The sequence below is a fragment of the Phytopseudomonas flavescens genome, from assembly GCF_900100535.1.
Taxonomy (GTDB): Bacteria; Pseudomonadota; Gammaproteobacteria; order Pseudomonadales; family Pseudomonadaceae; genus Aquipseudomonas; species Aquipseudomonas flavescens.
Genome location: NZ_FNDG01000004.1, coordinates 281,237 through 335,277 on the forward strand (window position 1 = coordinate 281,237; position 54,041 = coordinate 335,277).

General features: G+C 63.5%; 61 protein-coding genes, 1 pseudogene and 1 riboswitch (1 of these 63 cut by a window edge). Of the genes and pseudogenes, 39 read left to right on the plus strand and 23 right to left on the minus strand.

What is annotated here, in order from left to right; genetic code table 11:
• From BLR94_RS07340 to BLR94_RS07355, 4 genes are all read right to left on the minus strand, one after another.
• Positions 1–767, minus strand: the 5' portion of a protein-coding gene (locus tag BLR94_RS07340) for an FUSC family protein (RefSeq protein WP_084304097.1). Its footprint begins 331 nt before the window's first position; only the first 767 of its 1,098 coding nucleotides appear in the window; the start codon lies at positions 765–767; the stop codon falls past the left edge of the window.
• A gap of 2 nt (positions 768–769) precedes the next feature.
• On the minus strand, positions 770–2,101 hold the full coding sequence (locus tag BLR94_RS07345; protein WP_084304098.1) for a deoxyguanosinetriphosphate triphosphohydrolase: 1,332 nt from the start codon (positions 2,099–2,101) through the stop codon (positions 770–772).
• Positions 2,102–2,357: 256 nt separating this feature from the next.
• On the minus strand, positions 2,358–2,654 hold the full coding sequence (locus BLR94_RS07350; RefSeq protein WP_084304099.1) for a LasR-specific antiactivator QslA: 297 nt from the start codon (positions 2,652–2,654) through the stop codon (positions 2,358–2,360).
• Positions 2,651–2,851 (minus strand): MerR family transcriptional regulator, encoded by a 201-nt coding sequence (locus BLR94_RS07355; protein ID WP_084304100.1) that lies wholly within the window; start codon positions 2,849–2,851, stop codon positions 2,651–2,653. Before BLR94_RS07355 ends, BLR94_RS07350 begins: the two co-directional genes overlap by 4 nt.
• 135 nt (positions 2,852–2,986) lie before the next feature.
• Here BLR94_RS07355 and BLR94_RS07360 point away from each other — a divergent pair, with 135 nt between their 5' ends.
• Positions 2,987–3,433 carry a helix-turn-helix domain-containing protein gene (locus tag BLR94_RS07360; RefSeq protein ID WP_084304101.1) on the plus strand — a complete coding sequence of 149 codons (447 nt, stop codon included), beginning with the start codon at positions 2,987–2,989 and terminating at the stop codon, positions 3,431–3,433.
• Between the two features lie 34 nt (positions 3,434–3,467).
• On the opposite strand, the gene BLR94_RS07365 is transcribed toward BLR94_RS07360, so the two are convergent.
• The 4 genes from BLR94_RS07365 to BLR94_RS07380 form a co-directional block, all read right to left on the minus strand.
• Positions 3,468–4,640 (minus strand): EAL domain-containing protein, encoded by a 1,173-nt coding sequence (locus BLR94_RS07365; protein WP_084304102.1) that lies wholly within the window; start codon positions 4,638–4,640, stop codon positions 3,468–3,470.
• Between the two features lie 188 nt (positions 4,641–4,828).
• A complete protein-coding gene (locus BLR94_RS07370) occupies positions 4,829–5,170 on the minus strand; it encodes a hypothetical protein (protein ID WP_084304103.1) in 342 nt (113 codons plus the stop codon).
• A complete protein-coding gene (locus tag BLR94_RS07375) occupies positions 5,167–5,550 on the minus strand; it encodes a phage holin family protein (protein ID WP_084304104.1) in 384 nt (127 codons plus the stop codon). Before BLR94_RS07375 ends, BLR94_RS07370 begins: the two co-directional genes overlap by 4 nt.
• 12 nt (positions 5,551–5,562) lie before the next feature.
• Positions 5,563–5,892 carry an ElaB/YgaM/YqjD family protein gene (locus BLR94_RS07380; protein WP_042555727.1) on the minus strand — a complete coding sequence of 110 codons (330 nt, stop codon included), beginning with the start codon at positions 5,890–5,892 and terminating at the stop codon, positions 5,563–5,565.
• Between the two features lie 364 nt (positions 5,893–6,256).
• Here BLR94_RS07380 and BLR94_RS27095 point away from each other — a divergent pair.
• The 4 genes and pseudogenes from BLR94_RS27095 to BLR94_RS07400 form a co-directional block, all read left to right on the plus strand.
• Positions 6,257–6,397 (plus strand): annotated as a pseudogene (locus BLR94_RS27095) (ammonium transporter); the annotation flags it as partial.
• Positions 6,398–6,558: 161 nt separating this feature from the next.
• Positions 6,559–7,683 carry a DUF5610 domain-containing protein gene (locus tag BLR94_RS07390; protein ID WP_084304106.1) on the plus strand — a complete coding sequence of 375 codons (1,125 nt, stop codon included), beginning with the start codon at positions 6,559–6,561 and terminating at the stop codon, positions 7,681–7,683.
• Positions 7,684–7,736: 53 nt separating this feature from the next.
• Entirely contained in the window at positions 7,737–7,973 is a 237-nt protein-coding gene (locus BLR94_RS07395; RefSeq protein WP_084304107.1) for a glutaredoxin family protein, read from the plus strand.
• Between the two features lie 78 nt (positions 7,974–8,051).
• Entirely contained in the window at positions 8,052–8,939 is an 888-nt protein-coding gene (locus BLR94_RS07400; protein ID WP_084304108.1) for a chemotaxis protein CheV, read from the plus strand.
• A 24-nt stretch (positions 8,940–8,963) separates the two neighbouring features.
• Here the strand turns inward: BLR94_RS07400 and BLR94_RS07405 are convergent, their stop codons facing one another.
• The gene (locus BLR94_RS07405) at positions 8,964–9,458 is read right to left on the minus strand and encodes a SprT family zinc-dependent metalloprotease (protein ID WP_084304109.1); all 495 of its coding nucleotides are present in this window, start codon (positions 9,456–9,458) and stop codon (positions 8,964–8,966) included.
• Between the two features lie 86 nt (positions 9,459–9,544).
• A complete protein-coding gene (locus tag BLR94_RS07410) occupies positions 9,545–10,123 on the minus strand; it encodes a DNA-J related domain-containing protein (RefSeq protein WP_084304110.1) in 579 nt (192 codons plus the stop codon).
• A gap of 146 nt (positions 10,124–10,269) precedes the next feature.
• Between BLR94_RS07410 and ttcA the strand changes: the two genes are divergently transcribed.
• From ttcA to BLR94_RS07505, 20 genes are all read left to right on the plus strand, one after another.
• Positions 10,270–11,094 carry a tRNA 2-thiocytidine(32) synthetase TtcA gene (gene ttcA / locus BLR94_RS07415; RefSeq protein ID WP_084304111.1) on the plus strand — a complete coding sequence of 275 codons (825 nt, stop codon included), beginning with the start codon at positions 10,270–10,272 and terminating at the stop codon, positions 11,092–11,094.
• 11 nt (positions 11,095–11,105) lie between these two features.
• Positions 11,106–11,582, plus strand: coding sequence for a hypothetical protein (locus BLR94_RS07420; RefSeq protein ID WP_084304112.1), 477 nt, complete (start codon positions 11,106–11,108; stop codon positions 11,580–11,582).
• 15 nt (positions 11,583–11,597) lie between these two features.
• Entirely contained in the window at positions 11,598–12,317 is a 720-nt protein-coding gene (locus BLR94_RS07425) for a DNA-3-methyladenine glycosylase I (protein WP_084304113.1), read from the plus strand.
• Complete coding sequence (locus BLR94_RS07430) at positions 12,317–13,096, plus strand: NAD-dependent deacylase (RefSeq protein ID WP_084304114.1); 780 nt, start codon at positions 12,317–12,319, stop codon at positions 13,094–13,096. Before BLR94_RS07425 ends, BLR94_RS07430 begins: the two co-directional genes overlap by 1 nt.
• 54 nt (positions 13,097–13,150) lie before the next feature.
• Positions 13,151–13,783, plus strand: a complete 633-nt coding sequence (locus BLR94_RS07435) for a C40 family peptidase (RefSeq protein ID WP_084304115.1) — start codon at positions 13,151–13,153, stop codon at positions 13,781–13,783.
• A gap of 137 nt (positions 13,784–13,920) precedes the next feature.
• Positions 13,921–14,454 carry a C40 family peptidase gene (locus tag BLR94_RS07440; protein ID WP_084304116.1) on the plus strand — a complete coding sequence of 178 codons (534 nt, stop codon included), beginning with the start codon at positions 13,921–13,923 and terminating at the stop codon, positions 14,452–14,454.
• A gap of 114 nt (positions 14,455–14,568) precedes the next feature.
• Positions 14,569–14,798, plus strand: a riboswitch (cobalamin riboswitch).
• A 146-nt stretch (positions 14,799–14,944) separates the two neighbouring features.
• Positions 14,945–15,571: a cob(I)yrinic acid a,c-diamide adenosyltransferase gene (gene cobO, locus BLR94_RS07445; RefSeq protein ID WP_084304117.1), complete on the plus strand. Its 627-nt coding sequence runs from the start codon at positions 14,945–14,947 to the stop codon at positions 15,569–15,571.
• Positions 15,568–16,896 carry a cobyrinic acid a,c-diamide synthase CobB gene (locus BLR94_RS07450; protein ID WP_420895748.1) on the plus strand — a complete coding sequence of 443 codons (1,329 nt, stop codon included), beginning with the start codon at positions 15,568–15,570 and terminating at the stop codon, positions 16,894–16,896. Before cobO ends, BLR94_RS07450 begins: the two co-directional genes overlap by 4 nt.
• Positions 16,893–17,543 (plus strand): 5,6-dimethylbenzimidazole synthase, encoded by a 651-nt coding sequence (bluB, locus tag BLR94_RS07455; RefSeq protein WP_084304118.1) that lies wholly within the window; start codon positions 16,893–16,895, stop codon positions 17,541–17,543. The genes BLR94_RS07450 and bluB overlap by 4 nt, the downstream gene beginning before the upstream one ends.
• Before the next feature lie 12 nt (positions 17,544–17,555).
• Positions 17,556–18,464 (plus strand): adenosylcobinamide-phosphate synthase CbiB, encoded by a 909-nt coding sequence (cbiB, locus tag BLR94_RS07460; protein ID WP_084304119.1) that lies wholly within the window; start codon positions 17,556–17,558, stop codon positions 18,462–18,464.
• A complete protein-coding gene (gene cobD, locus BLR94_RS07465) occupies positions 18,457–19,449 on the plus strand; it encodes a threonine-phosphate decarboxylase CobD (RefSeq protein WP_084304120.1) in 993 nt (330 codons plus the stop codon). The genes cbiB and cobD overlap by 8 nt, the downstream gene beginning before the upstream one ends.
• A complete protein-coding gene (locus tag BLR94_RS07470) occupies positions 19,446–20,936 on the plus strand; it encodes a cobyric acid synthase (RefSeq protein WP_084304121.1) in 1,491 nt (496 codons plus the stop codon). The genes cobD and BLR94_RS07470 overlap by 4 nt, the downstream gene beginning before the upstream one ends.
• 1 nt (position 20,937) lies before the next feature.
• On the plus strand, positions 20,938–21,459 hold the full coding sequence (gene cobU / locus BLR94_RS07475; protein ID WP_084304122.1) for a bifunctional adenosylcobinamide kinase/adenosylcobinamide-phosphate guanylyltransferase: 522 nt from the start codon (positions 20,938–20,940) through the stop codon (positions 21,457–21,459).
• On the plus strand, positions 21,456–22,511 hold the full coding sequence (gene cobT, locus BLR94_RS07480) for a nicotinate-nucleotide--dimethylbenzimidazole phosphoribosyltransferase (protein WP_084304123.1): 1,056 nt from the start codon (positions 21,456–21,458) through the stop codon (positions 22,509–22,511). Before cobU ends, cobT begins: the two co-directional genes overlap by 4 nt.
• Positions 22,508–23,074: an alpha-ribazole phosphatase family protein gene (gene cobC, locus BLR94_RS07485; RefSeq protein WP_084304124.1), complete on the plus strand. Its 567-nt coding sequence runs from the start codon at positions 22,508–22,510 to the stop codon at positions 23,072–23,074. The genes cobT and cobC overlap by 4 nt, the downstream gene beginning before the upstream one ends.
• Positions 23,071–23,802, plus strand: a complete 732-nt coding sequence (locus BLR94_RS07490; protein WP_084304125.1) for an adenosylcobinamide-GDP ribazoletransferase — start codon at positions 23,071–23,073, stop codon at positions 23,800–23,802. The genes cobC and BLR94_RS07490 overlap by 4 nt, the downstream gene beginning before the upstream one ends.
• A 148-nt stretch (positions 23,803–23,950) precedes the next feature.
• Positions 23,951–24,355: a MarR family winged helix-turn-helix transcriptional regulator gene (locus BLR94_RS07495; RefSeq protein WP_084304126.1), complete on the plus strand. Its 405-nt coding sequence runs from the start codon at positions 23,951–23,953 to the stop codon at positions 24,353–24,355.
• A 64-nt stretch (positions 24,356–24,419) separates the two neighbouring features.
• Positions 24,420–25,622 carry an MFS transporter gene (locus BLR94_RS07500; RefSeq protein WP_084304127.1) on the plus strand — a complete coding sequence of 401 codons (1,203 nt, stop codon included), beginning with the start codon at positions 24,420–24,422 and terminating at the stop codon, positions 25,620–25,622.
• Positions 25,619–25,744 (plus strand): hypothetical protein, encoded by a 126-nt coding sequence (locus tag BLR94_RS28155; protein ID WP_279615845.1) that lies wholly within the window; start codon positions 25,619–25,621, stop codon positions 25,742–25,744. The genes BLR94_RS07500 and BLR94_RS28155 overlap by 4 nt, the downstream gene beginning before the upstream one ends.
• 28 nt (positions 25,745–25,772) lie before the next feature.
• Positions 25,773–26,324: a glutathione peroxidase gene (locus tag BLR94_RS07505; protein WP_084304128.1), complete on the plus strand. Its 552-nt coding sequence runs from the start codon at positions 25,773–25,775 to the stop codon at positions 26,322–26,324.
• Between the two features lie 107 nt (positions 26,325–26,431).
• Here the strand turns inward: BLR94_RS07505 and BLR94_RS07510 are convergent, their stop codons facing one another.
• Entirely contained in the window at positions 26,432–27,721 is a 1,290-nt protein-coding gene (locus BLR94_RS07510) for an OmpP1/FadL family transporter (protein WP_084304129.1), read from the minus strand.
• A gap of 773 nt (positions 27,722–28,494) precedes the next feature.
• On the opposite strand from BLR94_RS07510, the gene dapA reads away from it, so the two are divergent.
• The 7 genes from dapA to BLR94_RS07545 all read left to right on the plus strand — a co-directional run bounded on the left by dapA (position 28,495) and on the right by BLR94_RS07545 (position 34,354).
• On the plus strand, positions 28,495–29,349 hold the full coding sequence (gene dapA / locus BLR94_RS07515; protein ID WP_084304130.1) for a 4-hydroxy-tetrahydrodipicolinate synthase: 855 nt from the start codon (positions 28,495–28,497) through the stop codon (positions 29,347–29,349).
• Positions 29,350–29,410: 61 nt separating this feature from the next.
• Positions 29,411–30,544, plus strand: a complete 1,134-nt coding sequence (gene rnd, locus BLR94_RS07520; protein WP_084304131.1) for a ribonuclease D — start codon at positions 29,411–29,413, stop codon at positions 30,542–30,544.
• On the plus strand, positions 30,541–30,834 hold the full coding sequence (locus BLR94_RS07525) for a YcgL domain-containing protein (RefSeq protein ID WP_084304132.1): 294 nt from the start codon (positions 30,541–30,543) through the stop codon (positions 30,832–30,834). Before rnd ends, BLR94_RS07525 begins: the two co-directional genes overlap by 4 nt.
• An 11-nt stretch (positions 30,835–30,845) precedes the next feature.
• Positions 30,846–31,775 carry a D-2-hydroxyacid dehydrogenase gene (locus BLR94_RS07530; RefSeq protein WP_084304133.1) on the plus strand — a complete coding sequence of 310 codons (930 nt, stop codon included), beginning with the start codon at positions 30,846–30,848 and terminating at the stop codon, positions 31,773–31,775.
• A gap of 83 nt (positions 31,776–31,858) precedes the next feature.
• On the plus strand, positions 31,859–32,308 hold the full coding sequence (locus BLR94_RS07535) for a YcgN family cysteine cluster protein (RefSeq protein WP_084304191.1): 450 nt from the start codon (positions 31,859–31,861) through the stop codon (positions 32,306–32,308).
• Between the two features lie 124 nt (positions 32,309–32,432).
• Positions 32,433–33,659 (plus strand): hypothetical protein, encoded by a 1,227-nt coding sequence (locus tag BLR94_RS07540; RefSeq protein WP_084304134.1) that lies wholly within the window; start codon positions 32,433–32,435, stop codon positions 33,657–33,659.
• 233 nt (positions 33,660–33,892) lie between these two features.
• Positions 33,893–34,354, plus strand: coding sequence for a hypothetical protein (locus BLR94_RS07545; RefSeq protein WP_084304135.1), 462 nt, complete (start codon positions 33,893–33,895; stop codon positions 34,352–34,354).
• Positions 34,355–34,414: 60 nt separating this feature from the next.
• On the opposite strand, the gene BLR94_RS07550 is transcribed toward BLR94_RS07545, so the two are convergent.
• Positions 34,415–34,882 (minus strand): RNA methyltransferase, encoded by a 468-nt coding sequence (locus BLR94_RS07550; RefSeq protein ID WP_084304136.1) that lies wholly within the window; start codon positions 34,880–34,882, stop codon positions 34,415–34,417.
• A 330-nt stretch (positions 34,883–35,212) separates the two neighbouring features.
• Positions 35,213–35,581, minus strand: coding sequence for a YajD family HNH nuclease (locus tag BLR94_RS07555; RefSeq protein ID WP_084304137.1), 369 nt, complete (start codon positions 35,579–35,581; stop codon positions 35,213–35,215).
• Between the two features lie 129 nt (positions 35,582–35,710).
• Here BLR94_RS07555 and BLR94_RS07560 point away from each other — a divergent pair, with 129 nt between their 5' ends.
• Complete coding sequence (locus tag BLR94_RS07560; RefSeq protein WP_084304138.1) at positions 35,711–35,962, plus strand: hypothetical protein; 252 nt, start codon at positions 35,711–35,713, stop codon at positions 35,960–35,962.
• A 41-nt stretch (positions 35,963–36,003) separates the two neighbouring features.
• On the opposite strand, the gene BLR94_RS07565 is transcribed toward BLR94_RS07560, so the two are convergent.
• On the minus strand, positions 36,004–38,043 hold the full coding sequence (locus BLR94_RS07565) for a S9 family peptidase (RefSeq protein ID WP_084304192.1): 2,040 nt from the start codon (positions 38,041–38,043) through the stop codon (positions 36,004–36,006).
• A 289-nt stretch (positions 38,044–38,332) separates the two neighbouring features.
• Between BLR94_RS07565 and BLR94_RS07570 the strand changes: the two genes are divergently transcribed.
• Genes BLR94_RS07570 through BLR94_RS07580 form a run of 3 tightly spaced genes read left to right on the plus strand, consistent with a single transcriptional unit; the run spans position 38,333 to position 40,175 of the window.
• Entirely contained in the window at positions 38,333–38,806 is a 474-nt protein-coding gene (locus tag BLR94_RS07570; RefSeq protein WP_084304139.1) for an MFS transporter, read from the plus strand.
• 24 nt (positions 38,807–38,830) lie between these two features.
• A complete protein-coding gene (locus BLR94_RS07575; protein ID WP_042555763.1) occupies positions 38,831–39,607 on the plus strand; it encodes a class II glutamine amidotransferase in 777 nt (258 codons plus the stop codon).
• A 34-nt stretch (positions 39,608–39,641) separates the two neighbouring features.
• Positions 39,642–40,175, plus strand: a complete 534-nt coding sequence (locus BLR94_RS07580) for a DUF2937 family protein (protein WP_084304140.1) — start codon at positions 39,642–39,644, stop codon at positions 40,173–40,175.
• Between the two features lie 89 nt (positions 40,176–40,264).
• On the opposite strand, the gene BLR94_RS07585 is transcribed toward BLR94_RS07580, so the two are convergent.
• The 5 genes from BLR94_RS07585 to BLR94_RS07605 form a co-directional block, all read right to left on the minus strand.
• A complete protein-coding gene (locus tag BLR94_RS07585) occupies positions 40,265–41,443 on the minus strand; it encodes a vWA domain-containing protein (RefSeq protein ID WP_084304141.1) in 1,179 nt (392 codons plus the stop codon).
• 10 nt (positions 41,444–41,453) lie between these two features.
• The gene (locus BLR94_RS07590; protein WP_084304142.1) at positions 41,454–41,849 is read right to left on the minus strand and encodes a GFA family protein; all 396 of its coding nucleotides are present in this window, start codon (positions 41,847–41,849) and stop codon (positions 41,454–41,456) included.
• Positions 41,842–42,276, minus strand: a complete 435-nt coding sequence (locus BLR94_RS07595; RefSeq protein WP_084304143.1) for a hypothetical protein — start codon at positions 42,274–42,276, stop codon at positions 41,842–41,844. Before BLR94_RS07595 ends, BLR94_RS07590 begins: the two co-directional genes overlap by 8 nt.
• Positions 42,277–42,283: 7 nt before the next feature.
• Positions 42,284–43,129 carry an AAA family ATPase gene (locus tag BLR94_RS07600; protein ID WP_084304144.1) on the minus strand — a complete coding sequence of 282 codons (846 nt, stop codon included), beginning with the start codon at positions 43,127–43,129 and terminating at the stop codon, positions 42,284–42,286.
• Between the two features lie 121 nt (positions 43,130–43,250).
• Positions 43,251–44,333, minus strand: a complete 1,083-nt coding sequence (locus tag BLR94_RS07605) for a DUF748 domain-containing protein (protein WP_478212337.1) — start codon at positions 44,331–44,333, stop codon at positions 43,251–43,253.
• A gap of 124 nt (positions 44,334–44,457) precedes the next feature.
• Between BLR94_RS07605 and cysK the strand changes: the two genes are divergently transcribed.
• Positions 44,458–45,432 carry a cysteine synthase A gene (gene cysK / locus BLR94_RS07610; RefSeq protein WP_084304146.1) on the plus strand — a complete coding sequence of 325 codons (975 nt, stop codon included), beginning with the start codon at positions 44,458–44,460 and terminating at the stop codon, positions 45,430–45,432.
• 207 nt (positions 45,433–45,639) lie between these two features.
• Here the strand turns inward: cysK and BLR94_RS07615 are convergent, their stop codons facing one another.
• On the minus strand, positions 45,640–46,527 hold the full coding sequence (locus tag BLR94_RS07615; protein ID WP_084304147.1) for a DMT family transporter: 888 nt from the start codon (positions 46,525–46,527) through the stop codon (positions 45,640–45,642).
• Positions 46,528–46,806: 279 nt separating this feature from the next.
• Here BLR94_RS07615 and BLR94_RS07620 point away from each other — a divergent pair, with 279 nt between their 5' ends.
• Both BLR94_RS07620 and BLR94_RS28160 read left to right on the plus strand, forming a co-directional pair.
• Positions 46,807–48,927 (plus strand): TonB-dependent receptor family protein, encoded by a 2,121-nt coding sequence (locus tag BLR94_RS07620; protein ID WP_084304148.1) that lies wholly within the window; start codon positions 46,807–46,809, stop codon positions 48,925–48,927.
• Positions 48,928–49,092: 165 nt separating this feature from the next.
• Entirely contained in the window at positions 49,093–49,218 is a 126-nt protein-coding gene (locus BLR94_RS28160; RefSeq protein WP_279615846.1) for a PA1414 family protein, read from the plus strand.
• A gap of 11 nt (positions 49,219–49,229) precedes the next feature.
• Here the strand turns inward: BLR94_RS28160 and BLR94_RS07625 are convergent, their stop codons facing one another.
• From BLR94_RS07625 to BLR94_RS07635, 3 genes are read right to left on the minus strand one after another with little or no spacing between them, the layout of a single operon-like run.
• Positions 49,230–50,639, minus strand: a complete 1,410-nt coding sequence (locus BLR94_RS07625; protein ID WP_175154215.1) for an efflux transporter outer membrane subunit — start codon at positions 50,637–50,639, stop codon at positions 49,230–49,232.
• A gap of 8 nt (positions 50,640–50,647) precedes the next feature.
• Positions 50,648–52,594 (minus strand): MacB family efflux pump subunit, encoded by a 1,947-nt coding sequence (locus BLR94_RS07630; RefSeq protein ID WP_084304149.1) that lies wholly within the window; start codon positions 52,592–52,594, stop codon positions 50,648–50,650.
• 1 nt (position 52,595) lies between these two features.
• Positions 52,596–53,792 (minus strand): efflux RND transporter periplasmic adaptor subunit, encoded by a 1,197-nt coding sequence (locus tag BLR94_RS07635; protein WP_084304150.1) that lies wholly within the window; start codon positions 53,790–53,792, stop codon positions 52,596–52,598.
• Positions 53,793–54,041: the final 249 nt, after the last annotated feature.

Here is a 54,041-nt window from a genome sequence, read left to right on the forward strand (position 1 = left end):
ATCAACAGCCCGGCGGCGCTCAGGCTGGCCATGCTCGCCTGCAGGGCACGCACCAGGCTGCCCCTGAACTCCAGCTGCAGGGTGGTGACCACCGCAAGGGTCAGCCAGTAGCCGCGCTGCAGGTGCGCGAGATTGACCATCAGGCCGGCCAGGGAGACCGCCAGCATGCAGCCCGTGGCGTACAACCACCATTGCTGGCGCGACTGGCGACGTGCGTGGCGGCGCAGCACCTTGAGCAGGCTCACCAGGCGCGGCATGTACGGCCACATGCGCAGGCCGTGGACGCCGCGCAGGCCGAATGCCAGAAGCATCACCCACAGCCCGCCGAGAATGAACAGCGTGGCGATGGCGTAGGGGTTGTTCAGGGTGCTGCTGCCATATTGGCCCTGCCCCAGGCACAGACACACGGTCAGGCCGATACCCAGCTTGCCGGCTTCGGCACCGTAACGCTGCAACCAGGCCAGCAGCAGGCCGAAGCCGGCGAACAGCGACAGACTGATCAGCGGGTGCGTCGCCGACCAGAAGCCCAGCCCGGCACTGCAGGCGCCAAGGCCGGTGAGCAGCAGCATGCGCAACATGCCGAAGCGATGCAGTGGATTGGCCTGGGCAGCCTGAAAGGCGCCAACCGAGGCCCACAGGAAGCCCGGATGAGCGCTGAACAGCCCCAGCAGCAAGGGCAGTGCACAGCCCAGGCCCGCCACTATGGCCGCTCCCCAGGCAGGTGGCCCGGCGTGCCAGCTGAACAGCTGTCGCAATACCTGGCGCATGCTCAGACCGGGCTCGAGCGACCGGTCATTTCGCGCGCCATTTCGGTGGCGTAGCTATCGGTCATGCCGGCAATGAAGTCGATCATCCGCAGGAAGGAGCGGTACAGCGGCCAGTGCGGATCGGGTGCGTTATGGCCGAGCAGGTCGAGGATGCGCCGGTTCTTGAACGAGGGGGTACGCCCGCCGTGTTGTTCCAGCGCCGCGCCGCAGAAGGCATTGAGAAGAATTTCCAGGGTGGTGTAGGCGCCGATCTCGTGGAGGGTCTTGCGCTTGTCCTGAAAGATCTTTTCCCGGGCCATCGCCTTGGCAGCCTGCACGCACTCCTTGGCCGGGCCGTGCATGTGCTCGACCAGGTCGCCCTCCAGGGTACCTGCCAGCAGCGCCTGTTGCTGCGCGACGAAGGCCTGGGCCGCCGAGTTGGTCAGGTGTTCGATGGCCTTGCCACGCAGGATCGCCAGCTTGCGTCGACGTGAATCGGCGGGCCCCAGTTGGCGGTAGGTCTCCGGCAGGTCGTCGCCGACCAGGTCAAGCAGCAGCGACTCCACTTCGGTGTAGTCGAGCAGCTCCATTTCCAGGCCGTCCTCCAGGTCGATCAGGCCATAGCAGATGTCGTCTGCCGCCTCCATCAGGTAGACCAGCGGATGGCGCGCCCAACGCTGCTCCTCCAGTTGCGGCAGGCCGAGCTTGCCGGCGATCTGTTCGAGCAGCGGCAATTCGCTCTGGTAGCAGCCGAACTTGTGTTTCTTGTAACCCAGGGCTTCCGCATGGCGGGACGTCCAGGGGTATTTGAGGTAGGCGCCGAGGGTCGCGTAGGTCAGCCGCGTTCCACCATCGAACTGGTGGTACTCCAGTTGGGTGAGCACACGAAAGCCCTGGGCGTTGCCCTCGAAGCTAAGGAAGTCGCCGCGCTCGGCATCGCTCATGGCGTCCAGCCAGCCCCGCCCTGCCGCCTGCTGGAACCAGTGGCGAATGGCATCTTCCCCGGAGTGGCCAAAAGGCGGGTTGCCGATGTCGTGAGCCAGGCAGGAGGATTGCACCACCATGCCCAGGTCGCTTGGCGCGCACCAGGATGGCAGTTCGCCGCGCAATATCTCGCCGACCCGCATACCCAGGGAGCGGCCCACACAACTGACTTCCAGCGAGTGAGTCAGCCGTGTGTGGATATGATCGTTGCTCGATACCGGGTGCACCTGAGTCTTGCGGCCCAGGCGGCGGAAGGCGCCGGAGAAGATGATCCGGTCGTGATCCTTGTGAAAGGGGCTACGTCCCAGTTCATCGGCGCTGGGTGCCGGTTTGCCGAGACGTTCGCGGGTGAGCAGGGTTTGCCAGTCCAAGCGTGTTTCCTTTACCAGGGACGGCGATGCGTCTCGTCGGGCGTTGCTGCCGGCCACATTCGGCGACCTGCAGGTGTTTCCTATGGGGGTGTTGGCGTAGCCGCACCGCTGCACGGAAGGCCGCTCGCCGCCGAAGGGCCTGGGCTCCGCCAGCCGGTTGCCTGCCACACGAGCAGATACCCATGGCCTATCCCTAGCGTGGAATGCCGCCAGCGGCGAAGTTCTCGTACGGCGTGCTCTGCAACGTCAACCGGCCCTAGCTTCCCTGTTCGAGGCAGCAACTGCAAGGCTGTTCTTGCTGCAGATGCCTGAGGCGCTGTTGCAGGTGATTGAGAAAGCCGCTTTCGAAGGCCTGGCGAGGTCCGTCAGGTTCGTACATCGCCCTGGCATAGGCGAGCTGGCGCCAGAGCGGGCGCGGGTGGGGGTCGTTGTACCAGTCGCTGGCACTGCGTATGCCTGCATCGACGACCGGCTGGAGGGCCAGTGGACAGTCCACGACCATCGCCGGCTGGCTGCCGAACGCCGGAATGTTGGCCAGCAGTTGCTCGTTCACGAGCGGCCTCTGTCCAGGTGCGTCCCGAGCCGCTGCATGTCGATGAGCACATGGCCGGCGATACGTGTCACGGGCAGCAGTCCATCGTCTATCCACGTCTGCACGCGATCTTCGCCGAGGCCAATCAGTTCGGCGAAACGTCGGACGGTGACGTAGCGGGGTGAGTTGGGCAGGTGAGAGAGGTCGAGTTCTTCCACTTTGATTCTGCTTCCTGCAACATGATCGGCTCCGTAGACTCATCCACGGGATGAGTAGGGTCGTGGGTAGTGTCAATCACTAAATATTAGTATGTCAATGCGTTTGAACGCATGCCACCTGATGAGAGTTGAGTCATGTCCAACAAGCGCTTTCTGTTCACCGCTGGCGAGCGGATGCGTGCGCTGCGTGAGCTGATGGGGTTGAGTCGCAATGCCTTCGCCGAAATCGTCGGCATGACGGCCAAGCGTATCGAGAACATCGAGAACGGTTGGCAGCGCATGCATGACGAGGACCTGCAGAAGGTGTGCAGCCAATTCGAGGACTTCAGTCGCTGGATCGCCTACGAAGGCCCCCTGGATCCGCTCCCCCTGCAACTGAAGGTGGCGGACTCGGCACAGAAGGCCGCGGTCTATCTGGTGCAGCGCAACCCCGATCTTCTCCAGCGCAGTGGCCTGGATCTGCAGCAATGGCAGCAGCGTCACCGCGATGTGCTGCTGGAAATCGAGCGCCAGGCAAATGCCGAATCGCCGGTTGCCCAGGCGCCGAAGGCGCCCTCGAAGGGCGTGGATGACGGGGAGTGAAGACAGGCGCGTTGCTGTGGCTGCGAAAATCCTTTCAGGGGGCCGGCAGCAGTGCCCGTGCATCGATATCGACCAGTAACAGGCGGTCGCCGTCGTCGATGAACTGGCCGGCGGTGAGGCAGTACTGGTTGCTGGTGGCGTCGCGGTAGGTGGTGGAGAGGATGAGGCGACGTTCCTCCCGGCCTTCGGCGAGCAACTGATAGAAGTAAGGCCGCCAAGACCAGTTATGGCCGATGTAGCGATCATCGGCCAGCCAGGCGCCGTTGCGCCATTCCAGGTTGGGGGTGGTCTGCGTGCCATGGCGGTCGCACTGATACAGACGTAGCAGCCATGGGTAGGCCAGTGGTGTTGCAAGCACGGCCGGCACGCCAGCTTCGAGATCGTTCCTGAGCGCTGCGAACAACTCGGCGAGTTGCTTGCGCAGTTTTATCTGATGGGTTCGCTCGGCCAGTTTCCGCTGTACGTACTCGTCGCGTAGCCGTGCGAAGCGCTCGACGAAGGCCGCGTGGCCAAAGAACGCCGGCTCGGGCGCCGCGAACAGATAGCCCTGCACGTAACGGGCTCCGCATTCCAGGGCAAAATCCAGCTCGGCATGGGTTTCCACGCCCTCGGCGATGATCCAGCAGCCGGTTTTCTCGGCCATCATCGCCAGGGCCTTGACCACTTCGCCACTGGGGCCGCCGCGAGCGGCCTCCTGGAACAGGCGCATGTCCAGCTTGAGAATGTCGGGTTGCAGGGCCAGCACCCGGTCGAGCTGGGAATAGCCCGCACCGAAGTCGTCGATGGCGATGCGTGCACCGGCTTCCCGGTAGCGCGCCACCACGCCAGGCAGGCGCTGGCTCGCGCCGCCCAGTTCGGTGATCTCGAAAACCACACGCCTGGGATCGATACCGCTGCGCTCGAGCTGCCGCAGGCTGGGCAGCGCCTGGGTGGGGCGCAAGCGGCTGATCCAGCGTGGCGATATGTTCAGGCTCAGAAACCATTGCGAGGGCGCGTCGTGAAAACGCATCAGCGCCTGCTCGCGGATCTGCCGGTCGAAGCGACGCAGGGCGGCTGGCGGTGTCTTGGGGTCGGCGAACAGCGGCCCCGCAGAGTGCAGGCGACCCTGCGCGTCACGCAGCCGGGCGAGGGCCTCGACACCGGCGATCTCGCCGGTAGCCGTGTCGATGAAGGGTTGGAAGACGGCGAGCGGTTGACCGTCGAGCACTGAGCACATCCTTAGGGGCCATTGCCGTTTCGGGGCACGCCGCGCTGCTGCGAGAAGTCCAGGCGGCCTGGTTCATCGGGCGCGGGCGTGGCCGTGCCGAACCGGTAGCAGCCTCGAACATGGAGAAAGCTGACGCCGTGAAATATCCGGCTGATCCAGGCTCCCTCCTAGCAAGAACGTGGCCAGTATCAGTGGTTCTCAGGTGCTTTTGCTGGCTTTTTGCCTTCAGAGGGGGCAGGGCGTTTCCTCAGGCTCGGAAAGGACTCCAGTGCCAGGCGCAGCCAGCGACGCCAGGAGCCCCCGCGCATACCCAGAAAGGTCAATGCGAAGACGCCGCCAGTGATCCAGATTGGTGCGTTGCTGCCCTTGAGTTCCTGGCGCCAGTGGTTGCCGAAATCCTTGGCTTTCTGCACGGGTTCCAGGATGACCATGGCTTCATGGCGAATTTCCTGGCGATGCATTTCCAGGCGCAGGCGCAGCATGGTCTTGCGCAGTTCCTGGGTGGAGGTTTTGCCGCTGGGGCGAATCATGGCAGCAGTTGCTCCCTGTCGCGGGCCAGTTCTTCGAGGCTGGCGCTGAATGGGGCTGGAGCATTGCGCATGCGCTGGACGAGGCTCGCCGCGCACGCAAGCAGGCCCACTGCATAGAAGAGGCAGAGCAGGGCTATCACCAGCATGCGGTGGCTGTCCCAGAACGCGATCAGCAGGGCGGCGGACAGGCCGATGATCAGCAACAGCCCGAACAATATGCACAGGCCGGTCAGGATCAGCAGGGTGACGGTACGCGCCTGCTGCTCCCGAAACTCTTCACTGAACAGGGCGACATGGCCGTGAATCAGCCCGAGCAGGGCACCGGCCAGGCGCCGCGGTGAGGGGCCGCGGCTGGGAGGTGCTGTCTGGCTGTCATCCATGTGCTGTCCTGATCAACGTCGGCTAATGAGCATGCCGATCAGTATACCAATGCCGGCGGCGATGCCGATGGTCTGCCATGGGTGGGTCTGCACGTAGTCTTCGGTCGCGCCGACCGCAGCCTTGCCGCGCAGCACGACGTTCTCTTCGGTGTTCTTCAGCGTCGAACGCGCACGGCCCAGGCTGTCGCGGATCTGAGCGCGCAGCTCTTCGGCCTGATCGCCGACCAGACTGGCCGAGTGTTGCAGCAGAACCTCGGTGTCGCGCACCAGAGCCTGAAACTCTTCGAGCAGCTCTTCTTTATTGGCGGGTGCAGCAGGGCGTGAAGGAAGTGGGCGGGCCATGGATCGTTCTCCTGAAGGTGTGATGTAAGGGGTTCGAGTGGTTGCCGATTGGCGTGGTTCAGTCTATCTGCGAATCAACGGGGATGAAGCTGGATCGAGAGGCATGAGCATTGCATTGCAGACGCGCGTCCGTGCCGGGCATGCCTGTTTATGGTGCCTGTCCCGATTTTGGGGCAGCTCTCCGGCGTGTTCTTAACCTATTGATAGTCAAATGGTAAGTGCCGATGTAGCGGCACTCGCGAGCGGCAATGGTGCGCTCGCCGGCAAAAATGGCCGGCTCGAATAACGAGCTGTGCATTTTTCTGGTGCCTTCGTGTGGCGAATGTTCGTTTATGGTGCTTTTCGCTGTGGAGCCTCTGCCACGATGGAAACCCTCAACGGTGCCGTGCAAACCCTTATTCACGGCTCCAACACATTGTTCATCCTGATCGGCGCGATCATGGTGCTGGCCATACACGCGGGCTTCGCCTTTCTGTCGGCATTCGGCTCGGTCAGGAGCAGGAGTATTACGGCGCCGACCTGTCGATACACAGATTGGCGCGGTCAGCCACGACTGAGGCGCCCGAGCGCTCGGCGAATCCTCTGGTCGATTGCGTGCATGGCTGCCCTAAACTTTTATCGGGAGCTGCCGTCAACCTTGAACATGCTCCGTTTCGGTGACTTGCCATGACCATTTCCCTGCCCCTGTCGACCTCCACGACCAGCCGCTCGCCCCAGGTGGGCGGCCAGACCAGCATCCGTAGCGCAGCCGATGCCCAGGTCGCGCTGTCCAATCGGCTCGCCGAGCGCCTCGGTCTGCCCGCCGGTTCGTTGACCGCGAAACAGGACGATTTCTCGCCGGAAAAGGTAGCGGATCGGGTGCTTGGCTTCATCGAACAGCGACTCAAGCGCGAAGCGGCCTCCGGTGCAAGCCCGGAGGATCTGCAGAAACTGATGGAGCAGGCGCGCTCCGGGGTCGAGAAGGGTTTCGCCGAGGCGCGCAAGATGCTCGATGGCCTGAGCATGCTCAATGGCAAGGTCGCCACTGACATCGACGACACCGCTCAGCGCATTCAGCAGGGGCTCACGGGACTCGACAAGCAATATGGCACCGCCTCGGCCGGCAGCGGCAGCACCACTGGCGTGCTCGCTTCGAGCGACCGTTTCGCGGCGGTTGCGGAAAGCTTCGAGTTGGATATCACTACCCGCGAAGGGGATCGCCTGCGTGTCTCGATCGCCCAGGCGTCGGCCGGCTGGTCGCGCACCCAAGGTTCCAGTAGCCAGTCCGGCAGCCTGCAGATCGGCAGCTGGCAGGTGGATGTGCAGGGGGATCTGAACGACCAGGAAAAGGCGGCGCTGGAGAACCTGTTCAGCCAGGTGCAGGATCTCTCCAACGCGTTCTATTCCGGGGATGTGGCGGGCGCCTTCGATCGGGCCATGTCGCTCAACATGGATGGCTCGCAGCTGGCGTCCATGTCGCTACGCTTGACGCAGACCAGCGTGCGCCAGGCCACCGACACCTATGGCTCGGTATCCAGCGAGGGTGGCCAGCCAGCCAGTGCGGTCAATGGCGCGCTCACCGACTATGCGCAGAGCCTGCTGGATTCGCTGCGCAGCGCCAGCCAGTTGTCCAGTGACGGCAAGGGCCTGCTGCAGGATCTGCTCAAGGGTGGGTTCTCTCTGGACGAGCGTTTCGACGAAGAGCGCCTGAGCAAGGCCGAGCAACTCAACGGGCGGTTGCTCGATGGCCTGCAGGATCTGCTGGGCTCCACGCTTTTGCCGAATACGGATGAGGAGGCGACGGGCGTCTGAGTGATGGCGCCAGGGTGGTAGACTGACGCCTTTATCGCTGTGGAGGCGGACCGATGCTCGCCGAGTGCCAACTGCTGGGGACTCCCGGCTGCCACCTCTGTGAATATGCCGAGGCGATATTGATGCCGTTCGTCGAGCATGGTCTGCTGGTCGAGTTGGTGGACATCGCCGAACACGCTGACTTGCTGGAGCGCTACGCGCTACTGATACCCGTGCTGAAACGCACGGATACGGGGTCGGAGTTGCCCTGGCCATTCGACGCGCCTCAGGTAGCCGCCTTTCTCGGCTGAACCGTCTGCGTACCTGGAGCCTGATGCATCGACCTCGGGCAAGGTGTGCTTTTCCAGAATTGCAGGGGAGTGACTTCCATGAGTACGGTGCTGGGCGATGCCCTGTCGCTGCTGTTGTTCCGTTTGCACAGTGGCCGTCTGCTGGGCATCAATCTGCTCAAGGTCAATGAGATCATTCCTTGCCCGCCGTTGACCAGAATGCCCAGCCGGCACCCCCATGTGCGGGGCGTGGCCATGCTGCGCGGGTCCGCGCTGACGGTCATCGACCTGGCGCGGGCGGTCGGTGAGCGTGGCGGCGGCGACACGCAGGATGGCTGCCTGATCGTCACCGAGCTGAGCCGCTCGCGGCAGGGGCTGCACGTGCACAGTGTCGAGCGCATCGCGCAATGCTCGACCCGCGATGTACGGCCGCCACCCGCAGGCGCGGGTGCGCGTGCGTTCATCACCGGAGTAACGCAGATCGATGGCACTATCGTGCAGATTCTCGATATCGAAAAAGTGCTGCATGAAATCGCGCCGGCTCCCGTCGAGGAAGTGGCCGAGCAGTTGCTCAGTCCGAGCGAGCGGCAACTCCTGCAGGGGCGTCGCGTGCTGGTCGTCGACGACTCCCTGGTGGCCCTGCAGCAGACGCTGATCACGCTGCGCAAGCTCGACCTCGACTGCCAGGCGGTACGCAGTGCCGCCGCGGCACTGGAGTTGTTGCATGTTGCCCGGCAGCAGGGGCTGCCGATCGAGGTATTGGTCTCGGATATCGAAATGCCGGAGATGGACGGCTATGCCCTGGTCCAGCAGATTCGCAAGGATGCCGAACTCGGGGACACCTACGTGCTGCTGCACACCTCCCTGGACAGCACCATGAACACCGAAAAGGCCCGTGTCGTCGGAGCCAATGACGTGCTCACCAAGTTCTCCAGCGTAGACCTCGGCAAGGCGCTGTTGCGCGCGCTCCGGCACCTCAGCGGTTGAGGCACGGCCTGTTTCTGCGGCGGTCTATTCGAATCGCTGTTCACCGGTGAAGCGCAGGGTGATCCTGCAGCGCCGGCAGAAATAGCGGCGGCCCTTGGCGACCAGTGCGTGACGCTGCGCGGAAAACGGGAACTCCGCCTGTGGGCATTCGCAGCGATAGATAAAGCGGCTGACCTGGCGGCGTTTCACGTCATAGTTGTGGCAGCGGTGTGCGGGCAGCTCATAGACGCCACGCATGATCAGTTGCCACTCCTCGCCATGGGGCTGAATGCGCAGGCCGAAGAGTTGGTGCGCAACCAGGTGTGCGACTTCATGGGGAACCGTCTGGCGCAGGAAGTCTTCCTGGTTCTCACGGTACAACTGCGGGTTGAAGCGCAGCTTGTTTTCCGTGAGATGAGCCACCCCGGCCTTCTGGCCACGCAATTTGAAGCTCACCTCGGGGCGTTTGAAGTGCTGCTTGAAGAAAGCTTCAGCCTGCTGGTAGCAGGCTTCGACACGGGCGTGGATCTGGTCTGGCATGGGGGCATCGGGGGACAGTGGCAGCGGCGGATTATGCCGCAGATCCTTTCGCGATGCAGCGCTCGCGGGCTGAACGGTGCCTGTCGTCAGCGGTAGTAGCGCTGCAGCGTCTCCATGGCGTGATTGATGCGCTGCAGGTGCTGCGTGCAACCGCCTCGATCGGGGTGATGGAGGCTGACCAGCTGCCGGTAGCGCTGCTTGATGATCGACAGGTTCAAGTCGGTCGCGTGGCTATCCAGCTCGAGGGTGGCGAGGGCGGATTGTTTTTCCTCGCCGCCCTGCAGGCGAACCCAGAAAGCACCGAGCAACTGCTGAACGTCCTCGGCGTCCGTGCTGCGCAGGTGGTCGAGGTCTAGGTAGTAGTCGCGCAGCGGGTCTCGCTCGCTCAGGGCGCTTGCACCGGCATGATAAGGCAGCAGCCGGATGCACAGCGGGCTGACCTGCAACAGGGCGACACGCTCTGCATGCAACTGATCGCGCAATCGGTAGAGGGTATGGAACAGTAGAAAGTGCGTGCGAAACAGCTCCAGCGGGACGCTGGGTAGGCGCTCTGGGGTCCCATGCCAGCGGCTCAGGCGCAGCAGCAGCTCATACTCGGACAGGCCTTCGGGTGCCGCCTGGAGCAGTTCGAGCAGGGGTGGGCAGGGCGGGATCGCGTCGTTCATCGGCTCACCTTAGCCGAAGGGCGCGGGGCTTGCACGCCCAGGTGGCCGCGCTGATCGGCGACGGTCGGCCGTTTTGTGACTGGGGCGGGCCTCGTTTTCTGGGTAAAATGCGTGCCTTCAGTATCTCTAGCGGATTTACGCGCGCCATGGGCACCCTCTCGGTCAATCAGAACAAGCTGCAAAAACGCCTGCGTCGCCAGGCCGGCGAAGCCATCGCCGATTTCAACATGATCGAGGAGGGCGACAAGGTGATGGTCTGCCTGTCCGGTGGCAAGGACAGCTACACCATGCTGGATATCCTCCTGTACCTGCAGAGGGTCGCGCCGATTCGCTTCGAGATCGTCGCGGTGAACATGGACCAGAAGCAGCCTGGCTTTCCCGAGCACGTACTGCCGGCTTATCTGGAGTCCATCGGCGTGTCCTATCACATTGTCGAGAAGGACACCTACTCGGTGGTCAAGGAGAAGATCCCGGAGGGCAAGACCACCTGCTCGCTGTGTTCGCGGCTGCGACGCGGCACCCTGTACACCTTCGCCGACGAGATCGGTGCGACCAAGATGGCCCTCGGTCACCACCGTGACGACATCCTCGAGACCTTCTTCCTCAACATGTTCTACGGCGGCACCCTCAAGGCCATGCCGCCGAAACTGCGCGCAGACGATGGGCGCAACGTGGTGATTCGCCCGCTGGCCTATTGCAACGAGGCGGACATCGAGGCGTACAGCACGCTCAAGCAATTCCCCATCATTCCGTGCAACCTCTGTGGTTCCCAGGAGAACCTGCAGCGTCAGGTGGTCAAGGACATGCTTCAGGACTGGGAGCGAAAATCCCCGGGACGTACGGAGATCATGTTCCGTGCTTTGCAGAACGTGGTGCCGTCGCAGCTAGCCGACCGCAATCTGTTCGACTTCGGCAGCCTGAAGATCGACGAGCAGGCCACGCCGCGTTTCTTGAACGTGATGAATCTGTAGGAGAAGCGGCCATGTACAAGGCAATGCTGGCGTGGTTCTGCCTGGTACTGGGGGCCTGTGGCGGCAGTGGCGAGCAGGGCCACCTGGCGCTCGAACTGGGCGGCAAGGCCGCTCGCTTCGATGCGCAATTGCTGGCCCAGTTTGCCGAGAGCCGCGAGCACCTGGTGATTGGTGGTCGTCTGGACGATGGGGCCATGAGCGACAGTTACGATTTCGAACTGTGGGCGCTGGGCGGCGAGATCAAACCGGGTACTTACAGCTTGTCAGGCTCAAGGCTGGTCAGTCGTTATGCCATACAGCATGAGGACGGCACAGAAATCTGGTCGGCGCTCAGTGATGATGATGGCGCCGCGTTCAACCTCAGGATCGACAGCATCGACGACTGGGGCGTGCGCGGCAGCTTCGACGGTCGCCTCAAGCGCCTCGGCGGCGGAGGCTTCATCGAGGTGAGCGAGGGTCGCTTCGCTGCACCGTTCAAACTCCAGTAGATCCCAAGGCAAACGATGCACGATTATCGATGGATGCATGAATACTGCGTGAACCGCTTCGGCTCGCTGCAAGCCCTCGAGGCGCGCTTGCCACAACCGGCCTCTGACAAGAAGCTGCGGGCCCTGGGCGATGATCGCTACCTGTCGATCATGAGTCTGCGCATCTTTCGGGCGGGTCTCAAGCACAGTCTGGTGGACGCCAAGTGGCCGGCCTTCGAGGAGGTGTTCTTCGCTTTCGATCCGGAAAAGGTCGTGCTGATGGGCGGCGAACGCCTCGAGCGTCTGATGCAGGACACTCGCCTGATCCGTCACCTGGGCAAGCTCAAGAGCGTGCCGCGCAACGCGCAGTTCATTCTCGACGTGGAGCGTGGCGCGCTGAGCGGGCCGGCTGCCGCCGTGAAAGCCACCACTGCGCGACCCGGCTTTGCCTTCGGTGCGCTGATCGCCGATTGGCCGGTGACCGATATCGTCGGGCTCTGGCACTGGCTGGCGAAGCAGGGCAGTCAGCTTGGCGGTCTCTCGGCGCCACGCTTCCTGCGCATGGTCGGCAAGGACACCTTCATCCCCAGTGACGACATGGTGGCCGCCCTGAAAGCGCAGAAAATCATCGACAAGGCGCCCAACAGCCAGCGCGATCGCGCCGCCGTGCAGGCTGCCTTCAACGAGTGGCACGCGCAGAGTGGCCGACCGCTGTGCCAGCTGTCGGTGATGCTGGCCCATACGGTCAATCACTGATGCATCCGCTTGTGCCGCGAATCGCCTCGGCCATCGCCAATGCTCAGCGGATCCTGATCATTACCGGTGCTGGTCTTTCTGCCGACTCCGGCTTGCCCACCTATCGCGGCCTCGGTGGTCTGTACAACGGCCATACCGAAGAGGGCGTGCCGATCGAGGTCGCGCTGTCTGGCGAGATGCTGCGTCGTGACCCGGCGCTGTGCTGGAAATACCTGGCACAGCTCGGCAGCGCCTGCCTGGCAGCCCAGCCGAATGCCGGTCACAAGGCGATTGCCGAGTTGCAGGCCTTGAAACCCGACTGTTGGGTGCTCACCCAGAATATCGACGGTTACCATCGCCTGGCAGGCAGCCCGGCGCAGCGGCTGATCGAAATTCACGGCGAGTTGGCACCACTCCATTGCCAACAGTGCGCTGGTGTGGATGAGCGACTCGCCGAACATCTGCTGCAGCCGTTGCCACCTCTGTGCTGCAATTGCGGTGGCGTATTGCGCCCGCCGGTGACGCTGTTTGGCGAGATGCTGCCGGACGACGCCGTCGGTCGCCTTCATGCGCAGTTGGATAAAGGTTTCGAGCTGGTGATCAGCGTCGGCACCAGTGCCAGCTTTCCTTATATAGTCGAGCCGCTGCTGCGCACACGGCGATCGGGCGGGGTTACGGTGGAGGTCAATCTGTCGCAGAGCGAGGTCAGCGATCTGGTTGACTTCAGGCTGGAAGAAAGGGCCTTAGATGTTTTCCCGGAACTACTGAGTCACATCGCTGATCATAATATTTGCAAATGATCCCGTTAGTGGGCATAGTCGCGGCTGTTAATTTTTCATGCCACGGTCGTGCCCATGCGCAAACGCTTCGCACCCCTCGTGCCTTTCGCACTGATGATGGTTCTCGCCGCCTGTGCCAACCAGGCCCCACAATCCCGGATCGATGCGCCCGTTCAGGCTTCCATGCCCGCCAGGCCGGTAGTTGCCTCGCCTGTTGTGTCGCATGACGACATCGTCGCGGACGATCCAGTCGCCGAGTTTTCCGGCCACGCGCCTTATCGCCTGCCGCAACTGGCGGACAGTGTGCTCGAAAAAGGCCTTTCGTTGATCGGCACGCGCTATCGCTTCGGCGGGAGCTCGGTGAAGACCGGCTTCGACTGCAGCGGTTTCATCGGCTACCTGTTCCGCGAGGAGTTGGGCATGGAGCTGCCGCGCTCGACGCGCGAGATGATCAATATCGATGCACCGCTGGTCGAGCGCAAGGCGCTCGAGCCGGGCGATCTGGTGTTCTTCAGCACCAATGGTCGCGGGCGTGTCAGCCATGCCGGCATCTACCTGGGCGATGATCAATTCATCCACTCTTCGAGCAGTCGCAGCGGTGGCGTGCGCATCGACAGCCTGGATGACCGCTACTGGAAGCGCACGTTCATCGAAGCCAAGCGCGTGCTGGCCATGGCGCCAACCGAGCACCTGGCGTCCCAGCACTGAGTCGGTCAATGCTCGATCCCTTCTGGTCGGGCAACATCTTGATAGTTTTCAAGCGGCTGCGGTGTAAAGCTAAAGCTTGCACTGCGGTTGTGAACGGCGCAGAGTAGGGCGTATCCAGGCTCCAGGATCGCCCGTCCATGACTGCCAACGTCCGCATCGCCTTCCTCCTGCTCGCTGCATTGCTCGCTGGCTGTTCCAGCCGTGCCCCGGTTCCCGTACCCGCTCCGCAACCCGTGGCGATGGCGCCCGCGATGGGCGGTTATCAGGGGGGCGCCGACGATGTGCTGTTTCGAGCCCTGGGGTTGGTCGGTACGCCATACCGTTATGGCGGTAACACGCCGGCCAGTGGCTTCGACTGCAGTGGCCTGATCGGCTATGTCTACCGTGATGCCGCGGGCATTCAACTGCCACGTTCGACGCGTCAACTGATCAGTATGCGTGCGCCGACGGTGGGGCGTGATGCCTTGCGCAGCGGCGATCTGGTGTTCTTCGCCACCAATGGCGGGCGTCAGGTCAGCCATGCCGGCATCTATGTCGGTGAAGGACGCTTCGTGCATGCGCCTTCCTCGGGCGGTACCGTGCGGTTGGACAGCCTTGGCAACAGCTACTGGCAGCGAAACTACATCGAAGCCAAGCGTGTCTTCCCGGTCGAACTGGCCAGCCATCCCTGAGGCATTGGCCCGCGCCTGTCATGCCCCCAGCCTGTTACGCCGGCATCGGCCTGGATCGCCAGGCAGTGAACAGATTCTGAGTCTTCGATTGACGCTGGCGCGGCCAGTCCTTACCCTTTCCGGCTCGCTTCAGGTGCCCCCGGTTTACCGGGGGTGAAACTGGGAAGTCGGTGCGCCACTGCTGCAACCAGCAGGCAATGCCGACGCTGCCCCCGCAACGGTAAACGAGCCAAACCACGTTTTTCGCCACTGTATCGTCGATACGGGAAGGCCGCGTCGGTGTCTGCATTCTGATGAGTGTGGTGCTCGCAAGCCCGGAGACCGGCCTGTCGCTTTTCCAGGGTTGCGCGGTGGGCGCGGCCGGTGCGCGACCTGCCCGGTCAGCTCCTGCCCGCTCCTGTGTGATTCCGTTATCGTCTGCCAGGAACCCGGTTTCCTGCCTGACCGTTTCACTTGCGTGCGCCAAACGGCTGTGCGCTGAGGAGATCCCGTGACCCCATCCCCAAGCCGTGAGTCGGCAGAACGCGACGCGCGACACAACGCCCGCATGGCGCGCAAGAAAGCCTTGATGGACGAGAAGATCGCCCTCGCTCAGGACGAGTACGGCCTGTTGCTGGTGCACAGCGGCAATGGCAAGGGCAAGAGCAGCTCGGCCTTCGGCATGGTCGCCCGTGCGCTGGGGCATGGTCTCAAGGTCGGCGTGGTGCAGTTCATCAAGGGCGGCATGGCCACCGGCGAGGAGCATTTCTTCCGCCGCTTTCCCGATGAAGTCAGCTACCACGTGATGGGCGAGGGCTACACCTGGGATACCCAGGATCGCCAGCGGGATATCGAGAAGGCCGTTCAGGCCTGGGAGGTCGCCCGGCAACTGCTGAACGACCCGCAGATCGCCCTGGTGGTGCTGGACGAGCTGAACATCGCCCTCAAGCACGGTTACCTGGACGTGGATGTGGTGCTGCGTGACATCGAGTCGCGCCCCGAACTGCAGCACGTCGTGGCGACCGGGCGTGGCGCGCCGCCAGCGCTGCTCGAGGCGGCCGATACCGTCACCGAAATGACGCTGGTCAAGCATGCCTTCAAGTCCGGCGTCAAAGCCCAGAAAGGCGTCGAGTTTTGATCAATTCAGTGTTTGTCCCGGACGCCGATGAGCGCGCGGCGCGCCATTGTCCGGCGCTGTTGATCGCTGCCCCGGCCTCGGGACAGGGCAAGACCACCGTCACGGCGGCCCTGGCACGCCTGCACACCCGCCAGGGAAAGCGGGTGCGGGTGTTCAAGTGTGGGCCTGATTTTCTCGACCCGATGATCCTCTCCCGCGCCAGTGGCCATCCGGTCTACCAACTGGATCTGTGGATGGTTGGCGAGGCCGAGAGCCGTCGCCTGCTATGGGAGGCCGCTGGCGAGGCGGACCTGATCCTCATCGAAGGCGTGATGGGCCTGTTCGATGGTTCGCCTTGCGCCGCCGACCTGGCTCGTCGCTTCGGTGTGCCGGTACTGGGCGTGATCGATGGCTCCGCCATGGCCCAGACCTTCGGTGCGCTGGCCGTCGGCCTGGCCAGCTATCAGGCGGATCTGCCGTTCTCCGGCGTACTCGGCAACCGCGTCAGTCCCGGGCGTCATAACGACCTGATCCGCGACAGCCTGCCGGCCTCGATCCGTTGGTACGGCTCGCTGCCGCGTAGCGCTGCGATCGAATTGCCGAGCCGACACCTGGGGCTGGTGCAGGCCGCCGAACTGGCCGACCTCGATGGGCGTCTGGATACCGCTGCCGATGCCCTGGCGGAGACCGCGACGGTTACCCTGCCGGCACCGGTGACCTTCGCCGCTCCGTCGATCGCTGCGCCGTTGCCCCGGCTGGAGGGCGTACGCATCGGCGTGGCCCGCGACGCCTCCTTCGCGTTCATCTACCAGGCCAATCTCGATCTGCTGGAGCGGATGGGCGCGGCCCTGACATTCTTCAGCCCGCTGGCCGATGAATGCCTGCCCGAGGTGGACAGCCTGTATCTGCCCGGCGGTTATCCCGAACTGCACCTGCAGGGGCTGGCCGCGAACCGGCCGATGATCGCTGCCATCACCGCCCACAACCAGGCCGGCAAGCCGATCCTAGCCGAGTGCGGCGGCATGCTCTACCTGCTCGACTCGTTGAGCGATGTGGCGGGCGAGCGGGCCGAGCTGGCCGGGCTGGTGCCCGGCCACGCACAGATGCAGAAGCGCCTGGTCGCCCTGGCGCTGCAGGCGGCAACCCTGCCCGAAGGACTGCTGCGTGGGCACAGCTACCACCATTCACGCCTCGAGTCTGACCTGGAACCGCTGGCTCGCGGCGAGTGCCCCAATGACAAACCGGTCAGCGAGGCGGTGTTCCGTGTTGGTCGGCTCACCGCATCCTATATCCACTTTTATCTGCCATCCGATCCTGCGGCCGCAGCGGCATTGTTCAAGCCATGAGCGATCACGCCTTCAGCGCCGGGGAGCGTGCCGCTGTCTATCGGGCCATGGCCGAGCGTCGCGATATGCGTCATTTCAGTGGTGGCGAGGTGGCGCCTGAATTGCTCGCGAAGCTGCTCGAGGCCGCGCACCAGGCACCCAGTGTGGGCCTGATGCAGCCCTGGCGCTTCATCCGCATCACCCGGCCGGCGCTGCGTGAAGACATCTACCAACTGGTCGAAGTCGAACGCCGGTTGACCGCCGAGGCCCTGGGCGAACGCTCCGACGCGTTCATGCGCCTCAAGGTCGAGGGCATTCGCGAGTGTGCCGAGGTCTTGGTCGCGGCGTTGATGGACGGCCGCGACGCCCATGTATTCGGGCGTCGCACTCTGCCGGAAATGGATATGGCGTCGTTGTCCTGCGCCATTCAGAATCTCTGGCTCGCCGCCCGGGCCGAAGGCCTGGGCATGGGCTGGGTGTCGCTGTTCGATCCTCTCGCACTGGCCGAACTGCTGGGCATGCCAGCGGACAGCAAGCCGGTGGCAGTGCTGTGCCTGGGCCCGGTGCAGGCCTTCTACCCGATGCCGATGCTGGCCCAGGAAGGTTGGGCCGAAGTGCGGCCATTGAGTGAGTTGCTGTTTCAGGATCGCTGGGATCACCATGAATAACGAGAGCCGTCCATGAGCTTGATACTCAGTGCGGTCGCCGGGGTGGCGCTGGATGCCGCGCTTGGCGAGCCGAGGCGTTGGCATCCGTTGGTGGGCTTCGGCAGGCTGGCCAATCGCCTGGAACAGCGTTTCAATCCATCCGGCGGCGGTTGGCGCAGCCATGGCGTGAGCGCCTGGTGCCTGGCGGTCCTGCCGCTGACCCTGCTGACCGTCCTGCTGGTGCAGGTGCCCTGGCTGGGTGGGTTGGTGCAGATCGTCGCCCTGTACGCGGCCCTAGGTCTGCGCAGTCTCGACCAGCACGCACAACCGGTGGCGCGGGCGCTGCGACTTGGCGATCTGCCGCGGGCCCGTCAGCGGGTCGGCTATATGGTCAGTCGACGTACCGAGGACCTGGACGCCACCGGCGTGGCCCGGGCTGGTACCGAGTCGGTGCTGGAGAACGGCAGCGATGCAGTATTCGCCGCGTTGTTCTGGTTTCTGGTCGCCGGTGCGCCTGGTGTGGTGCTGTATCGCCTGAGCAACACCCTGGATGCCATGTGGGGATACCGCAACCCGCGTTTCGAGCGCTTCGGCTGGGCCGCTGCGAAAATCGATGACCTGCTCAACTACCTGCCGGCGCGTCTGGTCGCGCTGACCTACGCGTTGCTCGGGCGCACCACCATGGCAATACGTTGCTGGCAGCGCCAGGCACCGCAGTGGGACAGTCCCAATGCCGGGCCGGTGATGGCCGCCGGCGCCGGCGCCCTGGGGGTCAGCCTCGGCGGTGCCGCGGTCTACCATGGCGAGGTGCACCAGCGCCCCGAGCTTGGCGAGGGGCCGTCACCCCAGGCGCGAGATATCGAGCGGGCGTTGAATCTGGTTTGGGGCGGCGTCTTGCTGTGGCTGCTGTTGATACTGATCGTGGGGGTGTGGGTTGCTTGAACATGGTGGACGATTACGGCGCGCGGCCCTGCAGCACGGCATTCCCCTGAGCGACTGGCTGGATCTTTCGACCGGCGTGGCGCCTTACGGATGGCCCTTGCCGGCGATTCCAGAACAGCTGTGGATACGCCTGCCCGAGCAGGGCGATGGTCTGGAGGACGCTGCCTGCGCTTACTATGGCGTCGAGCATCTGCTGCCGGTAGCCGGCTCCCAGGCGGCCATCCAGTGCCTGCCGCGGCTACGGCGCGAAGCACGGGTGGGCGTCGTGTCGCCCGCTTACGCCGAACATGCGGCGGCCTGGCAGCGCGAGGGGCACCGGGTGCTGGAACTCTGCGAAGCGAGCGTCAACCGGGCGTTGGAACGACTCGATGTGCTGCTGCTGGTCAACCCCAACAACCCCACCGGTCGGCGTTTTTCTCCGCAGCAGTTGCTTGCCTGGCATGCGCGCCTGGCCGAGCGCGGCGGTTGGCTGATCGTCGACGAAGCCTTTATCGACTGCACCCCGGAGCAGAGTCTGGCAGCTCACAGCCACCTGCCAGGCTTGATCGTATTGCGCTCGTTCGGCAAATTCTTCGGCATGGCCGGCGCCCGGCTGGGCTTCGTACTGGCCGAGGCCAGGCTGCTCGGTGAGCTGGAGGAGATGCTCGGCCCCTGGACGCTCAGCGGGCCGACGCGCTGGCTGGGCAGCCACCTGTTGCCGGATCGTGCCGGCCAGCAGATACAGCGGCAGCGCCTGGCCGGGGACGGCCAACGGCTGGCCGACCTGCTGTGCGCACATGGCCTGCCACCCACCGGTGGCTGCGCGCTGTTCCAGTGGATGGCCTGTGAACGGGCTGCCTTGCTGCATGAGTTTCTGGCCTGCAATGGTATTCTCACCCGCTTCTTCGAACGGCCGGCAAGCATACGTTTCGGCCTGCCACCGGACGAGCCGGGCTGGCAGCGCCTGGGGCGGGCACTGACCCTGTTCGCCGAGGAGTGTCGATGAGCCCGCCTGAATCAGGGGCAACCCTGATGGTGCAGGGCACCACATCGGATGCTGGCAAAAGCACGCTGGTGACGGCGTTGTGCCGTTGGCTGCGTCGCCAGGGCGTCAGCGTGGCGCCGTTCAAACCGCAGAACATGGCACTCAACAGTGCGGTCACCGCCGACGCAGGCGAGATCGGTCGTGCCCAGGCGGTGCAGGCCCAGGCGTGTGGCCTGCAGCCCCACACCGACATGAACCCGGTACTGCTGAAGCCGAACAGCGACACCGGCGCTCAGGTGATCATCCATGGCCAGGCAGTCGGTAACATGAATGCGGTGACCTACCATGATTACAAACAGGTCGCCCGCCAGGCGGTGCTGGCCTCCCACCAGCGCCTGCAGGCCGCTTACCGGGTGGTGATGGTGGAGGGCGCAGGCTCGCCGGCGGAAATCAACCTGCGTAGCAACGACATCGCCAACATGGGCTTTGCCGAGGCGGTCGATTGCCCGGTCATTCTGATCGCCGATATCGACAAGGGTGGCGTCTTCGCCCACCTGGTCGGCACCCTGGAGCTGCTATCGCCCAGCGAGCAGGCACGGCTCAAGGGTTTCGTGATCAATCGTTTTCGCGGCGATATCGCCTTGTTGCAACCCGGCCTGGACTGGCTCGAGCAGCGAACCGGCAAGCCGGTGCTCGGCGTGCTGCCCTACTTGATGGATTTCCACCTGGAAGCCGAGGACGCCATCGATCGTCGGCAAGTGAGCAAGGCCGCGCAGGTGCTCAGGGTGGTGGTGCCGGTGCTGCCACGGATCAGCAATCACACCGATTTCGACCCGTTGCGCCTGCACCCTCAGGTCGTGCTGACCTTCGTCGGCCCCGGCGAAGTGATCCCCCCCGCCGACCTGATCATCCTGCCCGGCTCCAAGAGCGTGCGTGCCGACCTGGCCTTCCTGCGCAGCCGGGGCTGGGCCGAGGCCATCGACCGGCATCTGCGCTACGGCGGCAGGTTGCTGGGCATCTGCGGCGGGCTGCAGATGCTCGGGCGCCGGGTCGAGGATCCCGACGGCCTCGAGGGGCCCGCCGGCGCTAGCGAGGGCCTGGGGCTTTTGCAGATCGACACCGTGCTGGAGCCCCACAAGCAGCTGCGTAATGTGAATGGGCGGTTGTGCCTGGAAGATGCCTCTATCAGCGGTTACGAGATTCATGCCGGGGTGACCACGGGCGTCGACTTGCAGCGCGCCGCGGTTCGCCTCGATGACGGCCGTGCGGACGGTGCGCTGAGCGCCGATGGCCAGGTCATGGGTACCTACCTGCATGGCCTGTTCGAGTCGTCGGAGGCCTGTTCGGCGCTGCTGCGCTGGGCAGGCCTGGGGGAGGTGCAGATGGTGGATTACCATGGCCTGCGCGAGCGTGACATCGAGCGCCTGGCGGATCTGGTCGAAGCGCATCTTGATCAGTCGGCCCTGCGCGCGCTGTGCGGTCTGATGGCCCCCACGGAGGCCGAATAAGATGCAGGCATTGATTCTGGGCGGCGCACGTTCCGGCAAGAGCCGGCTGGCCGAGCGGCTGGCCGATCAGTCGGGCCTGGAGGTGATCTATATCGCCACCAGCCAGGCAGGCGATGGCGAGATGAGCACCCGTATCCGCCGCCATCGCGACCGCCGCCCGGCGCACTGGGGGCTGGTCGAGGAGCCGCTGCGACTGGCCCGGGTGCTTGACGAGCAGGCGTCGACACAGCGCTGCCTGCTGGTCGATTGCCTGACGCTGTGGCTGACCAACCTGTTGCTGCTGGACGACGATGCACGGCTGGTGCGCGAGCGCGATGCGCTGCTGGCCTGCCTGGCGAACCTGCCGGGGCAGCTGATTATGGTCAGCAATGAAACCGGGCTTGGCGTGGTGCCGATGGGTGAGTTGACCCGTCGCTATGTCGATGAAGCCGGTCTACTGCACCAGGCCATCGCCGAACGCTGCCAGCGCGTGGTGTTCACGATCGCTGGCCTGCCCATGATTCTCAAGGGGGAACCGTTATGAATCTCGACTGGTGGCGGGGGCCTATCCAGCCTATCGACCCGGTGGCGCGCGACAAGGCTGAGGCGCGGCAGAGGCAGTTGACCAAGCCGGCCGGCTCGCTCGGCGAGCTGGAGCGCCTGGCGATTCGCCTTGCTGGCTTGCAGGGCCGTGAGTGCCCGAGTATCGAGAAGGTGTGGATCGCCATTTTCGCCGGTGACCACGGGGTGGTGGCGGAAGGGGTCTCGGCCTACCCGCAGGCGGTGACGGGTCAGATGCTGCGCAATTTCGTCGGTGGCGGAGCGGCGATCAGCGTGCTGGCCCGGCAACTCGACGCAGCGCTGGAAGTGACCGACCTGGGCACCGCGCTGCCGCTCGAGGCACTGCCAGGCGTGCGCCATCTGCAGGTCGGTGCCGGTACCGCCAACCTGATGCGCGAGGCGGCGATGACAACCGCCCAGGCGCTGACTGCCCTGCAGGCCGGGCGTGACAGCGTCGTTCGTGCTGCACTCGATGGCCGTGAGTTGTTTATCGGCGGTGAGATGGGCATTGGCAATACCACCGCGGCCACGGCGCTGGCCTGCCTGCTGCTGGATTGCCCGGTGGACGAGCTGGTGGGGCCGGGTACCGGGCTCGTCGCTGCCGGCGTGACCCACAAGGCTCGGGTGATCGAGGCGGCCCTGGCGTTGCACCGGGGGGCCGCCGACGAGCCGATGGAGGCCCTGCGTCGCCTGGGCGGTTTCGAGATCGCCGCACTCGCCGGCGCCTACCTGGCGTGCGCCCAGCAGGGTGTGGTGGCATTGGTCGACGGTTTCATCTGCAGCGTCGCTGCCTTGCTGGCGGTACGCCTGAATCCGGCGTGTCGCGATTGGCTGCTGTTCTCCCACCAGAGCGCCGAGCCGGGCCATCAGCGCCTGCTCGCCGCCTTGCAGGCCACGCCACTGGTCAGCCTGGGCCTGCGCCTGGGCGAGGGCAGCGGTGCCGCGCTGGTGGTGCCGATGCTGCGTCTGGCCTGTGCACTGCACAACCAGATGGCCACCTTTTCCGAGGCGGCGGTGGCCGATCGCGTGCCGTGATCCTGCATTTGTTGCGCCACGGCGAAACCGAGCAGGGCGGCGGCTTGCGCGGCAGCCTGGACGATGCGCTGACCGACGCCGGTTGGGCGCAACTACGGGCAGCAGTACGGGTCGATGAACACTGGGATGCGCTGATCAGCTCGCCGCTGCAACGCTGTGCGCGTTTTGCCGAGGAACTGGCCGCCGCCCGCGATCTGCCGCTGCGCGTCGAGGCTGATTTGCAGGAGCTGCATTTCGGTGACTGGGAAGGGCGCAGCGCCGCCCAACTGATGGAAACCGACGCCGAGGACCTGGGCCGCTTCTGGGCCGATCCCTATGCCTTCACGCCGCCCGGCGGCGAGCCGCTGCTCGCCTTCGAGGCGCGGGTGCTGGATGCGCTGCGGCGTCTGCAGGGTGATTACCAGGGGCAGCAAGTGCTGGTGGTTACCCATGGTGGGGTGATGCGCCTGTTGCTGGCGCGGGCGCGGGGGCTGCCCCGTGAGCAGCTGCTGCAGGTCAGCGTGGCCCACGGTCAACGGGTGCACCTGCAGCTCGATGACCAGGGCTTGCGGGAAATGCCATGACGCCTTTCTGGATCGCCCTGCAGTTTCTCACTCGCTTGCCGGTACGCCTGGCCGGCATCCCTACGGCCGAACAGACGGGGCGCTCGCTGCTCTGCTATCCCCTGGTTGGCGGGGTGATCGGTCTGCTGCTGCTCGCTGCCGCGTACCTGCTCGATACGGCAGCGGTGCCTCTGCAGGCGGCGCTGCTGCTGAGCCTGTGGGTCGGGCTGAGCGGTGCGCTGCATCTGGATGGTCTGGCCGACAGCGCGGATGCCTGGATGGGCGGTTTCGGCGATCGCGCGCGCACCCTGACGATCATGAAGGACCCGCGCAGCGGCCCTGTCGCCGTGGTGGTGCTGGTATTGCTGCTGCTGCTCAAGTTCGTCGCCCTGCTGACCCTGCTCGAAGGGCGGGGGCACCTGGCGCTGCTACTGGTTCCGGTGCTCGGACGTGGCGCGTTGCTGGCCCTGTTCCTCTGCACGCCCTATGTCCGCGCGGGCGGCCTGGGCGAGGTATTGGCCAGTCACCTGCCGAGGTCGGCCGCCATCGCCGTGCTGGCGGTGACGTCGCTGACCTGTCTGCTGTTCGGTGGTATCTGGGTGATGCTGGTGGCCATGGGGATTTTCTACGGGTTGCGGCGCATGATGCAGCAGCGCCTGGGCGGCACCACAGGCGACACTGCCGGAGCGCTGCTGGAGGTGCTCGAATGCGGAGTGCTGTTGACGATGGCTCTGCAAGTGGCCGACTGACTACCTGTCCCGTCGCCTTGGGTCGAGCGATACCCGGGTTTTCCTAACGCATGCGCTGAATGTCACCTGTTCTCCAGCCCTGGAAAAAGCGCTGAAAACTTCCAGTCAGGGTTGCCCGCTGGGAGAAGCGGGTATATACATACATCCCATGTTGCCGACCGAATGCCTCTGCACCCGTTTGCGCCGTGCCAGCCGTGGCGTCAGCAAATTCTATGACGACGCCCTGAGCGGTGTCGGGCTCAACGTCGCCCAGTATTCGCTGCTCGTGCATTTGCAGCGCCTCGGTCAGCCGAGCATCACCGACCTGGCCGATGCCATGGGGCTCGAGCGCAGTACCCTGGGGCGTAACCTGCGTGTCCTCGAGGGACGGGGCCTGGTGACGCTGCAGGGTGGCGTCGACCAGCGCAATCGCCTGGTGTCGCTGAGCGCGGCTGGCGGGCAGCTCCTCGCCGAGGCATTGGGCGCCTGGCAGACGGCGCAAGCGCAACTGCAACAACGACTGCACCCGCAACACATGGAGGCGCTGGACGAATTGCTCGCCAGCCTGGATTGACGGCAGTGGGCGTGCATCGCCTCTTCCCACTTTGCGTTTCGACCTGACCACAGAAGGGCAAGCAATGAGTTCGGTACGGCGCACGAGCTTCTGGCTGATGCTGGGAGCCTCCCTGATCCTCGCCTTGTCCCTTGGCACTCGCCATGGGTTCGGTCTGTTTTTGTCGCCGATGAGCGATGATTTTGGCTGGGGGCGTGGCGTCTTTGCCTTCGCCATCGCCTTGCAGAATCTGATCTGGGGTATGGCTCAGCCATTCACCGGTGCCCTGGCGGATCGTTTCGGCGCGCAGCGCGCGATCATCGTCGGCGGTCTGCTATACGCGGCGGGGCTCATCCTCATGGGCCTGTCGGACTCGCCGCTGTCGCTGTCATTGAGTGCCGGCCTGCTGATCGGCATCGGTCTGTCGGGCACCTCGTTCTCGGTGATCCTCGGCGTAGTCGGCCGTGCTGCGCCGGTGGAGAAACGCAGCATGGCCATGGGTATCGCGGCGGCGGCGGGCTCCTTCGGCCAGTTCGCCATGCTGCCGGGTACCCTGGGCCTGATCGGCTGGCTGGGTTGGTCGGCGGCACTGGTCGCCCTGGGGGGCATGGTGGCACTCATCGCGCCCCTGGCGGCCATGGTCAAGGATCGCCCACAGGTCTCACAGGGACCCCAGCAGACGCTGGGTGAGGCACTGCGCGAAGCGTTCAAACATTGCGGTTTCTGGCTGCTGGCGCTGGGCTTCTTCGTCTGCGGTTTCCAGGTGGTGTTCATCGGTGTTCACCTGCCGGCCTATCTGGTCGACCAGCATCTGCCGGCCTTCGTCGGTACAACCGTGCTGGCTCTGGTCGGGCTGTTCAACGTATTCGGTACCTATATCGCCGGCTGGCTCGGCGGGCGGCGCTCCAAACCACGGCTGTTGAGTGCGCTGTACCTGGCGCGTGGCGTGGTCATCACGCTGTTCATCACGGTGCCGCTGAGCGTCTGGACGGCCTATGCCTTCGGTATCGCCATGGGCCTGCTGTGGTTGTCCACGGTGCCGCTGACCAATGGTACGGTGGCGACCCTGTTCGGGGTGCGCAACCTGTCCATGCTCGGCGGCATCGTCTTCCTGTTCCATCAACTGGGTTCTTTCCTCGGCGGCTGGCTGGGCGGTTACCTCTACGACCATACGGGCAGCTATGATCTGGTATGGCAGATTTCCATCCTGCTCAGCGTTCTGGCCGCAGCGCTCAACTGGCCGGTTCGCGAACAGCCCGTCGCCCGTCTGCAAGGTGCCCAGGCATGACATTCAGACCCTGGCTTGCTGCAGCCATTGGCGCAGTTGCCTTGTCGGCACTGGCAGTGGTCTTCTGGGGCTGGCATCAGGGTGGGCTGGCGATCATGCAGTTGGGGATGAGCCTCTGCTGAGCGGATTTACCGAGAAGGAAACCACCTGATGCGCGTGCGACTGTTTGCTTTGCCGCTGGTTCTGCTGGCGTTCACTGTCTCCGCACAGGCTGCCGAGTGCCCGGCGCTGCTGCAGGGTGAGCTGCCCAAGTTGCGCTCCAAGGAGAAGATCGACCTGTGTGAGCAGTTCGCCGGCAAGCCGCTGGTGGTGGTCAATACCGCCAGTTTCTGCGGCTTCACCTCGCAGTTCGAAGGGCTGGAAGCGCTCAATCAGCGCTACCGGGGGCAGGGCCTCGCGATTCTCGGCGTACCGTCGGATTCGTTCAGGCAGGAGTCTGACGATGCCGAGGAGACCGCCAAGGTCTGCTACGTGAATTACGGCGTGACCTTCACCATGAGCGAAACCCAGCCGGTGACCGGCGACCAGGCCATTCCCTTGTTCAAGGAACTGGCTGCGCAGACGGCAGCGCCACGCTGGAATTTCTTCAAGTACGTAGTCGACCGCAAGGGTCAGGTTATCGCGCGGTTTTCCAGCATGACCCAGCCCGATGATCCCGAGCTGATCGCAGCGGTGGAGAAGGCCATCGCGTCACAGCCCTGAATCGAGTGAACCATGAAAAATCGCGGCATGAGCCGCGATTTTTTTGTTTCAGATTTGCCGTCGGTTGAGCACGCTACACCTGATGGTAGCTGGTGCTCGAGATCGGCTCAGAAACGGTAGGTCAAGGATGCACCCAGGCCGTGGGCGCTGTTCTTGTAGGTGGCGTTGTAGCTACCGCGTGCAGCGCTGCTGCGGTTGATGTCGACATCTTCCTCCTTGAGGTAGGAATAGGCCAGGTCGATGGTCATGTCATCGCTGGGACTCCAGCCCGCACCCACGCTGAAAATCGTCCTGTCGCCAGAGGGAATGCGCGGAGAGCGGTCGGTGTTGTTGATTGGTGACTGGTCGATGGCCACCCCGGTACGCAGCACCCACTGCGGATTGAGCTTGTAGGACACGCCTATGGCGTGGGCCCAGGTGTCATGCCAGTTCTGCTCTTCGACGATGGTGCCGAGGGGGCCGGCGAAGGCTCCGCCAACGCCTTCGTTTTCGATGCGCAGCTCCTTGAATCGGCTCCAGCGCGTCCAGGTACTGCCGGCATAAAGGGTCCATGCCTCGTTCAGTTCATGGGTGAACGACATGTCGACGGATTCGGGCGTGGTCACATCCAGAGACGCGTCGTACTTGCCCGCCGAGCTGCCGATGATGAAGCCCGGGCCGGATACCCGCGTATCGCCTTCCAGTTCGTACTTGACCCGTGAACGATAGGTGACGCCGGCGCGAGTCTGCGGAGTGAACTCGTACAGCACGCCGACGTTGAAGCCCACGGCCACGTCGTCGCCCTTGATCTTGACCTTGCCATCATTGCTGCCCGGCGGGCCGATCGGGTTGGTCAGCGACGACGTCAGCTCACCTTCGATATGGTTGAAGGTCGGGCCGAAACCGACCGACAGCTGATCGTTGAAGCGGTAACTCAGTGTCGGTTGCACGGTGATGACCCGCACATAGCTCTTGTCTGCGAAATAACGACCCTGAAAGCCGGTCTCGTAATCGGTCGCCAGGCCGAAGGGGACGTAAACGCCGATGCCGAAGGCGACTTTTTCATCCAGCGGCTTGACGTAGTAACCCATGGGCACGCCGGTGGTGGGCACCATGTCGCCGTCGTTGCTGCCGCCATTGGCAGTGCCGGCAGCGGTGCGGCTGCCGTTGCTGCTGATGCTGCTCTTGGCGTGGATGGCGGCGACGCCGAAGTTGATCTGCTCGCGCTTGATACGTGCCATGCCGGCCGGGTTGCCGACCACCGTGCTGGCATCCTCTGCGGAGGACGAGCGGCCTGCGAAGGACATGCCCATGCCCGAGACACTCTGCTCGTTGAGGGCAAAGCCGCTGGCCAGGGTGTAGCTGGAGGTGGATGCGATGGCGATTGCCAGACCGGTTCTTAGGATTCTTGTACTCACGGGGTGCTCCTTGGCAGGGTCGGGGAAACTCTTGCGTTGCTGTCTTTATGTCAATCTGGAAAGTTCGCCGCTGGATACCATGCCATCGGGGTGAAACTCTCCGTCAAGGCAGAATATAGAGCCTTGCGGGAGTTGGCACCTGTGACTCGATAGTCAGTTGGTTCGGTGGCAACCACTCGTCCGGGAGTGCTGCTTTGCCTGCTTGAAATGGGGGCATGCAAGGTGCTGCAGTTACTCCCGTAGGTACCTCTGCGAATGAACGAGCGGTGAGAGCCATAGCGTGCTCGACGCGCCAGGTGCGGGGAAAGCCCACAGGCCTATAATCCAATTGATGTAAGAGGTTAGCTGCTTGAATTGAATCCTAGTGGGACATCCAGGCGGTAAGGGGCTGTTTTTAAATCGATTGAGGATCTGAACCGCCTTGCATATGCCGAATTGTAAGTGTCGCAAAGCACTGTGGGGCAACTCGGCCGATCCACATTGACACCACGGCCGGGACTTCGGCAGTATCGACGCATAGTCGTCTTGACCGAGCATTCCATGTTCCCTATCTCCCAGCCCATGCTCCCTGTTCCTGGCCTAGTCGCCGGGTGGTGGCGCGTTTGCCTGGAAGCCGGCAAGTCGAAGAAACAGTCGCTCATTTGACCGGGGCGCGCTGTCCCGTCAGATGGGCTGACAGGACAGAGGCGCGAAGTCGAAGCATTCTTTCGCCACACGCCCTTGCTGCACTCCATCGACGGTGACCACACGGTCTACACCAAGGAGTTGCATGCATGTCTACATTTTCCGGAATCTGGGTCGCCCTGGTTACGCCATTTCGTGATGGGCAGGTGGATCTGCCCGCTTTACGCTCGTTGGCCGTGCACCTGCTGGAGATGGGCGCGGCCGGGCTGGTGGTCTGCGGTACCAGCGGCGAAGCGGCTGCGCTGGACGAACGCGAGCAACTGGCGGTGCTCGACGCCGCGCTCGAGGTGGTGCCTGCCAGCCGCGTGGTGATGGGGCTCAGTGGCAACAATCAGACTGCGGTACTGGCCCGCTTGCAGCGCATCCAGAGCCGCCCGCTGGCGGGTTTGCTGGTGCCGGCACCTTATTACATCAGACCGTCGCAGCAGGGGCTGTTGGCATTCTTCGAGGCCATCGCCGACGCCTCGCGGTTGCCTATCATCCTTTACGACATTCCTTACCGCAGCGCCGTCAGCATGGAGCTGGAGACCGTCCGACAGCTCGCCGGGCACCCGCGAATAACGGCGATCAAGGATTGTGGCGGCGATGCGCGCAAGACCCAGACGCTGATCGAAGATGGAGTGCTCGACGTACTCGCCGGTGAAGACGAGCAGATATTCACCACCCTGTGTCTTGGTGGCAGCGGTGCCATTTCGGCCGCAGCCCATATCCGCACCGCCGATTTCGTGCAGGTGGTGGCGTATCTGCAACGGGGCGACCTGCAGGCCGGTCGTACCCTGTTTCGCCAACTGCTGCCGTTGATCCGTCTGGCCTTCGCCGAGCCCAATCCGGCACCGATAAAAAGCCTGCTGGCCATGCGGGGATGGATTGCCGATGAGTTGCGCGAGCCCATGCTGCGCTGTTCCGACGCCTTGCGTGAGCGCCTGCGTGATGAGCGACTGTGAGCGTGCAACACGGCGGCGACTCACGGGATATACTGCGCGGCAATCTTTACGGGAGAGCCGCGTGAGCATCGAAATTGTCTGGATTCGAGACAACGCCAGCCTGGCGGAGCATTGCTCTGCCTGGCGCAAACAGCCATTTCTGGCGCTGGACACCGAGTTCATGCGCGTCGACACCTTTTACCCGATTGCCGGTCTTCTGCAGGTCAGCGAGGGCGAGCGGGCCTATCTGATCGACCCGCTGCCGATCGACGACTGGTCGCCCTTCGCCGCACTGCTCGAGGATGTACGGGTGGTCAAGGTGGTGCATGCCTGCAGTGAAGACCTGGAAGTGCTATTGCGCCTGACCGGCAGCCTGCCGGTGCCGCTGTTCGATTCGCAACTGGCGGCCGGTTATCTCAACCTTGGATTCTCCATGGGCTATTCGCGGCTGGTACAGGCGGTGCTGGGCATCGAACTGCCCAAGGGCGAGACCCGCTCGGACTGGCTGCAGCGCCCGCTTTCCGATACGCAGGTCAGCTACGCCGCCGAAGACGTGGTGCACCTGGCCGAACTCTACCGGCGTCTGCAGGACAGGCTGCCGGCCGAGAAGAATGCCTGGATACTCGAGGACGGTGCCGAGCTGGTCGCGGCCCTCGGTCGCGAGACGCCTGCCGAGGAGGCCTATCGCGAAGCCAAGCTGGCGTGGAAACTGTCACGCGCCCAACTGGCGGTGCTGCGTGTGCTGTGCATCTGGCGGGAGCGGCAGGCGCGGGCGCGCAACCAGCCACGCAACCGGATTCTACGCGAACACTCGTTGTGGCCACTGGCCCGCCAGCAACCGGGGGATCTGGTCAGTCTGGCGCGCATCGAGGAGATGCACCCGAAGACCGTGCGCCAGGACGGCGAGACCATCCTGCAGATGATCCGCGAGGCCGCCGCGCTGCCTCAGAGCGAGTGGCCGCCGGCCATGCCGGAGCCGCTGCCGCTGGAGTCCACGGCGCTGCTCAAGAAGCTGCGAGCCATTGGCCAGCGTGAAGGCGAACGTCTGGATATCGCCCCGGAACTGATGCTGCGCAAGAAGACCCTCGAGGCCCTGCTCAAGAGCGGTTACCCGGATGGTCCCTACCGCCTGCCAGAGAGCCTGCGCGGCTGGCGCCGTGAGCTGATGGGCCAGGCGTTGCTCGATTGCCTGGCCGCTCAAGGAGAGTCCGCTTGAAACGTATCTGCTCCATCTACAAGAGCCCCCGCAAGGATGGCATGTACCTCTACGTGCTGCGTGCCGATGCGCTGAAACAGGTTCCCGAGAATCTGCTGAGCGCCTTCGGGCCGCCCGTCCTTGCCTTCGACATGGTGCTGACGCCTGAGCGCACCCTGGCACGCGAAGACATCCACAAGGTGCTGGAGAACCTCGATAGCCAGGGTTATCACCTGCAGATGCCGCCACCGGAAGAGGATTACATCGAGCATCTGCCGGAAGAGCTGTTACGTCGCAACGACCCTGTCTGAGGTAGGCCGAAATGCGTGTACTGATTGCCGAGAACGATCACGTTCTGTACCGCGAATTGCTGCAGAGGGCCCAGCCGGAGCTCGAGCTGATCGCTGGCGATGGCCCCGGGCTGGCGGCGCAGGCGGGGAGTTGTCAGGTCTGGCTGGGTGAGCCGCATCTGTTCGCCGAACTGATCCGCGCCGGCCACAAGCCGGACTGGGTGCAGTCGACCTGGGCCGGTATCACGCCGCTGCTGGCGCAGGACTTGCCACGGGATTATCGATTGACTCGCGCGGTCGGGGTTTTCGGCCAGGTGATGGCCGAGTACGTGCTCTGTCACATGCTCGTTCACCAGCGCGAACTCTTCACCCGCCTGCAGGCGCAGCGCGAGCAGCGTTGGGATGGTCGCCTGCCGGGCAGCCTGGCTGGGTGCAAGGTGCTGATCGTCGGTACCGGCGAAATCGGCCTGGCGGTTGCTCGCTTCCTGCAACCGTTCAACGTCGAACTGACCGGGGTCGCCAGTAGCGCGCGGACGCTGGCGCCATTCAGTGAAGTGGCGCCTGTCGAGGCGCTGCCGCGTCTGGTCGCAGAGGCCGATTACGTGATCAACCTGCTGCCCGACACGCCGGCGACCCGGGACATTTACGATGCGGCCTTGCTGGCATGCTTCAAACCATCGGCGGTATTGATCAATGCCGGACGCGGTACGTCGGTGGTCGATGAGGATCTGGTCGCGGCGCTTGCCCGCGGGCAACTGGCTGCGGCGGTGATCGATGTCTGCCGTGAAGAGCCGTTGCCCGCCGGGCACCCGTTCTGGACGGCCGACAACCTGCTGCTGACCGGTCACAGTGCAGCCCCGACTTTGCCGCCTCTGCTGGTGGAACTGTTCGTCGGCAATCTGCAGCGTTATCGAGATGGTAGCGCTCTGCTGGGGTTGGTCGACTTCGCCCGAGGCTACTGAGCCGCGCCGTCGCGCGCGGCTTGTACTGTAAGCTCGGCAGACCTAGACTGCCGGCCTTTGACCTGCGACCTCCAGTGCTGATCATGGCCGTGCCTATCGCCCGTTTCTGGCAACACAAGACTCTCGAGCAACTCGACGTTCAGGAGTGGGAGTCGCTGTGCGATGGCTGTGGCCTATGCTGCCTGCAGAAGCTCGAAGACGAGGATGATGGAGCCGTCTATTACACGCGCATCGCCTGCAAGCTGCTCGACCTGGATACCTGCCGCTGCAGCGATTACCCGAACCGCAAGTCCTTCGTGCCGGACTGCATTCAGCTCACCCCGGCCCAGGCGGATCAGTTCCAGTGGCTGCCACCCACCTGTGGTTACCGGCTGGTCAGCGAGGGCAAGGATCTGCCGCTCTGGCATCATCTGGTCTGCGGTGACCCGGATGCGGTGCACCGTGAGAGGATCTCCCAGGCAGGGCGCATGCTCAGTGAAAACAGCGTGGCCGAAGATGACTGGGAAGAACACCTGATCTTTCGCGCGGGTTGAGGGTCTGTGATGTGCCGTTAAGGCTCGCTTAAGCGAGCCGGTGTCTCATAGCCCTGTTGCACCCCGTGTTCGTGTGCTCTGATCCCATGAAACGTTCCGATTCGTCTGTTCTGGAGTTGCCTGTATGTCGATTCGCTGCCTGCTGCTGTCCGCTGTTCTGTTGAGTACCGGTACACCGCTATGGGCGGCCGAAAAGGTCGATCTGGACTACAAGGTGAAATTCCTTCCGGAAAGCGATCAGGCCGAAGTCAGCATCAGCCTGGAGAAGGGCGAGCGCGTGCGCAGCCTCAACTTCAACCTGGGCAACGATGGCTATTACAGCGACTTCAAGGCTGACGGCGAGTGGAAGCAGGAAGACGCGCAGCGCGGTCTGTGGGTGCCGGGCAAGGGCAAGACCAGCCTGACCTACAAGGTCCGTATCAGCCACCCTCGTGGGGAGGGCCGTTTCGACGCGCGGATGACCGAGGACTGGGCGCTGTTGCGTGGCGACGACTTGATTCCCCGCGCGATACTCAACCAGGTCGACGGCACGGATCTGGTCGCGCGCCTGGCGTTCGACCTGCCCAAAGGCTGGCGCAGCGTCGAGACCGGCTGGCCGCGCGTGGGCAAGAACAAATTCCGCATCGACAACCCGCAGCGCAAGTTCGATCGCCCCACCGGCTGGATCGTCGCTGGCAAGGTCGGCACGCGGCGCGCCAAGCTCGGTGAAACCCAGGTGACCATCGCCGCGCCGGTGGGTGAGGGCATGCGGCGCATGGATGTCCTGACCCTGCTGACCTTCGTGTGGCCCGAGATGCAGGCGGTGTTCCCGCGTGACCCGGGTAAACTGTTGGTGGTCGGCGCCGGTGATCCGATGTGGCGTGGCGGTCTGTCGGCCCCCAATTCCTATTTCATGCACGCCGACCGCCCGCTGGTCAGCGAAAACGGCACCAGCTCACTGGTACACGAACTGGTGCACGTGTTCAGCCGGATCAGCGACACCGACAAGAGCGACTGGATCAGCGAAGGCCTGGCCGAGTATTACGCCATCGAAGTGATGCGCCGCGCCGGTGGGCTCAGCGAGGATCGCTACCAGAGAGTCCGCGAGCACCTGATCAAGTGGAGCAAGCCGGTCAAGTCACTGCGCAGCGAAAACTCCACCGGGCCGATCACCGCCCGTGCGGTGCTGCTCCTGCAGGAACTCGACCGGGAAATTCGCCAGGCCACCAAGGATGGCCAGCAGCGCTCGCTGGACGACGTGGCTCGCGGCCTGATGCGCCTCGACAAGGCCAGCACCAAGGACTTCATCGAGATCACCGAGAACGTCATGGGCCGCAGCTCCAAGGTGCTGGATACCCGACTGCTGCGCTGATCTTTTACAGCGACATCATCCTCGAGAGCCCTCTTTCGAGTCACCAACGCCCAATCCGGTGCAAGCGCCCAAGCGCCAGGTTGGGCGTTTTCGCATCCAGCCCCCGGCATTGCTGGTGCTCAGCAAGCTATCAATGAAGTCGATCTTTACTATTCCCAGGAACGAGTTTTTGATCAAATTTTCTTGAGTAACATGAGCTCCATACCTACTCACGTCCTTCCAAGGAGCTCAACATGAAAACCGAATTCATTGCCAGCCTGTTCATTGCCACCCTCGCCAGCGCCGCTTTCGCACTGCCGCAAGCACCTGTCGACGCCTCTACTTCGCACTCCGTTGGTGCGCAAAAAGTCGCTGAGGATGGTTACAAGCGTACTGGCGGCAAGATCGCCGAGAGCGGCTTCGAACGCGTCGGCGGCAAGCTGGTCGCTGAAGATGGTTACAAGCGCACTGGCGGCAAGATCGCCGAGAGTGGCTTCGAACGCGTCGGCGGCAAGCTGGTCGCTGAAGATGGTTACAAGCGCACTGGCGGCAAGATCGCCGAGAGCGGCTTCGAACGCGTCGGCGGTAAACTGGTCGCTGAAGACGGTTACGAGCGTACGGGTGGAAAAGCTGCCCAGGCTTTCGAGCATATCGGTGGCGAACTGGTTGCCGAAGATGGCTACAGCCGCACGGGTGGCAAGGCCCAGCCTTGCTGATCAGTCAGCGTCGACACAAAGCCCGGCTCGCTCCGGGCTTTATTTTGTCCGCAGTTTGGCTCAGTACTTGGCGCCGGTCCGAGTGTTGTTGCCTTTGGCCAGGCGGTCATAGAGCACCACGTTGACCGTCGCCGCGAGGTTCATGCAGCCCTGGGTCGGGATGTACACCACCTCTTCGCACCAGTCGCGTACTTTCTTGTCCAGCGAGCCGTCTTCCGGGCCGAAGATATAGAAGGCGCGATCCGGGTGGGTGTAGCTCGGCAATGGCCGGGCACCGTCCACCAGTTCCACGGCTACCGGGGTACACCCCAGGGGAATGACTTTCTGCAGGTCATCGATGCCGATCAGGGGAATGTCCAGGTGCACCCGCTTGGTGTCGGTGACGAAGTCCCGGGCGCGCTCGTAGCGCTTGCCGGTATAGAACACCGAAGCCACGCCATAGCAGCCGGCGGCACGCATCACGGCGCCGACGTTCTCCGCTGACTTGGGGTTGTAGAGACCGATGCAGCTGTATCGTTTGTTGCCCACGGACAGGCCTCGCGCAAAAGGAGCGGCATTATACGGCCTGTTTGGCGCCTAGGGTCTGTTGACGTTTCAACGCGAGCCGCGTTGCCGCGAGAAATCTCGCCAGGCCGGGCGGCGATCCGCTAGGCGGAGGACGCAGGGAATGGTTGTTCCCTTGCCAAGTCCTCCAACAACGCATGGCGAGATTTCTCGCGCAACCCGCAGGGCCGGGCCCGTTTTTGCGCGATGCGGCGTTACTCGATGGCTCATTTGGCCCACCAAACTTCGCATCTCCTGCCTTGCCTCGCGCAAAAACGGGCTACGGCGCGGCCGTGCGTGAAACGTCAACAGCCCCTAGGACTTTTTCTGCAGCAGATCGGCGAGATTGGCAAACGCCTTGTGGGTGGTCTTCGGGCCGGTCTGACTGGCAGTGGAACCTTCGCTGAAATACTGCTGGTCGGTATACCGGGAGTGTTCATTGTCGTGGCAGAACAGGCACAGCAATTCCCAGTTGGAGCCGTCCTGGGGGTTGTTGTCGTGATTGTGGTCACGGTGGTGAACGGTCAGTTCACTGAGGCGCTTGCCCGAGAACTCGCGGGCGCAGCGGCCGCAGACATGCGGGTACATGCGCAGGGCCTTGTCCCGATAGCCTTCTTCGCGGCTGCGCTGGGCATCGGCGAGGATGCGGTCGAGTTTGGACGTAGGCGTGGACGGGCTGCTCATGTTCGCTCCTTGGTGGGTAGCGCTCAGTATAGGGCAGCATCAGTGACTGCCGAGAGGAATCTGTTTGCACTTTCCGGCGTCTCGCCAGCCCAATGCAGCTCGTCCCATCGAACAGTGGAGTTACCCAACATGCGCAAGTCCATCGTGATGCTGATCAGCCTGCTGTCATTCGCCGGCATCGCCCATGCCCAGCAGGAACAGCCGTCTGCCGCCCAGCCCGCGGGTACCGTGCAGAGCCCCGACGTGCCCGATCCATCGGCCGTGGATCCCGACACTCCCCCCGTGATCCGCGACGGCCGTGACAACGACGAGTCGACCGAGGCCGCTGACGACGCCGCGGAGCGTCAACACGAGCAGCAAGACCCGCACAAGAAACACTGAATGCTCAACGCTGGCTGCCGGCCAAGGCAGCCAGCCAGGTATCAGGCCTCGCAGCGCAGGCCGAGTACCTTGAAAAGGAAGGCATATTCCAGCGCGACGTCCCGTAGCGCCTGATAGCGACCGCTCATGCCGCCATGGCCGGCTTCCAGGTCGGTTTTCAGCAGTAGCAGGTTGTCATCGGTCTTCAGTTCGCGCAGGCGTGCCACCCACTTGGCTGCTTCCCAATACTGCACGCGGCTGTCGTTGTAGCCGGCCACCGCGAGAATCGCTGGATATCGCTGCGCCTGCACGTTCTCGTAGGGTGCGTAAGCCTTGATGCGTTCGTGCACCTCGGGCTGGCTGGGGTCGCCCCATTCATCGTATTCGGTGACGGTCAGTGGCAGCTCCGGGTTGAGCATGGTGTTGAGCACATCGACGAAAGGCACTTCGGCGATAGCCGCTGCGAACAGCTCTGGCCGCTGGTTGAGCGTTGCGCCGATCAGCAGGCCGCCTGCGCTGCCGCCACTGATGGCCAGCCGCGACGGGCTGGTGAACCCTTGGGCGATCAGGTGCTCGGCACAGGCGATGAAGTCGCCGAAACTGTTCTGTTTGTGCTCCAGCTTGCCGGCCCGGTACCAGGCTTCGCCCAGTTCACCGCCGCCGCGAACGTGGGCGATGGCGAACACCACGCCGCGATCGAGCAGGCTCAGGCGCGCGTGGGAAAACCACGGGTCGAGGCTTTCGCCATAGGCGCCGTAACCGTACAGGTAGAGCGGAGCGGCCTGGCCCAGGGCATCGCGGCGGGCGACCAGGCTGATCGGTACCCGGGTGCCATCTTCCGCGCTCGCCCACAGCCGCTGGCTGAGATAGGCATCGGCATCGAACTCGCCGAGGACCGGCGTTTCCTTGAGAATCTGCTGGGTGCCATCTGCCAGGTTCAACTGGCGAATCTGCGCGGGACGATTGAGTGCCTCGTAACGCAGGCGGATCACCGGGCTGGCGAATTCCAGGCTGTCCTGCACGTACAGGCTATAGGCGGCATCCGGCAGGCTGACCCGATAAGCGGCCAGCCCTTGCGGGCGTACGTCGATGATCGGCAGGCCGCCTTCGCGCAAGCTGAGTATCAGCGCCGATTCGGCCAGGCTGACACCTTCGAGCATCACCTGTTCGTTGTGCGCCACCAGCTCCTGCCAGTGTTCGCGGGTCGGTCGTTCAGGCGTGGCACTGTACAGCGCGAAATTGATGCCGGCCTGGTTGCTGCGAATCAGCCAGGCCCACTGGCCGTCGAGTTTGCCGTGGTCGGGGTAATACTCATGGCCTTCCTCACGGGGCGCCAGGCACTGGAAGGGTTGCTGCGGCGTGTTCGCGTCCAGCACCCAGCATTCGCTGGTGGTCTTGCTGCCCAGCAGCAGTACCAGCTGGTGTTCCGAGCTGCTGCGGTAGCAGGTGAGAAAGAAACGGCCATCGGGCTCGTGGAACATCTGGGTGCTCTGCGTTTCGCCAAGTCGATAGCGGTGCAGTGTGCTGGGACGGTGGGCATCGTCCAGTTCGCCATAGAACAGGGTTTGGCTGTCGTTGGCCCAAGTCATGCTGCCGTCGCAGTCGTCGAACGGCAGTTCGTCGACGGCGCCACTGCTCAGCTCCTTGACGAACAGGCGATAGATCTCGTCGCCACTGGTGTCCAGGCTATAGGCAAGTCGCTGCTGGTCGGGGCTGATGCTGAAGGCGCCCAGGGACAGAAAACCGCCGGCGGCGATTTCGTTGGGGTCGAGAAGCAGTTGTTCAGCGCTTTCGTCGAGCTGCAGGCCGCCATCCGCGGGGCGAGGGCAGCGATAGTGGCGCGGGTATTCGTCGCCGGCCGTGGTGCGCTGGTAATAGAGGTAGTCACCCCAGGGGGTTGGCAATGACAGGTCGGTCTCGCGGATGCGCGCCTTTATTTCCTGGAACAACCGTTCGCGCAATCCAACCTGATCGCTCAACTGATCTTCCAGGTAGGCGTTCTCGGCACGCAGGTGGCTGAGCACTTCGTCGCTGTCGCGGGCTTCGAGCCAGTGATAGGGATCGGAACCGGGATCCTTGCGAGCGATGGGGGCGGTGGACATGAGGGTCTCCAGGAAGCAGGGCGACGCCATGGGGCTCCTCTAAGAACTGCCTGCGTTGTCATCACTGCATTGGAAACAGGCTCAAACCGCTCGTTCACAACGGGTAAGCTTCGCTTTCACGCCTGCTTTTGCTTCGTGCTGACTGCTTCGCCTACGTTTTTAGAGGCACCCTAAAAAGGCGCCGAACCAGGGAAAAGCCGTTATCATAAGCGCCTTTGTCGCCCGGCAGTCGCCGAAAAATGCGGATTCGCCCGTTCGAGTCCAGCAAAGCAAGGGAACCGTCCCCCTCATGATCGAAAATGACTATCTTCTCGCCTGGGGTGCTTATGCCATCGCGGCACTGGGCTGCCTGCTGGTGTGGCTCCGGATCACCAGCTGGATGTGGCGCTACGTGCGCGAACCGCTGCGCGTGCTGGCGGCGATCCTGCTGTTCTGTCCGACCATCGTCGATCCGGCCAAGGAACTGTTCGCGCCTGCAGTGGCCATCGTTGCCCTCGATCTGATCTTCAAAGTCGGCAGCAACGCCTGGCGCGCCGTGGCTGATCTGGCCATGTACGGACTCATCGTGTTCGCCATCTATCTGCTGTTCGTGGCCATTCGTTGGCCGTTCCTGCGCAGCGCCAGGGCCCGCAAGGGCGCACGCGAAGAGGAGCAGGGCGACGACAGTGATCTGACCCTGCGCGAACGCCTGCAGCAGGAGCCGGAGCCGAAGTACACCGCGCCACGCAGTACCCGTAGCGCTCGTGTCGAGCCGCGGTTGTAAGCCGGATCAATCGAGAACCCGATCATGTGTGAACTGCTCGGCATGAGCGCCAACGTCCCCACCGATATCGTCTTCAGCTTTACCGGGCTGATGCAGCGTGGCGGGCGTACCGGGCCGCATCGCGATGGCTGGGGCATCGGTTTCTACGAAGGCCGGGGCCTGCGCCTTTTTCAGGACCCTCGAGCGAGCAGCGAGTCGGAAGTGGCGCAGCTGGTGCAGCGCTATCCGATCAAGAGCGAAGTGGTGATCGGCCATATTCGCCAGGCCAATGTCGGGCGCGTCTGTCTGGCCAATACCCATCCTTTCGTGCGTGAACTGTGGGGGCGCAACTGGTGCTTCGCCCATAACGGCCAATTGGCTGATTTTCGCCCGGCCCTGAGTTTCTATCGTGCCATCGGCGATACGGACAGTGAATCGGCCTTTTGCGATCTGCTCAACCGCATCCGCACGGCGTTTCCAGAGGCGGTTCCCATCGAGGTGCTGTTACCTGAACTTGTCGCTGCCTGTGCGGCCTATCGTCAGCATGGCGTGTTCAACTGCCTGCTCAGCGACGGTGACTGGTTGTTCAGCTTCTGCTCCAGCAAGCTGGCACATATCACCCGGCGTGCGCCCTTCGGGCCTGCGCACCTGCGCGATGCCGACATGAGCGTGGATTTCCATGCCGAGACCACGCCCAATGACGTGGTTTCGGTACTGGCCACCGAGCCGCTGACCGACAATGAGCAGTGGTCGCTGTACCAACCGGGCGAATGGCGCCTGTGGCGCGCGGGCGAATGCATCGCCCAGGGCCTGAGCAACTGACGAGCGTCCCGCGTGGCGGGGCTGCGGGGGATTAATGTTAAGAAGTTACCTGCGTCTGGCGTTGTTCGCCCTGGGCCTGTTGCTGGGCGTTCAGGTGCCGGGCTTCATCGATGATTATGCCAAGCGTGTCGAAGCCCACCGCCTGGAATCCGAACAGAGCCTGAGCGGTTTCCGCGATACTGCCCGGCGCTTCTTCGATGGCGATCTGCAGCGGCTGGTCGGCCATTATCGTGGCAGTAGCGACCCGGTGATGCAGAGCGACGCGCGCAGCGTGGGCCTGCTGGTCGAACGCTCCGAACTGCTGCAGCGCGAATCCCTGGCCATGCAGGGGCCCTGGTATCGCCAGGTGTGGCACCTGGCGACCGCTGCTGACGAGCAACTGCTGCAGGAAACCCACGCGGCCTATCGCTATCAGGTGCTGCTGGCGCCCGAGGCGATCGCCTGGGGTATCGCCTGCGCGCTGTTCCTCGCCTGGGTGGCGGAAAGCATCCTGCTGTTGCTGGCCCTGCCGTTCCGGCGCCGTGACCGTCGCGTGGTACCCGAGCGTCAACAACCGCGCATGCGCTAAGAGCCAATGGCGTAGGGTTGAGCGAAACGATACCCTGGCCGCTATTTTCCCGGCTGTCGCTGTGCTCGACCCGGGCTACAGGCGCCCAGCTACTTGGCCAGAACGCGCATTCCATCCTCTAACCCCTGCAGGGTCAGCGGGAACATCTGGCCGTTGATCAGCTCGCGGATGATGCCGGTCGAGGTGGTGTAATCCCAGGTCTGGCGCGGGTAGGGGTTGATCCAGATGAGCTTCTTGTAGGTTTCCATGAAGCGCTGCAGCCAGACATAGCCCGCTTCCTCGTTCCAGTGCTCGACGCTGCCGCCTGGATGGGTGATTTCATAGGGCGCCATGGCGGCGTCGCCGATGAACACTACCTTGTAGTCACCGCCGTACTTGTGCAGCAGATCATGGGTGGAAAGACGCTCGGCGTTGCGCCGCAGGTTGTTCTTCCACACCGTTTCGTACACGCAGTTATGGAAGTAGAAATACTCCATGTGCTTGAACTCGGTGCGGCAGGCCGAGAACAGCTCTTCGCAGACCTTGACGTGGGCATCCATGGAGCCGCCGATGTCGAACAGCAGGAGCAGCTTGACCGTGTTGCGACGCTCCGGGCGCATCTGGATGTTCAGCAGACCACCGTCCCGGGCCGTGTGGTCGATGGTGCCGTCGAGGTCCAGTTCGTCCTGGGCACCCTGGCGGGCGAACTTGCGCAGGCGGCGCAGGGCCACCTTGATATTGCGCGTGCCGATCTCCACCGAATCGTCGAGATTCTTGTACTCGCGCTGATCCCAGACCTTGACGGCCTTGCCCTGGCGCTCACCCGCATCACCGACGCGGATGCCTTCGGGGTGGTAGCCGCCCGAGCCGAAGGGGCTAGTGCCGCCGGTACCGATCCACTTGTTGCCGCCGGCATGGCGTTCCTTCTGTTCCTCCAGGCGTTTCTTGAATTCCTCGATCAACTTGTCGAGGCCGCCCAGGGACTGGATCTGCGCGCGTTCTTCGGCGCTCAGGGAACGTTCGAACTCCTTGCGCAGCCACTCCTCGGGGATCAGCGCCTCCAGGTGCTGATCGAGACTCTGCAGGCCGTCGAAATAGGCGGAGAAGGCACGGTCGAATTTGTCGAAATGGCGCTCGTCCTTCACCAGGATGGCGCGCGACAGGTAGTAGAATTCGTCCATGTCGGCGAACACCACCTTGTGCTTGAGTGCGTCGATCAGGTCGAGCAGTTCGCGCAGGGACACCGGCACCCTGGCGGCGCGCATTTCAGTGAACAGGTTGAGCAGCATCGGCATGCCCTCAGTGGCGGTCGTCGACGGGCAAGCCGTCGTCGATGCGGTACCAGCCCGCCTTGGAACGGACGTAGATGTGTTTCTGCTCGACATGCTCCAAGGGGGTGTCCAGGGTACCGAGGGCGACCGAGATCCAATCGCGGTCAGGCTGCTCGGCGAACCATTGCAGATTCGAACCGCAGCGCTGGCAGAAGGTCCGGCCCACGCCTGGCGATGAATTGAAGGTGCTGACCGATTGCTCTCCGTGGGTAAAGCGAAAATGCTCGCGTCGCACGGTGCCGTAAGTGGCGAACGCTGCACCATGGCCCTTGCGGCACTGGCTGCAATGACAATGGTTGGCCGATTCAATTGGCGCGTCGATCTGGTATTTGACCGTGCCACACAAGCAGCTGCCGCTATGCATCTGGTTCATCCTCGTTATTCAACGTAGCTTGGATTTCCAATGCCATTGCCCCTTTGCTTATGCCGGTTCCTCGCAGATGTCGAGACGTGCTGGTTTGTGCGCTGACGTCGAGCCAAATGACTTTTGCTGAGTCATCCAGAGCGCTGTGATCTTCGTTGGTCGACAAGTCAAACTCGATGAAGCGATGTTCTTGAGTCAACAACATTCCGCTAACCCAATAACCGCCATAGATATTGGCGTCCAGCTCCATGATGATCGATCTATCCCAGTCTATCGCTTGGCCTAATGCGTATTGCCGCAGGGCAAGCGGAATCCTGTCTGGATTGTCACGATAAAAGGTGGCCGCTCGCAGCAGTGCTTCCTGTCTCAGTAGCGTCTGTTCCTGGACGTTCTTCTGACGCTTACGACGTACTCGTTCGATATCCATTCTGATATCAGCGATTACCGCGGCGTGCCATGAAGGCCAGGCGCTCGAGCAACTGCACGTCCTGCTCGTTCTTCACCAGCGCGCCGGCCAGGGGAGGGATGGCCTTGGTCGGGTCGCGCTCGCGCAGCACCGCCTCGCCGATGTTGTCGGCCATCAGCAGCTTGAGCCAGTCCACCAGTTCGCTGGTCGAGGGCTTCTTCTTCAGCCCCGGCACTTTGCGCACGTCGAAGAACACGTCGAGGGCTTCGGCCACCAGGCTGTTGCTGATGCCGGGGTAATGCACGTCGACGATCTTCTGCAGGGTCTGACGGTCCGGAAAGGCGATGTAGTGGAAGAAGCAGCGGCGCAGGAAGGCGTCCGGCAATTCCTTTTCGTTATTCGAGGTAATGATGATGATCGGTCGTTGCCTGGCCTTGATCGTCTCGTCGGTCTCGTAAACGTAGAACTCCATCTTGTCGAGTTCCTGCAACAGGTCGTTGGGAAACTCGATGTCGGCCTTGTCGATCTCGTCGATCAGCAGCACCACGCGTTCCTCGGCCTCGAAGGCCTCCCACAGCTTGCCTTTCTTGATGTAGTGGCGAACGTCGTGAACCTTCTCGGAACTCAACTGCGAGTCGCGCAGGCGACTCACCGCATCGTATTCGTAAAGGCCTTGGTGAGCCTTGGTGGTGGACTTGATGTGCCAGGTGATCAGCCGGGTACCGAAGGACTCGGCCAGTTGCTCGGCGAGCAGGGTCTTGCCGGTGCCGGGCTCGCCTTTGACCAGCAATGGCCGTTGCAGGGTGATGGCCGCATTGACCGCCAGTTTGAGGTCGTCGGTGGCGACATAGGACGGTGTGCCTGCGAACTTCATCGGATGATCCTCGTGCGTCGACGCCGGCCAGGGGCAGGGCGTGTATCAAAGGGCAGACTATAGCGTGATGGGCTTGCCACTGTGAACGCAGCGCGTCCATTCAGTCATTGAATGGACGCGCTCATTGTTCCTTCGTGGCGCCGCGCTCGAAACCGCTGTTGAAGGCTTGGATGAAACCGTTGCGCAGGATACCGATGAATGCCTGGAAAGCGCTGATATCCTGCTGGCGCGTGCTGCCGCGAAGTTCCACGCGGGTGGCGATCTGATCCTGCCGCTGGTTTTTCAGGACTTTCTCGCCGCCGCCGACCAGCGCTTCCCAGATCGCGCGAAAGAAGCCCTTGTTCTGGTTCTCGACATCCTGTTGCCAGTCGAACACTTCGACGTTGCGCAGCAGCGGCTTGATGTAGCCGCTCAGTTGGGAGTCTTCGGCGAAGGCTTCGACCACCAGATCACCGTTGCCACTCTTGAAATCGAATTTGCCATAGGCATTGGCCAGGTCGTTGAGGCGTGGCAGTTCGATGCCGGTAGCGCGTACGCGGAACTCGAAGTCCTGGAAGTTGTGGAAGGGGTCGAATACTGCGCTGGCTTCCAGCGGGGCATGGTCGAGCAACTGCGCCTTGCCCTCGAAGCGCGCGACTCGGTCGCCTTGTTCGTCGGCCACGTTGGTGAGGTTGTACAGGCTGGCGTGGATGGCGTTCGCCTGAAGTTTCACGGGAGGCGAGGCATTGAAGTTGTAGAAGCCCAGGGTGCCATCGTTGATCCGCACCTCGTTGAGGGTGATCGGCAGCAGCTTGTTCAACTGCTCGCGCCAGTCGACGCCCTCACCGGTCTGGGCGTCGGCCCGGTTCTCGCTGTCGACGAAATTCACCTCGGGGCCGTCGAACACGACCTCGGCGACCACCGCCTGCTCGCGCCAGAGCGCATTCCAGCTCACCGAAATATGGATCCGTGGTACCGCCACGAAGGGAACCGGCACGTCGCGCTCGGCCTTGACGATACGCAGGCCGTTGATGCGGTAGCCGCCACGCCACAGGGCCAGGTCGACATCCTCCACATGGCCGCGGTAGTCGCCCATGTCGGCGAGCTTGCCGTTCAGGTAATCGCGCACCACATAGGGCAGGGCGAGGTGCGCGAGCAGCACCAGTGCGAGCAGGCCCAGGCAGATCCACAGGGGCAGGCTATAGCGGCGTTTCATCGGATGCATCCGTGTAGGCGTTGTCTGGGTGGACTGCAATCGTGTCCGCAGAGTTCGACCTTCCGGACGCTGGACGCCTGCGCGCTTCACGCATAGGCTGGTCAGCTCAGCCACGACAAGGAACCGGTACACCATGAGCCGTATATACGCAGATAACGCACAGGCTATCGGCAACACACCGCTGGTGATGATCAACCGCCTCGGGCCCAAGGGCGTGACCATCCTGGCCAAGATCGAGGGGCGCAATCCTGCCTATTCGGTGAAGTGCCGCATCGGTGCCAACATGGTCTGGGACGCCGAGTCCCGCGGCGTGCTAAAGCCGGGCATGACCCTGGTCGAGCCGACATCGGGCAACACCGGTATCGGCCTGGCTTTCGTCGCCGCTGCCCGTGGTTACAAACTGGTACTGACCATGCCGGCGTCCATGAGCCTGGAGCGTCGCAAGGTGCTCAAGGCACTGGGGGCCGAGCTGGTACTCACCGAGCCGGCCAAGGGCATGAAGGGGGCGATTGACAAGGCGGCTGAAATCGCTGCTTCCGATACCGGCAAATACTTCATGCCACAGCAGTTCGAAAACCCGGCCAACCCGGCGATCCACGAGAAAACCACCGGCCCGGAGATCTGGAACGACACCGAAGGGGCGGTGGACGTGCTGGTGTCGGGGGTGGGTACCGGAGGTACCATCACCGGTATCTCGCGCTACATCAAGCAGACCCAGGGCAAGTCGATCCTGTCCATTGCGGTGGAGCCGGTATCCTCGCCGGTGATCAGCCAGACCCTGGCCGGCGACGAGGTCAAGCCCAACCCCCACAAGATCCAGGGCATCGGTGCAGGCTTCGTGCCGAAGAACCTCGACCTGTCGCTGGTCGACCGGGTCGAGCAGGTCACCGACGAGGATGCCAAGGCCATGGCCCTGCGACTGATGCGCGACGAAGGCATTCTCTGCGGTATTTCCTGCGGTGCGGCGATGGCGGTGGCGGTGCGTCTGGCCGAGAAACCGGAGATGCAGGGCAAGACCATCGTGGTGATCCTGCCGGACTCCGGCGAGCGCTACCTGTCGAGCATGCTGTTCGCCGACCTGTTCACCGAGCAGGAATTGCAGCAGTAGGGTACGCCTGTCGCACGGCGCGAGCAGGGCGCTCCTGGCGTTTCACCTGGCAACACCTTCAGGGACGCTCTGCGTACTTGCATCGGGTGTGAAACGTACTGGCCTGGGCGCCCCGTTGGGGCCTGGGGGGCATCAACGGCCTTTCGCAGGGTGGGCGACGCTTCACCTACGCGGCCTGATCCACCCTTACGGAGTGGGCAACGGTGTCTATACCGTCATTTTTTTTGCAGGGCGAACCACCAGCCACAAGGCGATGGCGATGAGTACACCGCCGTACAGGTGGGCCCAGGATAACGGCTCGTCGAGCAGCAACGCCCCCCATAGCACGCCGAAGATGGGGATCAGAAAGGTGGTGGTCGAGGCCCTGATCGGGCCAATGTCGTTGAGCAGTCGGAAGTACAGCACATAGGCGAAGGCTGTGCAGCCCAGTCCAAGCGCCAGCAGTGACGACCACTCCAGCCAGCCTCCCCAGCTGGGCGGCGGCTGTATGGCCAATGAGCCGCCGAACAGCGGTAGCAGAAACAGGCTGGCGCCGCACAGGCTGCCAAACGCGGTGAGCCGATTGTCCAGGCCACCGGCTATCCAGCGGCGGGTGAGAAAACCGGCCAGGCCGTAACAGGCCGTCGCCACCAGGCAGGCGACGGCGCCGAGCAGCAATTGGATATCCACCTCGACCGGCCCGCTGCGGGTCAGCACGGCGACCCCAAACAGGCCAAGCGCCACACCGGCGGCGCGCGTCGCCGTCAGCGCCTCGGCGAACAGCAGGGCGCCGATCAGTACGCCCATCATCGGTGTGGTGGCGTTGATGATCGCCGAGTAGCCGGCGGGCAATACCAGAGCCGCCAGGCTGTACATGGCCGACGGCAGCCCCGCGTTGATCACCCCGAGCAGTAGGCACAGGCCCAGCTTGCCGCGAAAGTCCCACTTCACGCGCATCAACAGCAGGATCCCCAGCAGGCCGAGCACGGCGATCGCGGCGCGGAAAAAGGCTGTCGGCATGCTGCCGATCACCGGGGCCACCACACGCAGGAACAGGAAGCTCGCCCCCCAGATCGCGGCGAGCAGCAGAAGGCGCAGCATGTCGGCAGGACGCAAGGCAAACTCCAGTCTCGGGTGCAAGCCGGCAGTCTTGCTGGATGATGCCCGCAAGGCAAGCTCGGAATTGGCTCTCAAAACCGAGCCGTGTCTGTTTTCGTGCAGAGCTACCCTGTCATCGAGCAGGCGCTCTGGCTGGCGGGTCGCGCCCAAGGCCGCAAGCAACCATAATGGCGCCGCGCAGACATCGGCTATTCGCCCGGCTGCGCCGTGCTGCACGACCGCGGCTATCCGGCCGGCCGAGGCCGATACGCTATGCCGAAGAAAAGGATTACCACCATGAGCTGTAACTCGCCCCCGCGACTGTCCTGCCTGGCCAAGGCCATCCTGCTGTGCGGTTGCGCGGCTGCCGGTACCTCGCAGGCAGACCAGCCTGCCAGCGAGCTGGTGCTCGAGCCCAGTGTGGTGACCGGTTCGCGTAGCGCGATGCCTGGTTTCGACCTGCCATTCTCGGTAGACGGCATCGACCGCGAGCAGATCAGCGACGGTCAGTTGGGCATCAATGCCTCCGAAGTGCTGACGCGGGTGCCGGGCCTGGTGGTGCAGAACCGGCAGAACTACGCCCAGGACCTGCAGATATCATCCCGTGGTTTCGGCGCGCGCTCGGCTTTCGGTGTGCGCGGGCTGAAGCTGATCACCGATGGCATCCCGGCCAGCACCCCGGACGGCCAGGGGCAGGCGGCGACCTTCAATCTGGATACCGCTGAACGTATCGAAGTGCTGCGTGGCCCGGCCTCGACGCTGTATGGCAGCAATGCCGGCGGGGTGATCCAGCTGTTTTCCCGCGACGGCGTCGGCCGGCCGCGCATCGGTGCCGAGACCCTGATCGGCAGCGACGGCATGGCCCGCAACCACCTTACCGCCGAAGGCGAGGCGGATGGCGTGGGCTTCGTGCTCGATGCCTCGCGGATGGACACCGATGGTTACCGCGACCACAGTTCGGCGCGCCGTGATCAGACCTTCGCCAAGCTCAATTTCAAACCGGATGAAGACAGCAAGCTGGCGTTGATCTACAGCAGCCTGGAGCAAAATGGTACGCAGGATCCGTTGGGGCAGACATGGGAGGCTTACAAGGCCAATCCACGCTCGGTGGCGGTCAATGCGCTGAGCTTCAATACCCGCAAAAGCATCGACCACCAGCAACTGGGCGGCAACTATGAGCGCTATTTTGGTGATGCAACTTTGCAGGCCACGGCCTATGCCGGGAAACGCAGCGTCATTCAATATCTTGCAATCCCGCGTGATCCTCAGCAGAACAATGCGAGTCATAGCGGCGGGGTTGTGGATTTCGACCGTGAGTTTCATGGCGGCAGTGTTCGCTGGCTGCAACCGGTGGATGAGGTGGCGGGTGATCTGCGGCTGGTGTTCGGCCTGGATTATGATCAGAGCCGTGACGATCGTCGCGGTTACGAGAACTTCTCTGGCTCTCGGGTAGGCGTCAAAGGCGCGTTACGCCGCGACGAAGTCGACACCATCACCAGCCTGGATCCCTACGCTCAGGCGACCTGGACACTGGGCAACTGGACGCTGCAGGGCGGCCTGCGCTACAGCACCGTGGAGGTGGACGTCGATGATAAGTACATCGTTGTCGGAAACGCTGATGACAGCGGTACCAGGCGCTACGAAAAGGCCACACCCTCGGTCAGCCTGGGTTATGCCTTCACGCCAGACCTGAATGGCTATATCAGTGCGGGTAAGGGCTTTGAAACACCGACTCAAGGGGAACTGGCTTATTCCCTTAATGATGCGGGGTTTAACTTTGGATTGGAGCCTTCTGAAAGTACTCAATACGAGATTGGCATCAAGGCACGCATTGCCGAGGTAACTCGCATTAATGCTGCGATCTTTCAAATCAATACAGAGGATGAGATCACTGTCTTACAGAATCGATTTGGCCGCACCAGCTACCAGAACGCCGGCAAGACCCTGCGCCGCGGTTTCGAGCTGGGTGTTGAGAGCCAGTTCAATGAGCAGTGGTCGGCAGCACTGGCCTATACCTACCTGGCGGCGACTTATGATTCGCGCTTCGTCGCAGGCAATAACACCATCGACAAGGGCAACAACCTACCTGGCGTACCGCGTACCACACTGTTCGGCGAAGTGGCCTGGAAACCGGTCGATGGCATCAGCACCGCTCTGGAAGGCCTGTATCGCAGTAAAGTGTACGTCGAGGACACCAACAGCCAGAAGGCTGCGCCGGGTTATGCGGTCTTCAACTGGCGTACCCGCTTCGAGCAGAACCTCGGTACCTGGAAGACCCACCAGACCTTGCGCCTGGATAACCTGCTGGATAAGCAATATGTCGGCTCGGTGATCGTCGGCGATGGCAACGACCGCTATTACGAAGCGGCGCCGGGCCGTTCCTGGTACGCAGGGGCGGGCGTCGAGTATCAGTTCTGATAAAACCGAGTGGCAGCGTGGGCCCCTGTTGTCAGCAGTGGCAAAGCGACAGTCGGTAGCGCTTTGCAACGGTTGGAGGCCTGTTGCATCTCCCCGGGTGCGATGGTTTCGGCTACTCTCAAGCCAAGCGGTCACCATAACCGCGTGCAGTCGAGGATATACCTTATGAAAGCCTGGTTCGAAAAACTTGCCGCACAGCTCAATGCTCTGTTCGCGCCGCGCATGCAGCCGATTCCGATTCGCAGTGACGAGCAGCGCCGCCTGGCTGCTGAGCGCCAGCGCCGCCGCTGAGTATCGCTGCGTCATTGATCTTGAAGCGCCGCCAGCGGCGCTTCGATGTCCACGCCTGTATCCCCGCCCAGGGACTGATACAGGGTGACTGCATTCAGCAGTTGGTTCAGACGATTTTCCGCCAGGGTGATCTGCGCCGTCCTCCGCGTGTCCTGTGCGCTCAGCCAGGATTGCAGGTCCACAGACCCCGATTCATAACGAATGCGATAGATCCGCTCGGCCTCGCTGGCTGCGTCCAGGGCGCGGCGGCGCATCCCTTGCTGCTCGGCGTAATGGCGCCGACCCGCCAGCCCGTTCTCCACATCGGCCAATGCCTGATAGAGGCTCTGCCGGAAGTCGGTCACCGCCAACTCGTAATCGGTTTTCGAGACGGCGACGTTGAGCTTCATCTGATTCCACTGCAAGAACGGCAGGGTCAGACTGGCGCCCAAGGCACCGACCGGATTTTGCAGCAGATTGCCCAGCGCCGAACTGGAGTAACCCAAAGTGCCGGTCAGGCTCAGATCCGGGTAATAGCTCGCGCGGATGGCATCCACCGATTTCAGGCTACTGCGCAGGCGCAGCTCGGCGGCGCGCAGATCCGGGCGGCGAGCCAGCAGGCTGGCCGGCAAGTCGGCACCCACAGCAGGCAGTACGCTGCCTTGCAGGCTCTGCAGTTCGCTCAGGTTCGCAGGGCCGGCACTGTCGAACAAAACGGCCAGGGCGTTGCGCTGCTCGACCCGCTGCTGGCGCAGATCCACTTCACTGGCCAACTGGGTTTCCAGGCTCTGCCGCGCCTCGGCCAGTTCCAGGGCCGACGCCTGGCCGGCATCGTATTGCACCTGAACCAACTGCAGGGTCTGCCGTGCGTAATCGATGCTCGCAGCGCTGGCCGCCAGGCGCTCGTTAAGATAGCCGATCTGCCAGTACAGGCTGGCCACCGTGCCCGCCAGTGACAGGCGGATGGCGGCGTAATCCTGTTCGGTCGCCAGGGCTTCGAGCTCGGCTGCATCGGTGGCGCTGCCCAGGCGGTTCCACAGATCGGCCTCCCAGCTCGCCGATCCGGTCAGCGAATAGCTGTGAGCGGTGTTGCCCTCGCCACGCAGGGCGCGGGTACGGTCAGCGCTCAGGCCGCTGCTGAGCTGGGGAAGCTGCCCGTCGCGGGTAAGGCCGGCCTGCAGCCTTGCGCGGCCTACGTTGAGCAGGGCCGTACCGATATCGTTGTTGCGGGCCAGTGCGGTATCGATCAGCCGGTCCAGCTCGGGGTCGGAGAACGCTTTCCACCAGGCCTGGTCGCTGCTGGCCTGCTGCTCGCCGGACTGCTGCCAGCTCGCGGGAAGGTTCAGCGCCGGGCGCTGGTAGGGCGTGGAGAGCAACGAGCTGCAGCCGCCCAGAGCAAGGGCGACCAGCAGTGACAGAGGTTTCAGGTAGTGGCTGGGCATGATCTGGCCTACTCGCGGGACAGGGCGTCGACGGGGTCGAGGCGGGCGGCATTGCGGGCCGGCAGGAAACCGAACACCAGGCCGATGAGCGTGGAGCAGAGAAACGCAGCGATGATGGAGCCGCTGGAGAACACCAGGCTGAATTCACTGGTGAAATGGCCGAACAGCGCGCCGAAGGCCAGTGCCGACAGCACCCCCAGTGCACCCCCGATCAGGCACACCAGCACCGCCTCGATCAGGAACTGGCGCAGGATATCGGCCTGCCGGGCGCCCACCGCCATGCGCACGCCGATCTCGCGGGTACGCTCGGTGACCGACACCAGCATGATATTCATCACCCCGATGCCGCCGACCAGCAGGGAGATCAGGGCGATCGCCGAGATCAGCAGGGTCATGGTCTGGCTGGTCTTCTCGATGGTCTGGCGGATGGTGTCGGTGTTCATCACGAAGAAGTCCTGCACCCCGTGACGGCGGGTGAGCAAGCGGATGATGCCCTGTTCGGCGGCATCGCTGGACACGCTGTCGTCGACCCGCACGGTGATGCTTTCCAGGTATGTCTGGCCAAGCATGCGGTTCATCACGGCGGTGTACGGCAGGTAGACGCGCAGCGAATCGCTGCCCCCGAAATTGCTCTGGATGGGATCGAGTACGCCGATGACGCGCACCGGGACGTTACCCAGCAGGATCACCTGGCCGAGCGCCTGTCTGCCGAAGAACAGCTTCTTGTAGGTGTTGTTGTCGATCACCGCGCTTTGGGCGGACTCGCGCACCGCCTTGGCGTCGAAGGCGCGGCCCTGGGCAAAGGTGTAGCCCTTGGCGCGGAAGAACTGCTCGCCCACGCCATTGGTGGATACGGTCAGCGCCTGCTCGCGGTAGCGCAGGGTGCCCGAACTGGACACCGACGGCGTGACGCTGTCGACGAAGGTTTGCCCGGCCAGGGCGTCGGCGTCGGCCGGTACCAGTGTCTGGATGCGTGCCGAACGACGGTCACCGAAGCCGCTACCGGGGAATACGTCGATGGTGTTGGTACCGATCGCGCTGATGTTCTCCATGATCTTCTGCTGCGAACCCTGGCCGAGGGCCACCACCGAGACCACCGAAGCGATGCCGATGATGATGCCGAGCATGGTCAGAAAGGTACGCAGCTTGTGCGACAGCATCGCCAGCAGGGCCATGCGCAAGGCCTCGCGGAACTGCCCAAGGCTGGCCTTCAAGGCATTGGCCTCGCGTGCCGGCGCCGGTTCCTGCATGGCGCGCACGTCGTCCTCGACGGGCCGCAGGCGGCGATCGGCGATGATGCGGCCGTCGCTGATCTCGATGATGCGGTCGGCGATTTCCGCGACCTTCATGTCATGGGTGACGATGATCACCGTGTGCCCGGCGGCATGCAACTCGCGCAGCAGCTTGAGCATTTCCTCGCCGCTGTGGCTGTCCAGCGCGCCAGTGGGTTCGTCGGCGAGAATCACCTGGCCGCCGTTCATCAGCGCCCGGGCGATGGATACGCGTTGTTGCTGGCCGCCGGAGAGCTGGCTTGGCCTGTGGCCCAGGCGTTCGGCCAGGCCGAGGCGCTGCAGCAGTGCTTCGGCGCGTTCGCGACGGCTGGCGGCATCCTTGCCGGCGTAGATGGCCGGTACTTCGACGTTGCCCACGGCGTCCAGATCGCCCAGCAGGTGGTAGCGCTGGAAGATGAAGCCGAAGTATTCGCGGCGCAGCTCGGCTAGCTCGTCCGCGGACAGCCTGCCGGTTTCCCGGCCTGCGATGCGGTAGGTGCCGGCGCTGGCCCGATCCAGGCAACCGAGGATGTTCATCAGGGTCGACTTGCCCGAGCCCGAGGTGCCGATGATGGCGACCATCTCGCCTTGCTCGATGCTCAGGTCGACATCCTCGAGCACGGCAATGGTCTGATCGCCAGCGGGAAATTCGCGGCGCAGGCCGCTCAGTTCGAGGAGTGCCATGTCAGAGCCTCATCGGCCCGGGCATGCGCATCGAGGTGCTGGAACCGGCCGCAGCGTCGCCGAGCACCACCTTGTCGCCGTTCTTCAGGCCCTCCAGTACCTGAGCGTTGATCGAGTCTTCCAGGCCGGTACGGATCTGTCGCGCCTCGACCTTGCCGTCCCCGCCAAGCACCTGCACGGTGTAGCTGCCATCACGATTGGCACTGCCCAGCGCCGACACCGGCAGGCTCGCGGCACCCTTGACGCTGTCGAGGACGATGCTCACTTCGGTGGTCATGGAGATGCGCAGCTTGCCGTCGGGATTGGGCACGTCGAACACGGCGATGTAATAGACGGCGGTGTCGGTGGAGGTGGTGGTGGACGATGAACTGCTGGTCGTGCTGTCACTGGTGTTGATCGAGTCCGGTGCCGGCTCGATCATCCTCAGCGTCGCTTCATAGCGGTTGCCGGGTTCGCCGAGGATGGTGAAGTACACTGGCAGGCCGGGACGCAGGCTGACCACGTCGGCCTCGGAGATTTCCGCACGCACGGTCATCCTGTCGAGCTGAGCGACCTTGACGATGGTCGGTGCCGACTGCGCCGAGTTGACCGTCTGGCCTTCCTTGACCACCACGCCGACCACGGTGCCGTCGATGGGCGCAGTGATCTTGGTGTAGCCCAGGTCGACCTCGGCGGTGGACACCTGGATCTGCGCCTGCTGGATCTGCGCGTCCAGGGCGGCGACCTGGGCCTTGGCGGTATCCAGGTCGGCCTCGGCGGTCTCGTAGCTCTCCCGCGAGCTGGCGTTCTGCGCGAGCATGGATTTCTGCCGGGTGAACGCGAGTTGTGCCTTCTTCAAGGTGGCGGCCTGCACTGCGCGCTGGGCCTTGACGTTGGCCAGGGCGGCCTTGGCATTGGCCAGGTCGTTCTGCCGGGTCAACGAATCGATTTCGGCGATCGGCTGGCCCTGTTTGACCGGATCGCCGAAATCGACGTGCAGCCTGGTGATCTGCCCCGATACCTGGGCACCGACACTGACCTGCTTGAAGGCTTCCAGCGTGCCGGTGGCGATCACTGTCTGCTCGATGTCGGTCGGGCCTACTTCGGCTGTCAGCAAGCCGTTGCCGGGTGCCGGCGTCAACCGGCTGTAGAGTGCGTAGCCGCCCAGCGCCAGGACGACGAGGGCGGGAATCAGGAGCAGCAACTTGGTTCTTGGCATGGCTGTGGGCACACGGCGGATTCGGATTGGCGCCACTATAGAGAGGCGCTCCCCGGCGTTGGGTAAGAGCCGGGTAAGGTTCTGTCAGGAATAGGTAAAGTTCGCCGGTCCGGGCCGATGCATGCAGCCGAGGGCGAGAAAATGCCGACCGTTTCTCAAGTCGCCGGAACCCGTGCCGACACTAATGGAGGCCCTTTCAGCAAGCGAGTAACATCGGGCGCCGATCAAGACGCGGCCATTTCGCTTGCG

What these genes read in the sequence shown, in the direction of transcription:
- cobU (WP_084304122.1), top strand. Translation starts at nt 20,938, where the DNA reads ATGCAGGCATTGATTCTGGGCGGCGCACGTTCCGGCAAGAGCCGGCTG.
- BLR94_RS07420 (WP_084304112.1), top strand. Translation starts at nt 11,106, where the DNA reads ATGTACAAGGCAATGCTGGCGTGGTTCTGCCTGGTACTGGGGGCCTGT.
- BLR94_RS07560 (WP_084304138.1), top strand. Translation starts at nt 35,711, where the DNA reads ATGCGCAAGTCCATCGTGATGCTGATCAGCCTGCTGTCATTCGCCGGC.
- BLR94_RS07580 (WP_084304140.1), top strand. Translation starts at nt 39,642, where the DNA reads ATGTTAAGAAGTTACCTGCGTCTGGCGTTGTTCGCCCTGGGCCTGTTG.
- BLR94_RS07380 (WP_042555727.1), bottom strand. Translation starts at nt 5,892, where the DNA reads ATGGCCCGCCCACTTCCTTCACGCCCTGCTGCACCCGCCAATAAAGAA.
- BLR94_RS07400 (WP_084304108.1), top strand. Translation starts at nt 8,052, where the DNA reads ATGAGTACGGTGCTGGGCGATGCCCTGTCGCTGCTGTTGTTCCGTTTG.
- cysK (WP_084304146.1), top strand. Translation starts at nt 44,458, where the DNA reads ATGAGCCGTATATACGCAGATAACGCACAGGCTATCGGCAACACACCG.
- BLR94_RS07605 (WP_478212337.1), bottom strand. Translation starts at nt 44,333, where the DNA reads ATGCATCCGATGAAACGCCGCTATAGCCTGCCCCTGTGGATCTGCCTG.
- bluB (WP_084304118.1), top strand. Translation starts at nt 16,893, where the DNA reads ATGAGCGATCACGCCTTCAGCGCCGGGGAGCGTGCCGCTGTCTATCGG.
- BLR94_RS07535 (WP_084304191.1), top strand. Translation starts at nt 31,859, where the DNA reads ATGGCCGTGCCTATCGCCCGTTTCTGGCAACACAAGACTCTCGAGCAA.
- BLR94_RS07540 (WP_084304134.1), top strand. Translation starts at nt 32,433, where the DNA reads ATGTCGATTCGCTGCCTGCTGCTGTCCGCTGTTCTGTTGAGTACCGGT.
- BLR94_RS07595 (WP_084304143.1), bottom strand. Translation starts at nt 42,276, where the DNA reads ATGGATATCGAACGAGTACGTCGTAAGCGTCAGAAGAACGTCCAGGAA.
- BLR94_RS07635 (WP_084304150.1), bottom strand. Translation starts at nt 53,792, where the DNA reads ATGCCAAGAACCAAGTTGCTGCTCCTGATTCCCGCCCTCGTCGTCCTG.
- BLR94_RS07375 (WP_084304104.1), bottom strand. Translation starts at nt 5,550, where the DNA reads ATGGATGACAGCCAGACAGCACCTCCCAGCCGCGGCCCCTCACCGCGG.
- BLR94_RS07430 (WP_084304114.1), top strand. Translation starts at nt 12,317, where the DNA reads ATGCATCCGCTTGTGCCGCGAATCGCCTCGGCCATCGCCAATGCTCAG.
- BLR94_RS07410 (WP_084304110.1), bottom strand. Translation starts at nt 10,123, where the DNA reads ATGAACGACGCGATCCCGCCCTGCCCACCCCTGCTCGAACTGCTCCAG.
- BLR94_RS07565 (WP_084304192.1), bottom strand. Translation starts at nt 38,043, where the DNA reads ATGTCCACCGCCCCCATCGCTCGCAAGGATCCCGGTTCCGATCCCTAT.
- BLR94_RS07620 (WP_084304148.1), top strand. Translation starts at nt 46,807, where the DNA reads ATGAGCTGTAACTCGCCCCCGCGACTGTCCTGCCTGGCCAAGGCCATC.
- BLR94_RS07545 (WP_084304135.1), top strand. Translation starts at nt 33,893, where the DNA reads ATGAAAACCGAATTCATTGCCAGCCTGTTCATTGCCACCCTCGCCAGC.
- BLR94_RS07440 (WP_084304116.1), top strand. Translation starts at nt 13,921, where the DNA reads ATGACTGCCAACGTCCGCATCGCCTTCCTCCTGCTCGCTGCATTGCTC.
- BLR94_RS07360 (WP_084304101.1), top strand. Translation starts at nt 2,987, where the DNA reads ATGTCCAACAAGCGCTTTCTGTTCACCGCTGGCGAGCGGATGCGTGCG.
- dapA (WP_084304130.1), top strand. Translation starts at nt 28,495, where the DNA reads ATGTCTACATTTTCCGGAATCTGGGTCGCCCTGGTTACGCCATTTCGT.
- ttcA (WP_084304111.1), top strand. Translation starts at nt 10,270, where the DNA reads ATGGGCACCCTCTCGGTCAATCAGAACAAGCTGCAAAAACGCCTGCGT.
- cbiB (WP_084304119.1), top strand. Translation starts at nt 17,556, where the DNA reads ATGAGCTTGATACTCAGTGCGGTCGCCGGGGTGGCGCTGGATGCCGCG.
- BLR94_RS07585 (WP_084304141.1), bottom strand. Translation starts at nt 41,443, where the DNA reads ATGCTGCTCAACCTGTTCACTGAAATGCGCGCCGCCAGGGTGCCGGTG.
- BLR94_RS07435 (WP_084304115.1), top strand. Translation starts at nt 13,151, where the DNA reads ATGCGCAAACGCTTCGCACCCCTCGTGCCTTTCGCACTGATGATGGTT.
- BLR94_RS07625 (WP_175154215.1), bottom strand. Translation starts at nt 50,639, where the DNA reads ATGCCCAGCCACTACCTGAAACCTCTGTCACTGCTGGTCGCCCTTGCT.
- BLR94_RS07470 (WP_084304121.1), top strand. Translation starts at nt 19,446, where the DNA reads ATGAGCCCGCCTGAATCAGGGGCAACCCTGATGGTGCAGGGCACCACA.
- BLR94_RS07490 (WP_084304125.1), top strand. Translation starts at nt 23,071, where the DNA reads ATGACGCCTTTCTGGATCGCCCTGCAGTTTCTCACTCGCTTGCCGGTA.
- BLR94_RS07590 (WP_084304142.1), bottom strand. Translation starts at nt 41,849, where the DNA reads ATGCATAGCGGCAGCTGCTTGTGTGGCACGGTCAAATACCAGATCGAC.
- BLR94_RS07575 (WP_042555763.1), top strand. Translation starts at nt 38,831, where the DNA reads ATGTGTGAACTGCTCGGCATGAGCGCCAACGTCCCCACCGATATCGTC.
- BLR94_RS07570 (WP_084304139.1), top strand. Translation starts at nt 38,333, where the DNA reads ATGATCGAAAATGACTATCTTCTCGCCTGGGGTGCTTATGCCATCGCG.
- BLR94_RS07405 (WP_084304109.1), bottom strand. Translation starts at nt 9,458, where the DNA reads ATGCCAGACCAGATCCACGCCCGTGTCGAAGCCTGCTACCAGCAGGCT.
- BLR94_RS07370 (WP_084304103.1), bottom strand. Translation starts at nt 5,170, where the DNA reads ATGATTCGCCCCAGCGGCAAAACCTCCACCCAGGAACTGCGCAAGACC.
- BLR94_RS07390 (WP_084304106.1), top strand. Translation starts at nt 6,559, where the DNA reads ATGACCATTTCCCTGCCCCTGTCGACCTCCACGACCAGCCGCTCGCCC.
- cobT (WP_084304123.1), top strand. Translation starts at nt 21,456, where the DNA reads ATGAATCTCGACTGGTGGCGGGGGCCTATCCAGCCTATCGACCCGGTG.
- BLR94_RS28155 (WP_279615845.1), top strand. Translation starts at nt 25,619, where the DNA reads ATGACATTCAGACCCTGGCTTGCTGCAGCCATTGGCGCAGTTGCCTTG.
- BLR94_RS07425 (WP_084304113.1), top strand. Translation starts at nt 11,598, where the DNA reads ATGCACGATTATCGATGGATGCATGAATACTGCGTGAACCGCTTCGGC.
- BLR94_RS07555 (WP_084304137.1), bottom strand. Translation starts at nt 35,581, where the DNA reads ATGAGCAGCCCGTCCACGCCTACGTCCAAACTCGACCGCATCCTCGCC.
- BLR94_RS07500 (WP_084304127.1), top strand. Translation starts at nt 24,420, where the DNA reads ATGAGTTCGGTACGGCGCACGAGCTTCTGGCTGATGCTGGGAGCCTCC.
- BLR94_RS07395 (WP_084304107.1), top strand. Translation starts at nt 7,737, where the DNA reads ATGCTCGCCGAGTGCCAACTGCTGGGGACTCCCGGCTGCCACCTCTGT.
- BLR94_RS07530 (WP_084304133.1), top strand. Translation starts at nt 30,846, where the DNA reads ATGCGTGTACTGATTGCCGAGAACGATCACGTTCTGTACCGCGAATTG.
- BLR94_RS07600 (WP_084304144.1), bottom strand. Translation starts at nt 43,129, where the DNA reads ATGAAGTTCGCAGGCACACCGTCCTATGTCGCCACCGACGACCTCAAA.
- BLR94_RS07630 (WP_084304149.1), bottom strand. Translation starts at nt 52,594, where the DNA reads ATGGCACTCCTCGAACTGAGCGGCCTGCGCCGCGAATTTCCCGCTGGC.
- BLR94_RS28160 (WP_279615846.1), top strand. Translation starts at nt 49,093, where the DNA reads ATGAAAGCCTGGTTCGAAAAACTTGCCGCACAGCTCAATGCTCTGTTC.
- BLR94_RS07505 (WP_084304128.1), top strand. Translation starts at nt 25,773, where the DNA reads ATGCGCGTGCGACTGTTTGCTTTGCCGCTGGTTCTGCTGGCGTTCACT.
- BLR94_RS07495 (WP_084304126.1), top strand. Translation starts at nt 23,951, where the DNA reads ATGTTGCCGACCGAATGCCTCTGCACCCGTTTGCGCCGTGCCAGCCGT.